The sequence below is a fragment of the Spirosoma foliorum genome (assembly GCF_014117325.1).
Classification (GTDB): Bacteria; Bacteroidota; Bacteroidia; order Cytophagales; family Spirosomataceae; genus Spirosoma; species Spirosoma foliorum.
This window is the reverse complement of sequence record NZ_CP059732.1, coordinates 3571443-3629113: the sequence shown is the minus strand read 5'-3', so window position 1 is coordinate 3629113 and position 57671 is coordinate 3571443. Positions and strand designations below refer to the sequence as shown.

The 57671-nt window shown below is 46.3% G+C and carries 62 protein-coding genes (2 of these 62 cut by a window edge); 43 read left to right on the top strand and 19 right to left on the bottom strand.

Annotation, left to right across the window (positions count from 1 at the left end; all coding sequences use genetic code 11):
- The 6 genes from H3H32_RS15280 to H3H32_RS15255 form a co-directional block, all read left to right on the top strand.
- A protein-coding gene (locus H3H32_RS15280; protein ID WP_240543784.1) for a TonB-dependent receptor plug domain-containing protein crosses the window boundary here: on the top strand, positions 1-1050 show its 3' portion. Its footprint begins 660 nt before the window's first position; only the last 1050 of its 1710 coding nucleotides appear in the window; its start codon lies off the left edge, out of view; the stop codon is at positions 1048-1050.
- On the top strand, positions 1050-2102 hold the full coding sequence (locus H3H32_RS15275; protein WP_182463520.1) for a DUF4249 domain-containing protein: 1053 nt from the start codon (positions 1050-1052) through the stop codon (positions 2100-2102). Before H3H32_RS15280 ends, H3H32_RS15275 begins: the two co-directional genes overlap by 1 nt.
- 22 nt (positions 2103-2124) lie before the next feature.
- Entirely contained in the window at positions 2125-3210 is a 1086-nt protein-coding gene (locus H3H32_RS15270) for a DUF4249 domain-containing protein (RefSeq protein ID WP_240543783.1), read from the top strand.
- A gap of 18 nt (positions 3211-3228) precedes the next feature.
- Positions 3229-4305, top strand: a complete 1077-nt coding sequence (locus tag H3H32_RS15265; RefSeq protein WP_182463519.1) for a DUF4249 domain-containing protein — start codon at positions 3229-3231, stop codon at positions 4303-4305.
- Between the two features lie 52 nt (positions 4306-4357).
- Positions 4358-5353, top strand: a complete 996-nt coding sequence (locus H3H32_RS15260; RefSeq protein WP_182463518.1) for a glycosyltransferase family 9 protein — start codon at positions 4358-4360, stop codon at positions 5351-5353.
- Between the two features lie 86 nt (positions 5354-5439).
- Positions 5440-5733: a hypothetical protein gene (locus tag H3H32_RS15255; protein WP_182463517.1), complete on the top strand. Its 294-nt coding sequence runs from the start codon at positions 5440-5442 to the stop codon at positions 5731-5733.
- Positions 5734-5780: 47 nt separating this feature from the next.
- Here H3H32_RS15255 and H3H32_RS15250 read toward each other — a convergent pair whose 3' ends face one another.
- Together H3H32_RS15250 and H3H32_RS15245 are read right to left on the bottom strand one after the other, a co-directional pair.
- Positions 5781-6845: a glycosyltransferase family 9 protein gene (locus H3H32_RS15250; protein WP_240543782.1), complete on the bottom strand. Its 1065-nt coding sequence runs from the start codon at positions 6843-6845 to the stop codon at positions 5781-5783.
- Positions 6846-6927: 82 nt separating this feature from the next.
- A complete protein-coding gene (locus tag H3H32_RS15245) occupies positions 6928-7530 on the bottom strand; it encodes a DUF4254 domain-containing protein (RefSeq protein WP_182463516.1) in 603 nt (200 codons plus the stop codon).
- A gap of 224 nt (positions 7531-7754) precedes the next feature.
- Here H3H32_RS15245 and H3H32_RS15240 point away from each other — a divergent pair, with 224 nt between their 5' ends.
- From H3H32_RS15240 to H3H32_RS15210, 7 genes are all read left to right on the top strand, one after another.
- The gene (locus H3H32_RS15240; protein ID WP_182463515.1) at positions 7755-8399 is read left to right on the top strand and encodes a TetR/AcrR family transcriptional regulator; all 645 of its coding nucleotides are present in this window, start codon (positions 7755-7757) and stop codon (positions 8397-8399) included.
- 57 nt (positions 8400-8456) lie between these two features.
- Positions 8457-9806, top strand: a complete 1350-nt coding sequence (locus tag H3H32_RS15235) for a TolC family protein (protein ID WP_240543781.1) — start codon at positions 8457-8459, stop codon at positions 9804-9806.
- Positions 9807-9952: 146 nt separating this feature from the next.
- The gene (locus H3H32_RS15230; RefSeq protein WP_182463514.1) at positions 9953-11002 is read left to right on the top strand and encodes an efflux RND transporter periplasmic adaptor subunit; all 1050 of its coding nucleotides are present in this window, start codon (positions 9953-9955) and stop codon (positions 11000-11002) included.
- Positions 11003-11015: 13 nt separating this feature from the next.
- Positions 11016-14162 carry an efflux RND transporter permease subunit gene (locus tag H3H32_RS15225; RefSeq protein WP_182463513.1) on the top strand — a complete coding sequence of 1049 codons (3147 nt, stop codon included), beginning with the start codon at positions 11016-11018 and terminating at the stop codon, positions 14160-14162.
- Between the two features lie 134 nt (positions 14163-14296).
- Entirely contained in the window at positions 14297-14542 is a 246-nt protein-coding gene (locus H3H32_RS15220) for an acyl carrier protein (protein WP_182463512.1), read from the top strand.
- A gap of 353 nt (positions 14543-14895) precedes the next feature.
- The gene (locus H3H32_RS15215; RefSeq protein ID WP_182463511.1) at positions 14896-15855 is read left to right on the top strand and encodes a GlxA family transcriptional regulator; all 960 of its coding nucleotides are present in this window, start codon (positions 14896-14898) and stop codon (positions 15853-15855) included.
- Between the two features lie 11 nt (positions 15856-15866).
- The gene (locus H3H32_RS15210) at positions 15867-16733 is read left to right on the top strand and encodes a DJ-1/PfpI family protein (RefSeq protein WP_220472643.1); all 867 of its coding nucleotides are present in this window, start codon (positions 15867-15869) and stop codon (positions 16731-16733) included.
- 139 nt (positions 16734-16872) lie between these two features.
- Here the strand turns inward: H3H32_RS15210 and H3H32_RS15205 are convergent, their stop codons facing one another.
- Entirely contained in the window at positions 16873-18087 is a 1215-nt protein-coding gene (locus H3H32_RS15205) for a molybdopterin molybdotransferase MoeA (protein ID WP_182463510.1), read from the bottom strand.
- A 134-nt stretch (positions 18088-18221) separates the two neighbouring features.
- Between H3H32_RS15205 and H3H32_RS15200 the strand changes: the two genes are divergently transcribed.
- The 14 genes from H3H32_RS15200 to kdsB all read left to right on the top strand — a co-directional run bounded on the left by H3H32_RS15200 (position 18222) and on the right by kdsB (position 28108).
- The gene (locus H3H32_RS15200) at positions 18222-18515 is read left to right on the top strand and encodes a hypothetical protein (protein WP_182463509.1); all 294 of its coding nucleotides are present in this window, start codon (positions 18222-18224) and stop codon (positions 18513-18515) included.
- Positions 18506-18805, top strand: a complete 300-nt coding sequence (locus H3H32_RS15195) for a type II toxin-antitoxin system RelE family toxin (RefSeq protein ID WP_182463508.1) — start codon at positions 18506-18508, stop codon at positions 18803-18805. Before H3H32_RS15200 ends, H3H32_RS15195 begins: the two co-directional genes overlap by 10 nt.
- Before the next feature lie 13 nt (positions 18806-18818).
- Positions 18819-19292, top strand: coding sequence for a cyclic pyranopterin monophosphate synthase MoaC (moaC, locus tag H3H32_RS15190; protein ID WP_182463507.1), 474 nt, complete (start codon positions 18819-18821; stop codon positions 19290-19292).
- Positions 19285-19857, top strand: a complete 573-nt coding sequence (locus H3H32_RS15185; RefSeq protein WP_182463506.1) for an NTP transferase domain-containing protein — start codon at positions 19285-19287, stop codon at positions 19855-19857. The genes moaC and H3H32_RS15185 overlap by 8 nt, the downstream gene beginning before the upstream one ends.
- A gap of 43 nt (positions 19858-19900) precedes the next feature.
- Positions 19901-20509, top strand: a complete 609-nt coding sequence (locus H3H32_RS15180; protein WP_182463505.1) for a DUF6992 family protein — start codon at positions 19901-19903, stop codon at positions 20507-20509.
- A gap of 95 nt (positions 20510-20604) precedes the next feature.
- A complete protein-coding gene (locus H3H32_RS15175; protein WP_182463504.1) occupies positions 20605-21390 on the top strand; it encodes a nucleotidyltransferase domain-containing protein in 786 nt (261 codons plus the stop codon).
- 124 nt (positions 21391-21514) lie between these two features.
- A complete protein-coding gene (locus H3H32_RS15170) occupies positions 21515-21991 on the top strand; it encodes a nucleoside deaminase (RefSeq protein WP_182464352.1) in 477 nt (158 codons plus the stop codon).
- A 251-nt stretch (positions 21992-22242) separates the two neighbouring features.
- Positions 22243-23448, top strand: a complete 1206-nt coding sequence (locus H3H32_RS15165) for a DegT/DnrJ/EryC1/StrS family aminotransferase (protein ID WP_240543780.1) — start codon at positions 22243-22245, stop codon at positions 23446-23448.
- Positions 23449-23466: 18 nt separating this feature from the next.
- On the top strand, positions 23467-23655 hold the full coding sequence (locus H3H32_RS15160; RefSeq protein WP_182463503.1) for a DUF2281 domain-containing protein: 189 nt from the start codon (positions 23467-23469) through the stop codon (positions 23653-23655).
- A gap of 223 nt (positions 23656-23878) precedes the next feature.
- Positions 23879-24982, top strand: coding sequence for an iron-containing alcohol dehydrogenase family protein (locus tag H3H32_RS15155; protein WP_182463502.1), 1104 nt, complete (start codon positions 23879-23881; stop codon positions 24980-24982).
- 103 nt (positions 24983-25085) lie between these two features.
- On the top strand, positions 25086-25589 hold the full coding sequence (lspA, locus tag H3H32_RS15150; protein WP_182463501.1) for a signal peptidase II: 504 nt from the start codon (positions 25086-25088) through the stop codon (positions 25587-25589).
- Between the two features lie 12 nt (positions 25590-25601).
- Complete coding sequence (kdsA, locus tag H3H32_RS15145) at positions 25602-26453, top strand: 3-deoxy-8-phosphooctulonate synthase (RefSeq protein ID WP_182463500.1); 852 nt, start codon at positions 25602-25604, stop codon at positions 26451-26453.
- An 84-nt stretch (positions 26454-26537) separates the two neighbouring features.
- On the top strand, positions 26538-27239 hold the full coding sequence (locus H3H32_RS15140; protein WP_182463499.1) for a phosphatase: 702 nt from the start codon (positions 26538-26540) through the stop codon (positions 27237-27239).
- Positions 27240-27352: 113 nt separating this feature from the next.
- Entirely contained in the window at positions 27353-28108 is a 756-nt protein-coding gene (kdsB, locus tag H3H32_RS15135; protein WP_182463498.1) for a 3-deoxy-manno-octulosonate cytidylyltransferase, read from the top strand.
- On the opposite strand, the gene H3H32_RS15130 is transcribed toward kdsB, so the two are convergent.
- Positions 28091-29266, bottom strand: a complete 1176-nt coding sequence (locus H3H32_RS15130) for a glycosyltransferase family 87 protein (RefSeq protein WP_182463497.1) — start codon at positions 29264-29266, stop codon at positions 28091-28093. The two genes, kdsB and H3H32_RS15130, sit on opposite strands and share 18 nt — an antisense overlap.
- Positions 29267-29338: 72 nt before the next feature.
- Between H3H32_RS15130 and H3H32_RS15125 the strand changes: the two genes are divergently transcribed.
- From H3H32_RS15125 to feoB, 4 genes are all read left to right on the top strand, one after another.
- A complete protein-coding gene (locus H3H32_RS15125) occupies positions 29339-30001 on the top strand; it encodes a thiamine diphosphokinase (RefSeq protein ID WP_182463496.1) in 663 nt (220 codons plus the stop codon).
- 16 nt (positions 30002-30017) lie between these two features.
- Complete coding sequence (locus H3H32_RS15120; protein ID WP_182463495.1) at positions 30018-30782, top strand: sulfite exporter TauE/SafE family protein; 765 nt, start codon at positions 30018-30020, stop codon at positions 30780-30782.
- A 252-nt stretch (positions 30783-31034) separates the two neighbouring features.
- Positions 31035-31262: a FeoA family protein gene (locus H3H32_RS15115; protein ID WP_182463494.1), complete on the top strand. Its 228-nt coding sequence runs from the start codon at positions 31035-31037 to the stop codon at positions 31260-31262.
- Positions 31263-31330: 68 nt separating this feature from the next.
- Entirely contained in the window at positions 31331-33448 is a 2118-nt protein-coding gene (gene feoB, locus H3H32_RS15110; protein WP_182463493.1) for a ferrous iron transport protein B, read from the top strand.
- Between the two features lie 83 nt (positions 33449-33531).
- On the opposite strand, the gene H3H32_RS15105 is transcribed toward feoB, so the two are convergent.
- The gene (locus H3H32_RS15105) at positions 33532-33693 is read right to left on the bottom strand and encodes a hypothetical protein (protein ID WP_182463492.1); all 162 of its coding nucleotides are present in this window, start codon (positions 33691-33693) and stop codon (positions 33532-33534) included.
- 201 nt (positions 33694-33894) lie between these two features.
- Positions 33895-35412 carry an NAD(P)H-hydrate dehydratase gene (locus H3H32_RS15100; RefSeq protein WP_182463491.1) on the bottom strand — a complete coding sequence of 506 codons (1518 nt, stop codon included), beginning with the start codon at positions 35410-35412 and terminating at the stop codon, positions 33895-33897.
- 113 nt (positions 35413-35525) lie between these two features.
- Here H3H32_RS15100 and rplS point away from each other — a divergent pair, with 113 nt between their 5' ends.
- The 3 genes from rplS to H3H32_RS15085 all read left to right on the top strand — a co-directional run bounded on the left by rplS (position 35526) and on the right by H3H32_RS15085 (position 37810).
- On the top strand, positions 35526-35900 hold the full coding sequence (gene rplS, locus H3H32_RS15095) for a 50S ribosomal protein L19 (RefSeq protein WP_182463490.1): 375 nt from the start codon (positions 35526-35528) through the stop codon (positions 35898-35900).
- Between the two features lie 150 nt (positions 35901-36050).
- Positions 36051-36830 (top strand): diaminopimelate epimerase, encoded by a 780-nt coding sequence (gene dapF / locus H3H32_RS15090; RefSeq protein WP_182463489.1) that lies wholly within the window; start codon positions 36051-36053, stop codon positions 36828-36830.
- 44 nt (positions 36831-36874) lie between these two features.
- A complete protein-coding gene (locus tag H3H32_RS15085) occupies positions 36875-37810 on the top strand; it encodes a bestrophin family protein (protein WP_182463488.1) in 936 nt (311 codons plus the stop codon).
- Positions 37811-37867: 57 nt separating this feature from the next.
- On the opposite strand, the gene H3H32_RS15080 is transcribed toward H3H32_RS15085, so the two are convergent.
- Positions 37868-38173, bottom strand: a complete 306-nt coding sequence (locus H3H32_RS15080) for a rhodanese-like domain-containing protein (RefSeq protein WP_182463487.1) — start codon at positions 38171-38173, stop codon at positions 37868-37870.
- Between the two features lie 6 nt (positions 38174-38179).
- Positions 38180-39016 (bottom strand): RpnC/YadD family protein, encoded by an 837-nt coding sequence (locus H3H32_RS15075; RefSeq protein WP_182463486.1) that lies wholly within the window; start codon positions 39014-39016, stop codon positions 38180-38182.
- Between the two features lie 124 nt (positions 39017-39140).
- On the opposite strand from H3H32_RS15075, the gene htpG reads away from it, so the two are divergent.
- Positions 39141-40970: a molecular chaperone HtpG gene (gene htpG, locus H3H32_RS15070; RefSeq protein WP_182463485.1), complete on the top strand. Its 1830-nt coding sequence runs from the start codon at positions 39141-39143 to the stop codon at positions 40968-40970.
- A gap of 110 nt (positions 40971-41080) precedes the next feature.
- Here the strand turns inward: htpG and H3H32_RS15065 are convergent, their stop codons facing one another.
- Entirely contained in the window at positions 41081-41659 is a 579-nt protein-coding gene (locus tag H3H32_RS15065) for a DUF4126 domain-containing protein (RefSeq protein ID WP_182463484.1), read from the bottom strand.
- A gap of 95 nt (positions 41660-41754) precedes the next feature.
- Positions 41755-43248 (bottom strand): ATP-dependent DNA helicase, encoded by a 1494-nt coding sequence (locus tag H3H32_RS15060; RefSeq protein WP_182463483.1) that lies wholly within the window; start codon positions 43246-43248, stop codon positions 41755-41757.
- Between the two features lie 165 nt (positions 43249-43413).
- Between H3H32_RS15060 and H3H32_RS15055 the strand changes: the two genes are divergently transcribed.
- The 4 genes from H3H32_RS15055 to coaD all read left to right on the top strand — a co-directional run bounded on the left by H3H32_RS15055 (position 43414) and on the right by coaD (position 46050).
- Entirely contained in the window at positions 43414-43851 is a 438-nt protein-coding gene (locus H3H32_RS15055; RefSeq protein WP_182463482.1) for a CBS domain-containing protein, read from the top strand.
- 113 nt (positions 43852-43964) lie between these two features.
- Positions 43965-44516 carry an NUDIX domain-containing protein gene (locus tag H3H32_RS15050; RefSeq protein ID WP_374191827.1) on the top strand — a complete coding sequence of 184 codons (552 nt, stop codon included), beginning with the start codon at positions 43965-43967 and terminating at the stop codon, positions 44514-44516.
- Positions 44517-44610: 94 nt separating this feature from the next.
- Positions 44611-45501, top strand: a complete 891-nt coding sequence (locus tag H3H32_RS15045; protein ID WP_240543779.1) for a DUF3822 family protein — start codon at positions 44611-44613, stop codon at positions 45499-45501.
- Positions 45502-45585: 84 nt separating this feature from the next.
- On the top strand, positions 45586-46050 hold the full coding sequence (gene coaD, locus H3H32_RS15040; RefSeq protein ID WP_182463480.1) for a pantetheine-phosphate adenylyltransferase: 465 nt from the start codon (positions 45586-45588) through the stop codon (positions 46048-46050).
- Between the two features lie 11 nt (positions 46051-46061).
- Here the strand turns inward: coaD and H3H32_RS15035 are convergent, their stop codons facing one another.
- From H3H32_RS15035 to H3H32_RS15020, 4 genes are all read right to left on the bottom strand, one after another.
- Positions 46062-46709, bottom strand: coding sequence for an SCO family protein (locus H3H32_RS15035; protein ID WP_182463479.1), 648 nt, complete (start codon positions 46707-46709; stop codon positions 46062-46064).
- 37 nt (positions 46710-46746) lie between these two features.
- Positions 46747-47400 (bottom strand): toxin-antitoxin system YwqK family antitoxin, encoded by a 654-nt coding sequence (locus H3H32_RS15030; RefSeq protein ID WP_182463478.1) that lies wholly within the window; start codon positions 47398-47400, stop codon positions 46747-46749.
- Entirely contained in the window at positions 47372-48139 is a 768-nt protein-coding gene (locus H3H32_RS15025) for a YHYH protein (protein WP_182463477.1), read from the bottom strand. Before H3H32_RS15025 ends, H3H32_RS15030 begins: the two co-directional genes overlap by 29 nt.
- Before the next feature lie 191 nt (positions 48140-48330).
- On the bottom strand, positions 48331-49038 hold the full coding sequence (locus H3H32_RS15020) for an NUDIX hydrolase (RefSeq protein ID WP_182463476.1): 708 nt from the start codon (positions 49036-49038) through the stop codon (positions 48331-48333).
- 119 nt (positions 49039-49157) lie between these two features.
- On the opposite strand from H3H32_RS15020, the gene H3H32_RS15015 reads away from it, so the two are divergent.
- Positions 49158-50447 (top strand): hemolysin family protein, encoded by a 1290-nt coding sequence (locus H3H32_RS15015; RefSeq protein ID WP_182463475.1) that lies wholly within the window; start codon positions 49158-49160, stop codon positions 50445-50447.
- A 64-nt stretch (positions 50448-50511) separates the two neighbouring features.
- Positions 50512-50835, top strand: a complete 324-nt coding sequence (locus H3H32_RS15010) for a hypothetical protein (RefSeq protein WP_182463474.1) — start codon at positions 50512-50514, stop codon at positions 50833-50835.
- A 5-nt stretch (positions 50836-50840) separates the two neighbouring features.
- Here the strand turns inward: H3H32_RS15010 and H3H32_RS15005 are convergent, their stop codons facing one another.
- Together H3H32_RS15005 and H3H32_RS15000 are read right to left on the bottom strand one after the other, a co-directional pair.
- Positions 50841-51461, bottom strand: coding sequence for a Uma2 family endonuclease (locus tag H3H32_RS15005; protein WP_182463473.1), 621 nt, complete (start codon positions 51459-51461; stop codon positions 50841-50843).
- A 42-nt stretch (positions 51462-51503) separates the two neighbouring features.
- Positions 51504-53264: an ABC transporter ATP-binding protein gene (locus H3H32_RS15000; protein ID WP_182464349.1), complete on the bottom strand. Its 1761-nt coding sequence runs from the start codon at positions 53262-53264 to the stop codon at positions 51504-51506.
- 132 nt (positions 53265-53396) lie between these two features.
- On the opposite strand from H3H32_RS15000, the gene H3H32_RS14995 reads away from it, so the two are divergent.
- Positions 53397-54734, top strand: coding sequence for a Gfo/Idh/MocA family protein (locus H3H32_RS14995; RefSeq protein WP_309547158.1), 1338 nt, complete (start codon positions 53397-53399; stop codon positions 54732-54734).
- A gap of 97 nt (positions 54735-54831) precedes the next feature.
- Positions 54832-56076 (top strand): DUF2264 domain-containing protein, encoded by a 1245-nt coding sequence (locus H3H32_RS14990; protein WP_182463472.1) that lies wholly within the window; start codon positions 54832-54834, stop codon positions 56074-56076.
- A 1-nt stretch (position 56077) separates the two neighbouring features.
- Here H3H32_RS14990 and H3H32_RS14985 read toward each other — a convergent pair whose 3' ends face one another.
- The 3 genes from H3H32_RS14985 to metG all read right to left on the bottom strand — a co-directional run.
- Positions 56078-56581 (bottom strand): DUF6169 family protein, encoded by a 504-nt coding sequence (locus H3H32_RS14985; RefSeq protein WP_182463471.1) that lies wholly within the window; start codon positions 56579-56581, stop codon positions 56078-56080.
- Positions 56559-56720 carry a hypothetical protein gene (locus H3H32_RS14980; RefSeq protein ID WP_182463470.1) on the bottom strand — a complete coding sequence of 54 codons (162 nt, stop codon included), beginning with the start codon at positions 56718-56720 and terminating at the stop codon, positions 56559-56561. The genes H3H32_RS14985 and H3H32_RS14980 overlap by 23 nt, the downstream gene beginning before the upstream one ends.
- 125 nt (positions 56721-56845) lie before the next feature.
- A protein-coding gene (metG, locus tag H3H32_RS14975) for a methionine--tRNA ligase (protein WP_182463469.1) crosses the window boundary here: on the bottom strand, positions 56846-57671 show its end. 1223 nt of this gene lie beyond the right edge of the window; 826 of the gene's 2049 nt are visible here — the last part of the coding sequence; its start codon lies off the right edge, out of view; the stop codon is at positions 56846-56848.

The window sequence follows — 57671 nt, the reverse complement described above, 5'->3', positions numbered from 1 at the left end:
CAGGACGAGTGGAAAATCAATACAAACGTAGCCTTAGTAGCCGGTTTGCGCTATTCGGCATTATTGAGTCGAGGGCCTGCCACAGTACGAACGTATCAGGAAAACGGGCCTCGTCAAGATGAAACCGTCACATCGACTCAAACGTATGGAGCTGGCAAAATTTACCATTCTACGGGCGGGCTGGAGCCTCGACTGGCAATCCGCTGGTCGGTAGGCGAGGGGAAAGCGATTAAAGCAGGCTATAGCCGATTGCGTCAATATATTCAGCAAGTGACGAATACAACGGCCGCTTTGCCGACTTCTCGCTGGCATTTGAGTGATCAGTACACAAAACCGGTCATTGCCGATCAGTGGTCGTTAGGTTATTTCCGAAATACGTCAGACAATGCCATTGAAGTATCGGGCGAAGTATATTATAAAACCCTGACGAATGCGATTGACTATCGCGACGGTGCTGAGTTGCAACTAGCCCAGGCAGTAGAAACTCAGATTGTACAGGGAAAGGGGCAAGCTTACGGATTTGAAGGATTGCTACGAAAAAATAAAGGTCGCTGGACAGGTTTTATGAGCTACACCTTTGCCCGCACATTCCTGACTATGGACAGCCCCTACACCAGCGAACGAGTAAACAATGGCAATCCATATCCGGCGAATTACGACAAGCCGCATACACTGAACGTACTGGCTACGCACCGACCAACAGCCTGGTTTAGCATGTCGCTCAATTTTACGTATAGCACAGGCCGCCCAACCACGCAACCCGCAGCCATTGCCCGTGTGGCCGGGGTACTGGTTCCGATCTATGTCGACCGAAATCAACAGCGGGTTCCTGATTATCACCGGCTCGATTTTTCGATGACGTTTGAGCAAAATCCGCTCAAGAAAAAGAAAAACCAGAGCAGTTGGGTCTTTTCCGTTTACAATGTGTACGCTCACAAAAACGCGTATTCGATCTTCTATAAACTGAGTCCTGCCTCTGCTACCGATGCGTATAAGCTGTCAATTTTCGGAACAGCTTTTCCATCGTTGACCTATAATTTTAAATTCTGATGTGGTCGCGCGGCTACGTATACGCACCGTTCTTACTGGTTTTGGTACTGGTTATTTCGTGTGTGACCGAGTATCAGCCAGACAGTATCAGTATACCGCCCGCTTTGGTTGTAGAAGGATTGATTACCGATCAACCGGGGCCCTATTTTGTGAAATTGACGCGCACCGCCGACTACTCGTACAAGAGCTTAAACCTGCTCGAAACCGGGGCAACGGTAATTATTTCGGATGATCTGGGGAATAAGGAAACTCTTATAGAACAATCGCCGGGCGGAAACTATAGGACATCGAGTATACAGGGCGTGGCGGGTAGAACCTATAAACTGACGATTAAAACCCAAAATGGCGAACAATATGAGTCAGAGACAGAACAGATAAAAGCATCGCCACCGATTGGTCGATTGTATTACGAATATCGGTATCAATCGGGAGCGTCAGATAACGGACAAGCCAATGGATGGGATGTCTACGTTGACAGTAAAGACCCCGAAACGCCCGGCGATTTCTACCGCTGGGAATGGGCTCATTACGAGTTTACAAATGTTTGTAAGCTGGTGTATGTGACAAACCATTATGAAGGAATTCCCTGTTGCTCCGACTGTTGGGATATTACCCGTTGTTACATCAACTGCATCAATATTATGTCTGATGTGAACATCAACGGAAATTCAATCAGTCGACAGTTTATTACGCGTGTACCTTATACTTCCGGCGAAAAATATTACCTGGAAGTAACCCAGCAGCGGTTGAGTAAGGGTATTTATGAGTTCTTTAAAGCAGCGAGACAGCAAGTGACGAATACGGGTGGTTTGTTTGATGCAGCACCAGGAAGTATAGTGGGAAATATTCATTCGGTTTCTGGTTCAGGAGCCGCTGCCTACGGGTATTTTGGGGCTGTGGGAGAGTCGGTTAGCCACGTGCTGGTAGATCGGAGTAATGCCATTGGCCGGCCAGTTTACACGAACCCGGTTTATACAATAGCATCGCTATCAGCTTGTATTGTTTGTGAGAATAGCCAGTACCGGACTCCTGTGAAGCCGCGTTGGTGGTAGGGTTCATTCTACTTTGACTAAGATGAGAAAGGCGACAATGAATAGTTTCGGAAAAGGAATCTGGCAATATGCGGTCTTGCTGTTGATGGCATTGGTCGTTTCGTGCATAACGGAATTCCAGCCCGACAGGGTCAGTATAGCTACGTCATTGATTGTCGAAGGACAGATCACCGATCAGGCAGGTCCGTATACTGTGAAATTGACGCGCACAGCCGACTATTCCTACGCGAGTTTAAACCTGCTCGAAACCGGGGCCGTTGTTACGATCTCCGATAATCTTGGCAATAAGGAAACACTAACAGAGCAATCGCCCGGAGGAACGTACACAACAGCAGCCAATGGTATCCGAGGTGTTGCAGGGCGTAGTTACAAGCTGACGATTCAGACGAAAGCGGGGAAACAGTATGAATCGGAGGCCGAAGTGTTACAGGCAGCTCCGCCAATTACGAAACTGTATTATGAGTATTCCATCGAGTCGGGCGGGGTAAATTTTGCCCAAAACCAGGGGTGGAATGTGTATATAGATACCAAAGACCCTGAAGCGCCGGGCAACTATTACAAATGGAACTGGACGCATTATGAGTTCACAGCTGTCTGCTCAACCAAGGAAATTACCGGTCAAAGCTATTTATCTGGTCTGGGGTGTTGTTCCAACTGCTGGAATATTACCCGCTGTTATACCTGTATCAATCTAAGTTCCGATGTGAATATCAATGGGCAGGCCATTAGCCGCCAGTCTATCATGCGGGTTCCCTACAAATCAACCAGTAAGTATTACCTCGAAGTGCAGCAACAAGCTATCAGTAAAGGAGCTTACGAATTCTGGAAAAGTGTGAAAGGCTTGGTCAGCAATACCGGAGGGCTGTTCGATGCGGCTCCGTCTACGGTCCAGGGAAATTTACACTGTATAAATGACCCAGCTACATTGGTTTATGGGTACTTTGGAGCGACAGGTATAGCTGAACAATATATTAATGTGGATCGAAGTACCGGGCAAGGCACTCCCGATCTGGACCCACCAGTTGTTATTCCCACGCCTTCTCCCTGCGTTGTTTGCGAAAATAGTTTATATCGGACCCCTATTCAACCACGCTGGTGGCAGTTTTAAGCTAGTTTAAAAAATCGAATGAGTTTGTATAAACGAGGTATTATCGCATTAAGTAGCTTTCTGGGGCTGATTGCTGTTGTGTTTTCCTGCATAACACCTTTTCAGCCCGACACACTCAGTATTCCATCGTCGTTAGTTGTTGAAGGCCAGATTACCAATCAGCCAGGTCCATACATTATTAAGCTGAGCAACACAGCCGACTATTCCTTCAAAAGTCTGAACCTGGTAGAATCTGGCGCAACGGTTAGCATTACAGACAATCTGGGAAATCAGGAAGTATTGAAAGAATCGCCCATTGGTACCTATCAGACGGCGGCTAGCGGTATTCAGGGCGTGGTGGGTCGGCGCTATAAATTGACCATTCAGACCAAAGCGGGCAAACGGTATGAGTCGGACACTGAGTTATTATCGGCCGCTCCACCTATTTTAAATGCCTATTCTGAATCGGTTTATACACCGGCGACTGGATCAACAGCATCAAAGCAAATCTGGAATGTCTATCTGGATACTAAAGACCCTGATACGTTGGGCAACTATTATAAATGGAACTGGACGCATTATGAGTTTACCGATGTGTGCCAGAAAACATATGTTTCTCGCATTAATAGTTATACGGGTATTTCCTGCTGTACCGATTGCTGGAATATTACCCGCTGTTATAACTGTATCAATATCAATTCCGACGTGAACATTAACGGAAAAGCTATTAGTAGGCAGCCAATTGCGGAAGTTCCATTTACCTCTTTAAGCCGCTATTATATCGAAATTGAGCAACAAGCGCTAAGTCGGGGCACGTATGAATTCTGGAAGAGCGTAAAGCAATTGACGAGTAATACGGGCGGGCTTTTCGATGCAGCTCCGTCGTCGGTGCAGGGTAATTTACGTTGCACAAGCAATCCTAGCGAGGTGGTCTACGGCTATTTTGGCGCTATGGGCGTTTCGGTAACTTATCTGTACGTCGATCGGAGTTCGGGTAAAGGGAACCCTTTAGTCGATTTGCCCGTCAATGTGCCTTATCCAACCAATCCTCCCTGTATCACCTGCGAAAATAGCCTTTATCAGACTCCAACGAAACCCCGTTGGTGGACTTATTAATCGGTTGGGAAGTTGTGACAAAAAAAGATAGTTTTGTATAAATAATCACAACATGAGACGACCGATAAAAATCTTGATTCTACAGTTTACATCTATCGGTGATGTTGTGCTTACAACGCCTGTTATTCGCTGTATAAAGCAGCAAATTCCAAATGCAATCGTGCATTTCTGCACACAACAGTCCTATCGGTCAATCGTCGACTACAACCCACACATTGCCCAAACACATTATAGCAACGGTAGTCTGGTTAAACTAATCAAAGAGCTTCGCGCCGAACAGTTTGATTATGTGGTTGATCTGCAAAACACGTTTCAAACCCGCCTAATCAAAGCGACTTTAGGGTGCAGATCCTACAGCGTTGCAAAACAACCCTTTCGGGAGTGGCTGTATATTCGATGGAAAGTGAACGCTATGCCTGAGCAACATATCGTTGACCGATACATGGCAGCAATACAACCGCTGGGCGTTGAAAACGACGGGCGGGGGCTGGATTATTTCATTCCTTACAAAGACGAAGTTGAACGAGACTGGCTTCCCGAAACGCACCAGAATGGGTTTGTGGCTTATGCCATTGGCGGCCAAAGTCCAACCCGCCGACTGCCGGTTTTGCGTATGATTGAGTTATGCCTTAAGATCAATTACCCGATTGTCCTGCTAGGCGACGAAGCTGATCGTAAGCGGGGAAATGATATAGTAAAAGCCCTTGGCGAACGGCATATCTACAATGCTTGTGGCCAATTTAATCTCAACCAGTCTGCGTCTTTGCTACAACAGGCCCGAGTAGTGTTCAGTCATGATACAGGGCTGATGCACATTGCGGCTGCTTTTCGCAAGAAAGTATATTCTATATGGGGGAGCACAACGCCCCAGTTTGGATTTTATCCCTACAAAACGCCCCATGTCCGGCTTGAGACTCCCAGCCTGGGTTGCCGACCCTGTTCAGCTACCAGCTCGGGAAATTGCCCTATGAAACACTTCAAGTGTATGAACAGCCTCCCGTTCGATTTTGAAGTGAAAGAGTTAAGAGCAAAAAAGAAATTCGAGTAGATGGTCGGAGCAAAATTTGCGATTTTACATGTAGATGAATGCGTCAAAAGTGTTTATATTTGGGCATTCCTTTTGTGTTTGATACTATGAACCCCAATAAGCGCCTTGACCAGATTGAGCCAGTAATGGCCGATGTACTTCAAAAAGTTGATCGCCTGATTGAGGGCCACGGCCAACTTGTTGAGATGGTTGTTAGCACCAAAGCAGAACTTAAAGCTGCCGGAGAGAGCACTGCCAGAGCTGTAGCTAACCTGACTGTAACTACGCAGAAACAGTTCGAAGAGTTGAAGGCCAGCCACGAAAAATTGGCCGCGACCCAAGAAGAGCTGAAAGCTGGTCAAGAGCTGATTTTGCAGATTCTACGAGAGAAGCTTCCTTAACAACGTAGAGCAACAAGGGGTCATGTAAATAGCTCAGGATTATAGAGCTATTGCCTTCGGGCATTCAACATCTCCCGTACCCGTTTTGCCACAACCTCCACTGAAATGTCATTCAGGCAGGCTAAATCTCCTCGCCAGCAGGGTTTATTTCCGAACACCGAGCACGGGCGGCAAGTAAGTACATCGGTGGAAATTTGAAGAATTGCCTCATCTCCCTGGCCCCAGGGACCGAAACCAGCGTCGGGATGAGTAGCTCCCCAGATTGATAGTACGGGTACACCGCTCAAAGCCGCGAGGTGCATATTGCCCGAATCCATGCAAAGCATCCCCGTTAATTGAGAAATAAGTAATAACTCTGCTGCCATCGAAAGCTTACCCGCAGCAAGAATCACTTGCGGAAATTGTTGGCGCAGGGTTTCAAGTTGAGCTATTTCAACGCTTCCTCCCCCAAATAGAAAAATAGTACACGGCTGATCTGCGAGTACCTTTTCGAGTAAAGGGGCGAATCGGCCGAAGGGCCACATTTTTTGCTCGTGTTGAGCAAAAGGAGCAATACCAAGCCAGGGCGTATCAGAAATAATTGTCTGACTGTTAAGAAATGTACGAAGCTCGTCTTCGGCAGAGGAAAAGGGTGGGAACTGAAACGGGCGGGCAGGCTGAAGAGGGAAACCTGCTGTTTCGAATATCTGAGCGTATCGTTCTACGCTATGCCGTAATTGCCTACGAACCTTATTCTCTTTTCGGATGAGGGCTTTTTTCTCCGCTCGTCCTTTATCAATTGTCACTGACGGAACCCCCACAAATCGAAATAGACTTTTCAGGACGCCTGATCGCAGGTTCTGGTGAGCATCAACCACAACTGTAAACGAAGCAAGCTGTCGTAATTCATTGAACAATCGAGCCAGCCCCATAAAGCCTTTATGTTGCCCATCAAAGTCGGCTCCAATGATTCGAACGTTTGGGAATTGCTCGAAAAAGACGGCGAATTTAGCCCTCGTCACCAGTGTAATTCCCACATCTGGATATCGTTGGGTGAACGCCTGCACCACAGGAGCCAGTAAGGCAACATCACCCATTGCCGAAAAGCGGAGGAGAAGAAGATTCTTTTTCAAGACGGGAGGGATGGTACATGATATATGATGTAGGATATATGTTCTAAACAGTCATACATCCTACATCATATATCATACATATTTATGACTGTCCGTAAAGTACAGGATTCAATGTAGGGTCGTTGTACATCTTCATCTGGCGGTAAACTTTCATGTACCGATCGCCATTTTGAATGTCTTCAATCAGCTCATCAAAGCAGCGAGCCAGATCACGTTCCTGCTCAAGTAGTACAGCCAGCTTCTGTTGTGCTTTCAGGCGGTGTTCTTCGGAAACGGACGTTCGTTCGACCTGTTCGCGGAAGTGATAGAGCTTAAGTTGCAGAATCGACATGCGGTCGAGAAGCCAGGCTGGTGTTTCGGAGTTCATTCGGGCAGTTGGCTTAGGTGTAGTATCTGAAAACAGGTCAGAAAACCAACTGTCGATCAACTCCACGGTATCGGTGCGGTCCTGGTTCGACTGGTCGATTCGCCGTTTGATCATCACTAACTCACTAGGTTGGATAGTTGGGCTGCGGATTATATCTTCGAGGTGCCATTGCACCGTATCGATCCAGTTCTTCTGATATAACAGAAAGGCAATACCATTCGATGAATACGGGTTTTGAATGGGGGTATCAACAAAATCGGTCAGGTGGTAATCCTGAATACTCTGCCGAAAAATGTCGTTGGCAAACGTAGCGTTCATAGGCAATTAATCGTTTGCAAAGATATGGGTTTTTGATCGGAATGCCCGTGATTAGAATCAGGTTAACTCCCAATATGTCATTAGAACGGTTTGGTATATAATGGCTATATTTGTATTATTTCGCTGATTTCTTAGGTTTAAGTGTTATTTTAAATGGTTGTTTAAAAAAACTATTTAAAATAATTGTTTGTTACTTAAGAACAACATACTTTTGATCCGTCAACATGAAAAAGAACATGGATTGTAGCATCACCCTCCCGTCGAAGTCAACCGAAGAGCGCATTCGGGAAGCTGCTAAGCGGGTATTTCTGGAGAAGGGATTCGATGGTGCTACATCACGAGATATTGCTGAAGCCGCTAGTATTAACATTGCTTTAACGAACTACTATTTTCGTAGTAAGGAAAAGTTGTTCATGAGTATTTTTGAGGAAATGGTTCAATTGTTCTTCAACGGAATGATTGATATCATGAATCATCCAATTAGCCTCCGGGAAAAGATTGCCGAATTGATCGAGCACGATTTTCAACTGATGAAGGAAAACCCAAGCCTGTCGCTCTTCGTTATGAACGAAATACACCGCAATCCGGATCGCATGGCGAGTTGTATGGGGGTTATGAAACAGATTCATCACTCATTGTTCGAAGAACAACTGCAGAAGGAAATTAAGCTTGGAACGATTCGGGAAATAAGTGCCACGCACCTCATGCCCATGATCTTTTGTAATATTCAGTTTCTGTTCATCGGAAAAGCTATGCATATGAAAATGTGGCACATGAGCGAAGCCGAGTTTGACCAATTTGCCAACCAGCATAAGAAAATGGTCATTGACATGATTACGACCTATTTATTTGAGTACGAAAAAGCTTAAGGGCTTTTTTTTTTGATCATGTTTTAAACAAATTTTTAAAATTATCAATTAAATAAAATGTTTAAAGTCAATTCATTACCTCCATCGATCAGAACCATTCGATGGTACCTTGGCGCCATTCCTTTATTATTGGGAAGTTCGTTAGCCCGAGCACAAGATCAGACGCTTGATCAGCTGATTAACAAGGCATTGACTAGTAACTTCAGTGTGCAATCGGCCCGGTTGGACGAAATCAAAACAGAAGCCCAAATTGCCGAAGTAAGAGCCAGTGCACGGCCACAGGTGAACTTGTCGGGCGATTATCGACGCTATCTAAAAATTCCGGGTCAGGTTATTCCGGCATCGGTTTTCGGTGGACCTGAAGGGTCGTATTCGGCAGTGGCATTTGGGTTGCCGTATAATCTGTCAACGACGGTGCAGGCTACACAAGCCCTATATAATCAGTCGTTGCTGATTGCAACAAAAGCCGCCAAAGCCAGCCGGAATTTGTCGGCGCTGCAAACGCAGAAAATAAAGGAAGATGTGGCCTACAACGTATCGGCTACGTATTACAACCTGCAAACGACGGCCCAGCAAATTGCCTTTCTGCGGAGCAACCTGATTGCCACTGAACGGCTCATCCGAATTACCGAATTACGTCGTCAGAATCAATTGGCCCAGGGTATCGACGTAGACCGGCTGCAACTCAGCAAAACGGCGTCGCAGACCCAGATTGAATCCCTTCAGGCGACTTATAATCAGTTACTTAATAACCTGAAATTTCTGACTGGATTAGCACAAACTGACTCATTACAGGTCTCAACGGGGATTGAAAAAACGATCCCGGTGGCACCCAGTAATGAATACACCATCAATCGGACTGATTTGCAACTGATTGATCAGCAGAAAGTAATCAATGGTTTAGAGCAGCAGAACGTCAAATCGAGCTTTGTACCTACAGTTAATGCCTATGGCGTAGCGAACAGCAGCGTATATGCCATCGGTGGTGATAATTCATACATTAAAAACTTGCCCGGTTACTGGTTAGGGCTTCAATTAAACTGGAATGTATTCGATGGTCTGGCCCGGAAAGCCAAACTGAGCCAGAAGAAAATCGACGATCAGAAACTGGATGTACAACTGCGCCAAACTCGTGAGTCGATTTCGATGGACATTGCTAATTCCCGTACCAAGTTCCTAGTCGAACAACAGAACCTGTCGACAAATCAAAGCCAGGTAACATTAGCCGAAAAGGTCTATACGCAAACTCAGCTCCAATTCAAGGAAGGTACGGTCGACATCACCGATGTTGTCCAGGCCGAAAACTCTCTTCGCGACGCACAAAACAACTACTTAACAACGCTGGTCAATCTTCGCACGGCCGAATTAGACTGGAAAAAAGCGACTGGCAGTTTAATCAATCGCTAACCATTAATTGAATGAATAATGTAAAATGGATGATGGGTAAGAATTGAAATTAAGCAATTGAATTTCAGAATATTATTCATTTTTCATTGTCCATTTTTCATTATCCATTAACATAACGCAACCTGCAAAATCTTACAAACAACGCCATGAAACGAATTTTGGTAGTACTTGCTCTTGTTGGCACGCTTGGCCTAACCGCCTGGACATTAGTCAACAACAAAAAAGAAGTTGAAGAAAAAGTATATAAGCCCAACGCTGATCAAAAGGTAGGGGTACGGACAGCCGTTGCCGAATTACGCAACCTGTCGCAGGAAACCGAGTTTTTGGGTTCATTTTCACCCAACCGGGAAATTGAAATCCGGCCACAGGCTGGTGGCCAAATTATCGCGTTACCCATTGAAGAAGGTCAAACCGTTGGCGCAGGTCGATTGATTGCCAAATTAGATGATGATCAGCTTAAGTACCAGATTGAAGCTGCCCAGGTGACCTTAGAAGGTTATCAGAATGACCTCAAACGCTACGAAAATCTGGTAAAAGGTGACGCCACACCCGCCGTTAATCTGGAACGGACACAACTCAATATTCGCTCAACGCAGGCGCAAATCAAACAACTCCAGAAACAGGTTGCCAATACAACTGTTACGACGCCGTTTTCAGGAATCATCACTGAGAAAATGGTTGAGAAAGGTTCTGTTGTTTCAGTTGGATCGCCTATTGCCAAAGTGACCGACATCTCGACGCTGAAATTAGTAGTTCAAATCCCTGAAAAAGCCATCAATCAATTCCACGTTGGACAAACACTACCAATTGAAACAGAAGTTTATCCCGATGCTCATTTCAGCGGGCGTATTTCGATGATTGCCGCTCAGGGCGATGCGGCTCACAATTACCCTGTTGAAATTACGGTTAGCAACTCTGGTCAAAACAAGCTTCGTGCGGGTATGTACGGTTCCATTGCGAACACCAACAAAGTAAAAAGCCAGACGTTGAGTGTACCCCGTCAGGCCATTATCGGATCGGCTAAAGAACCACAGATTTATGTAGTTGAAAACGGAAAAGCAATCCTAAAATCTGTTGCAATTGGTGCGACAACGAACGACTACTACGAAATTACGAAGGGCCTGAAAGTTGGTGATCAAGTGGTTACAAGCGGTCAAATCAACCTGCAAAACGGTACGCTGGTAGTAGCGCAATAACGAATCTACAATCATGAAATTTGTCGAAACCATTATCAAACGTCCCTCGCTCATTATCGTGCTGTTTGCGATTCTGACCATAGGTGGCCTGTTTTCATACCGGATGCTGAGCTACGAGCTGCTGCCGGAATTTTCTACCCCTGTTATTACGATCACCACGGTTTATCCGGGCGCGGCTCCGTCGGAAGTTGAAACGGAGATCAGCCGAAAAATAGAGGATGCTATATCGGGTCTGGATAACCTCGACGATGTGAAAGCTAATTCGTTCGAAAATGCGTCGGTTGTTGTGGTTCAGTTTAAAGCGGGAACCGACATCGACCTGGCCTTACAGGATGCCCAGCGTGAAATCGATAAAATGGTCAGCGATTTGCCCGACGATGCCGAGCAGCCTTCGCTATCGAAAATATCGCCCAGCGACCAGCCCATTATGCAGTTACTGGCTACGTCGACCTTGCCTAACGAAGTGTTTTATCAGCAGGTAGAAGATAAGTATCTGCCTATCCTTCAGCAAATTAAAGGTGTTGCCGACATTACAATGGTTGGTGGCGACAAGCGCGAAATTCGGATCAATGTCAATGACGATAAACTGAATTACTATGGTCTGTCGCTGCTACAAGTAACGCAGGCAATCAACCAGGCGAACCTTGACTTCCCAACTGGAAAAGTAAAAAGCACGACGGAAAACATGACGCTTCGGCTCGCCGGAAAATTTTCATCGCTGGATGATATTCGAAAACTGGTTGTTGCAACCCCACCGAATGGTAGCCCTATCCGCGTGAGTGATGTTGCCAACGTAACCGACGGCATCACTGAGCCGACTAGCATCAGCCGTTTCAATGGTCAGAACGGTATCGGTCTGTTTATCAAGAAACAGTCGGATGCCAACGCCGTTGAAATCAGTAAACTAGTTCAGGAAAAACTGGCCGTCGTTGAAAAGGAAAATGCCAAAGACAAGGTCAATTTTGCCATTGCGTACGATAGCAGTGTTTTCACCCTTGCATCGGTCGAAGCCGTTACACACGATTTGATTCTGGCCGTTGGACTGGTGGCCATTGTAATGCTGTTGTTCCTGCACAGCCTCCGAAACGCTTTCATTGTGATGGTGTCGGTACCAGCGTCGCTGATTTCGGCTTTCCTGTTCATGTACGTAATGGGGTATTCGCTCAACCTGATGACGCTGCTGGCTCTGTCGCTCGTGATTGGTATTCTGGTCGATGACTCCATTGTGGTGCTCGAAAACATTCAGCGACACCTTGAAATGGGCAAAGATCGCTGGCGGGCCACATTGGATGGCGTAAGTGAAATTGGCTTTGCGGCCGTAGCCATTACCCTAGTAATTGTGGTAGTATTCGTGCCGATTACATTCGTTGATGCGGTCATCGCCGATTTATTACGGCAGTTCTCGCTGACCGTTGCCTTCGCCACACTGGTTAGCTTACTGGTCAGTTTTACCCTGACACCCTGGTTGACTTCCATGCTCGCCAAACTGGAACATTTGAATCCCAAGAATCCATTTCAGGCGTTCCTGTTGTGGTTCGAAAAAGGGCTTACTGCGCTGACTAACGGGTATCATAGCAGCCTAGCCTGGGTATTGAGTCATAAACTGGCGTTCACAGGAATTCTGATAGCCATTTTCGTCTTCACTGGTTGGGTAATGAGCCTGGGAATTATTGGCTCGGAGTTCGTTGCGCAAGGCGATCAGGGCAAGTTTCTGCTCACCGTAAAACTCGACAAAAGTGCTTCGTTGCAGCAGAATAACCTCACATCGAGAGCTATTGAAAACTACCTCCGTAAGAAATCGGAAGTGCAAACGATCTTCGCCAACGTGGGCGGAGCGAGCACAGGGATCAACAGTACAGGGCAAGGCTCAACAAACCGTACCGAATTAACCGTACAACTGGCCGATGCTTCGGAACGACCTGGTCATAAGCCAACGGAGCAGTACATGATGGATGTTCGGAAGGAACTGGAAGATCATTTCCCGGCTATTGAATTTGGTTCGTCGGTTATTGGGATCGTCAATTCGGGTACAGCGCCTATCGAGATTTTCCTGAGTGGCAATGATGTGAATCAGAATCTGGCAGCCGCGCAAGAGTTGGCCAACCGAATTAGTAAAACACCCGGTGCCAACGACGTAAACGTATCGGTTGAGGCTGGAAACCCTGAGGTTCAGGTCGAAATTGACCGGGAGAAAATGGCAAAACTGGGGCTGAACATCCAAACTGTTGGCGGAACGTTGCAAAACGCCTTTGCCGGTAACGATGACTCCAAGTTTCGGGATGATGGCGAAGATTACGACATCCGTGTCATGCTGGATGCCTTCGACCGCAAAAATCCTGATGATGTGAAGAACATCAACTTCTTCAGCCCATCGGCCAATCGTTCGGTGCGACTGGCGGAGTTCGCCAACGTGTCGCTGAGCAATGGGCCTTCGTTGCTGGAACGGAAAAATCGTCGCTCGTCGGTTACGGTTACGGCCAATACATTGGGCACTGGTTCGGGGACTTTAACGGCTGTGATTCAGGCTGATCTGGCGAAAAATCCGCTACCTGCCGGCGTAACGGTTAGCTGGGGTGGCGATGCGAAAAACCAAAGTGAAGGCTTCGGGTCGCTGGGTATCGCGATGCTGGCTGGTCTGATGCTCGTTTACTTCATCATGGTGTTGCTCTACGACAGCTTTGTGTATCCGTTTGTGGTGTTGTTTTCAATTCCAGTAGCGGTAATTGGAGCGCTGCTGGCCCTGGCGTTGAGTTCGTCGAACATCGGTATTTTCGCCATGCTGGGTATGCTGATGCTCATAGGCTTGGTTGTGAAAAACGCTATCCTGATTGTCGATTTTGCCAACCAGCAGAAAGCCGAAGGAGTACACTTCAAACAAGCGATTCTACACGCTGGCGAAGAACGCTTACGTCCCATTCTGATGACGACTATTGCCATGGTGATTGGTATGGTGCCGATTGCAACCGCTTCGGGTGCCGGTGCCGAATGGAAAAACTCACTGGCCTGGGTACTGATCGGGGGATTATCCAGTTCGATGGTACTAACCGTCTATCTGGTGCCGATGATGTACTACATCGTAGACCGGATTCAGGAAAAATGGACGAACTTCCGGGCCAAGTCTAAACCAGCGGAAGTTGTTGAAGAAGTCGCTGTTTCTTAATTGTTTACGGTCTTCGGTTTACAGTTTACAGTTGGCCGACGCACAGTTGCTTTCGTGTCAGCCAACTGTAAACTGTAAACCGAAGATCGTAAACAAGATACCACAACCCTAAAAAACTCCTCCTCCTAAAAACCATGACACTATCTCAAATAAATAACCGCCTTCAAGAGATTCTTGCCAGCATCGGCATCAGCTTAACGGCTCTGACTGATCAGGCCAGTTTCGCTCGGGACCTGGGACTTGATTCGCTCGATATTACCGACTTAATGCTTCAGGTTGAAACCAGTTTCAATATTCGTATTCCCGACGAAGACTGGTGGAAACTCCAGACGGTTGGGCAGTTGAAGAATTACCTGGCCGATGAAATGATTTTTGATTGAAAATGCCCACCTCTATGATAGAGCGCTAATTCCAAATCGGGATTAGCGCTTTTTTCATTCGGCCCACTAGATTTTAGTATTAAATCGAATACCTATCCCGTAGGGGTCCAACAGCGTAGCGTCGGTAGTAAATATTGAACCGACCCTTTCTTAGCGTGCCGTCAGGTACGTAACTAGTCGCGTACCTGACGGCACGCTTGCAGACCCAAAAGATTACTGATCTACCAACGCTACGCTGTTTGATCCCTACGGGATAGATTTTCAGTATCTAAATGGATGGCTCAAAATGTCCGGTTGTTGGCCATTGTAAACGAAAATAGCCTTGTACTTTTACGGTCTAATTAATTGACTCAATGGCTCGAAGTGCACAAGTGATTTTTGTTGTACCACCACGCGTACACGTTCTTGACCTGACGGGACCAATTCAAGTTTTTTACGAAGCTGCCGAATATGGGGCGCCTTATCAATTAATCTATTGCTCTTTCCAAAGCTCAGTTACCAGTTCGGCAGGCTTGAATTTCGGTGCTGTATTACCCTACAATGAGGTCCAAACCCAGCCGGGTGATTACATTTTTCTGCCGGGCATGGAAATGGAATACATTCGGTCGGCGCTAAACGAGGAGACGATTTTCTTTGATTGGCTTCAGCAGCAACAGGCAAAAGGCGTGTACCTATGCTCGGTGTGTACAGGCGCTTTTATCCTGGCACAAGCCGGATTGCTCGATGGCCGAAAATGTACGACGCACTGGAAACGGATTGATGAACTGCAGGCAACTTATCCGAAAGTGGTGGCCCAAACTGACAGGTTGTTTGTGAAGGATGGAAATCTCTATACCAGCGCAGGTATAACAGCAGGTATCGATCTGGCTTTAGCAATTCTGGAGGAGCAGGAGGGACCTCTGTTTGCGACAAAAATCGCTCGAGAGTTAGTCGTGTATTTTCGTCGTGGAGCTGAGCATACGCAAAAGAGCGTTTATCTCGATTATCGGAATCACATGAACGTGGCTATTCACCAGATGCAGGACTGGTTGATAGCCAATCTGGAAGCCAAAGCAACGTTGGAGGATCTGGCCGAAATTGCCAATATGAGTACCCGCAACCTGACGCGGATCTTTCGCAAAGAGACGGGCACGACTATTCACGATTATACAACCCAATTGAGGCTGGAATTGGCCCGAACGTTACAGCATAATCCGGGTATGACTATGGAAGCCATTGCCGCTAAATGTGGCTTTCAGGATGCACGCCAACTCCGCCGAATCTGGCAAAAATCGAATACTACAGCTACTGTAAGACAGTCATTTACCTCCTAATACTTACGCTTATGAATTCACTACTCATCAATATCCGTTACCTGATTTTAAGTTACCTATTACTCGTGTCAGTTGGTTATGCGTGTGCCCAGAAGTCGGGCAATAAGGAAGTCTTAATGGCTTATTATTGTGAACCCTGTAATAACGCCTGCGATCTGGAACGCCATGATGCTCCCGGCGTTTGCAAACATTGCGGTATGCCTTTCGTTAAACGGAGCGTTGCTCTGATGGACTCACTTCGGAATGGTCAGAAAAAGTCGACGAAGCGCAACGTGGCCATCTTTATTCATAACGGCGTTGAGGTACTTGATTTTTCGGGGCCTAGCGAGGTATTTGCCTCAACAGAAGGCTTCAATGTGTATACGGTTTCGCTTACGAAAGCGCCTATCACTAGCCAGGGTTTCATTAAAATTGTACCCAACTATAGCCTTGCCGACTGCCCGAAGCCAGATATTGTGGTGTTGCCCGGTGGCCAAACCGGCCCGTTTATTGAGGATAAAGTATTGATCGACTGGATAAAAGCCTGTTCGCAGGATGCCGAAATTATGCTGTCGGTTTGTACAGGAGCTGGCTTACTAGCGAAAGCGGGCTTGCTGGATGGTAAACAAGCTACCACGTTTCACAACTACATCGACAATTTGCAAAAGGCAACGCCCAAAGCCAAAATACTCCGAAACACCCGCTTTGTCGACAATGGTCAGGTGATCACAACGGCGGGCGTATCGGCTGGTATTGACGGCGCGCTCCACGTAGTTGCGAAACTGAAAGGCCTTGCTGTAGCTACGCAGACCGCCCGTTACATGGAGTATGATAAGTGGAAGCCTAATGAAGGGTTGGTTGTTGAACAGTCAGGTAAAGCGGCAGCAGAGAGAAAGTAGAGCTGCTTAGGGTTATTCTCTATGTTTTTGTCATGCTGACGAAGGAAGCATCTTAATGTATCCAAACGAATTGTTCTGGAAAATTTAAGATGCTTCCTTCGTCAGCATGACAAAAAGAGGCTGTAAACGATTCCATTTCCTACCGGATCGTTTCCCAAACTTGAAAACTATCGCCCACACCAAAGTCCGACTGATTGGGGGGGAATTCCATAAAGCCATCGGCTGCCAACAGGTTGGCAAAGTCGGCAGAACCCGAGCCCGGCAATGGATGAGCCAACGTCCGACCATCCATTTCGGACGTTAGTCGAACGGGCAGAAAATAAGTCATATTCGGTTTGAATGTCACAGATTCAGCTAATTGAGCATACCGAATGGGGGCAGGAGCTAACCCAAGTGATACGCGCAGATAAGGCAGGACATATCGATACGCACAGAGTACGGTTGAAACAGGATTTCCGGGTAGCGCAAAGACCGTTTTGCCGGATGGAGATGTGCCAAACCAGAGTGGTTTGCCAGGGCGCTGGTCGATCTTGTGAAAATGCTTTTGTACACCCAGTTTCTCCAGTGTATCAGGCACAAAATCAGCTTTGCCCGCCGAAACTCCACCACTAAGAATCAACATATCGTTAGTTGCGAGTAAGTCTTCTAAGCCTTTTTCTAACTGCTCTTCATCATCGACAATATGATGTAAGGTGGCCTGAATCCCCAGCGACACTAGTGCTGTCTGAAGCATATAGGTGTTTGATCGGCGAATCTGATAGGGCAGGGGCGTACTAGCAACGTCGACTAATTCATCGCCGGTTGAGACGAGAGCAACACGAGGCAGTGCCGTAACCAGCAACGTGGATTGACCCACCGAAGCGGCCACAGCTAATTCGGAAGGACCAAGACGTGTGCCAACAGACATGAGTTCGTCGCCCGCCCGACGGTCGGTAGCCTGCGGGTGAATGTGCATACCCATCTGAATTGGGCCAAAAGGCGTGTTTTCAACAACAATGCTTGCCTGCCCATCCACAATCCGAATCTCTTCATAACGGGCTATCGTATCGGCGCCAATAGGCAACATGGCCCCCGTCATTACTTCCAGGCAAGTACCCGCATCCTGTAGCGTTTGCTGAGGCTGCCCCGCACGTTGTATACCAATAACCCGAAACGTACGTTGCCCCGCTGCGTAATCGGCAAATCGAATGGCGATTCCGTCCATCGCCACTCGATTGAAAGGTGGAAAGTCGCGGTCGGCCCGAATAGCTTCACGTAGAACGCGACCGTTGGCATCGAGAAGCGAAACGGTTTCGGTTGGGAGTGAAAGCAGTTGTTGTTGAGTAATCGAGAAAGCGTCGGAAACGGAAAGCATAGGTTAATGGAAAATGAATAATGAACAATGTACAATGAAAAAATAGTTTTCGGCTGGGGGAGCTTTTAGCTTAGTAGAATAGTTGTACAAATTTACCCTTATATTTGCCATGTACGATTAACAAAAACTAACGGATGGCCACGGAAATTGTTAGTAATTATAAAAATCTGGTTGCTCACATCGGAAGCCTTATTGACGTTGCCGGTTATCGAAATGATTACATCGCGAAGAAAATAGGAATCTCGCCAGTTAGCTTTGCTACGAAAAAAAAACGAAATAATTTCTCTGTTGATGAAGTGGAAAAGATAATTCAACTAATTGAAAACGAAGATGTTGATGATTATTTGATGGCTAAAATTATGGAAGCTCGCGCCGATGAGCCAACTATCTCTCTGGCTGACTTAAAAACCCAGATGGGATGGAAATAACTGTTCGTAAATCTTTCGTTAAAGAACTACAAAAATTGCCATCTAAAATTCAGCAATCTGTTCGAGAGGTTTTAGACGAATTGGAGAAGGCTACTGATCTGGAAAGTTCTGGTGTCGATTACAAATACCTGGAAGGTCAGAAAAAAGATCAGAATTATTACCGGATTCGAATTGGTGGCTGGCGAATGGGAGTGGAGTATATGCCCCCGGCTAACGAGCAAACTGCCGCTGCGATTGTCATTACAATTTTGAGTAGAGGAGATATTTACAAGAAATTTCCACCTAAATAAGGGATTAACTTTTATGAGCGAATTTTCGCATCTCAACGCCGAAGGAAATCCGGCAATGGTCGACGTAGGAGCGAAAATCGTTACCCGTCGAACAGCTCGCGCCCAGAGTATCGTTGCATTGGGGCCAGCTATTATGCAACACCTGACAGGCGCCGATATTGCTACGAAGAAAGGTCCCGTATTTCAGACGGCTATCATTGCAGGGACAATGGCTGCTAAACGAACTGACGACCTGATTCCACTCTGCCATTCGCTCGGCCTGGATAATTGCCAGATTACAATTACGACCGAAGGAACGGATGCTATTGTGAACTGCCTGGTATCGACCGAAGGCAAAACGGGTGTCGAGATGGAAGCGTTGGTAGGGGCATCGGTTGCGGCTTTGACTATTTACGATATGTGCAAAGCCTTCTCGCACGACATCATAATCAAGGAAACCAAGCTCATGGAAAAAACGGGCGGTAAACGCGATTTTCGTCGTGAGTAAGTTGAACGGATTAGTTTTGGCTGGTGGCCGAAGCACCCGAATGGGTCAGGATAAATCACAGTTGGTCTATCATAGAAAACCCCAACGTGAGCACCTGACCGAATTGCTTAGGCCGTATTGTAGCGTCGTTTTCTGGTCGGTGAATGCAATGCAGGCCAACGAACTGATGGATTCGGATCAGCTTCGTATTGTTGATGCGTTTGCTATTCCGACGCCACTCAACGGAATTCTGTCGGCGTTTCAATACGATGCTGAAGCGGCCTGGTTCGTTGTAGCCTGCGATATGCCCTTATTGACCGTTCAATCGCTCGATGCACTTGTAAAAGGCCGGAACCCGGCAAAAAAAGCGACGGTTTTCTACGATTCGGATGGGCACTTACCCGAACCTCTGTTGGGTATTTACGAACCTGCTTTTGGGCCAATTTTACACCAAGCCATTGCTGATGGAGTTTATTCGCCACGACAATTGCTTCAACAAAATGATGTCCAGCTACTGACCCCGCCCGACATTCGGGAATTAACCAATATCAATGACCCAGCGGCCAGAGCGAAGTTGGGTTTATAAAACATCGGTCTGGGATTCAGGTTCATACCCAAAAACAATCTGTATGAACCCACTTCGACATCTTCTGCTGACTGCTGGCTCGCTTCTATTGGGGAGTGCGGCCACAGCCCAGCGCCAGTCCCCTCCGCCCGAATTAAGCGCGTTTAGCGAACAGCGAATTAAACATCAAAAAACTCTGGGATTAACATTGGGCAGCTTTGCTATTGCCAATATTGCGGTTGGAGCTATAGCCACCGGGCAGACAACGGGCGAGACGAAGTATTTTCATAAAATGAATGTTTACTGGAATCTGGTCAATCTTGGCATTGCTGGGGCGGGTTTGCTGGCTTCGCGCAAACGGAAAGTCGAAGGTGAAACGCTGGCCGATGCCGTTCGGCAGCATGAGAATATGAAGCAGATTCTGCTTGTCAACGCCGGTTTAGACGTGGCTTATGTGATTGGTGGAGCGTATTTGCGTGAACGTTCTGAATCTCATCCTGATAATGCTGATCAATTGCGCGGTTATGGGAAATCCATTATGGCACAAGGCGGTTTTCTGCTGGCATTCGATTTAGTGAACTACTTCATTTTCAAAAATCGCGGAGATAAACAGGAGAAATTATTGCTCTCCGCTGGCCCATCAGGCGTTGGTGTGGTTTTTCCGATTCGGTAAGTGAATAGATTGACGTGATGTCCGAACTATTCCTGATACGGAGTCGTTCTGCGATAATTTACTAATCGCACCGGCGACCCGGCGCAACTGAGCTAATGCAAGCCCATTTACAGCCCTTTCAAACATTCATTACCAAAGCTCTTGACTACATTCAACAAGACCCCGACGCCATCGGATTAGCGGCCGGTGGCTCATGGGCATCGGGCGAAATCGATCCTTACTCTGACCTTGATCTGGTATTAGTCACAGCCCAGAAAATCGCACCCGATGTCGAAAAGATGCAGGCGTATGCAGCAAAACTTGGCCCTGTATTGGCCTCTTTCCGTGGCGATCACGTAGGCGAACCCCGCTTATTGATCGTTCTCTACGAAAACGCGTTGCTGCACGTTGATATTAAGTTTCTGACACCCGATGAATTTTACCATCGCGTTGAAGACCCAACTATACTTTGGGAGCGAGATCAGGCATTGAGTAAAATTATTCAGGAATCAACGGCACAATATCCGCCCTTTGATTTTCAATGGGCCGAGGATCGATTCTGGATTTGGACACATTATGCCGCGCTTAAAGTAGGTCGCGGAGAGTTTTTTGAAGCCATTGATTTTCTGGCTTTTGTCAGAAATGCCGTACTGGGGCCAATGCTTCATCTAAAAAATGAAAGCTTGCCCCGAGGAGTTCGTCGAGCCGAAACTACGTTTGGGTCTCTTGAGCTTACGCAGCTTCGTAAAACGGTGTCAATGCCTGACCGAACAACGTTGCTTAGTAGTTTATGGGAAGTTATGTATCTCTACGAATCGCTTCGAGATGTGCTGGTTCCCGATTCATTTCAGAAAAACAGAGCGGCTCAGTTAGCCGTTACCAAGTATCTTGCCGCACTTTAAAAATAGTCAGGATTGGTCAGGTGGTTGTCAAGTATAGTCAGGTAATTGTTACCAAAAGCAAGCAATACTTGACCCTTTCTGACAACCACCTGACTAATCCTGACAACCCTTGACAAAAGTAATGATGACTAATCAAGACGAGCATTTTTTGCGTGAAGCTATCCAACTGGCTCGCGATGGTATGACAACTGGACAAGGCGGGCCTTTCGGTTCTATTGTGGTTCGGAATGGTGAAATTGTTGGGCGTGGGTGTAATCAGGTAACGTCGACAAATGACCCAACAGCCCATGCTGAGGTAGTCGCCATTCGAGATGCATGCCGAAATCTGGGCACATTTCAGCTCGATGATTGTACCTTATATGCGTCCTGCGAACCCTGCCCTATGTGTTTGGGAGCTATCTATTGGGCGCGTCCCAGCCGAATCGTGTATGGCGCCTTTCATTCTGATGCCGCAGGTGCCGGTTTCGACGATCAGTTTATTTATGAAGAATTAGATAAACCCCGCGAGGAGCGCCATATTCCCATGCATCAACTTTTGCATGAAGAAGCTGGGGCAGTTTTTCAGGAGTGGATTGCTATGGAGAAACGAATTCTGTATTGATCGCGTACCGGTCCAAAACGAAGTGTGACAAGCTTGTATTTTGACAGGATTAACAGGATAAAACAAGATTTTACACGCATGAATCCTGTTAATCCTGTCGGAAAATGATTAGGCCAGATTGAAAAAGAACTTGTCTTACACCCGTCTAAAACGAAGTATTCGTTCTCGGTTTAAAAAGCCGTACTTTTGCAGAAAAAAAGTCGCTTCTGATTATCTGATTGCTGAAGCAACTAACTAAACTAGTCTACGTCATGCCAGGAATGGAATTTTTTGGAGCGGCCGAGCGCAAGGAAATCAACGATGTGCTTGAGACCGGTATCCTGTTTCGGTATAATCACGAAGCGCAACGCAATACTATTTACAAGGCCCGTGAGTTCGAGGCTGAAGTTGCTAAAGTAGTGGGTGCCAACTACGCCCATGCCGTATCGAGTGGATCGACGGCGGTTTTGTGTGCATTAGCTGCTGCCGGAATCGGTGCTGGCGACGAGGTTATCGTACCGCCATTTACCTATATCGCTACGGTCGAAGCCGTATTGATGGCTGGTGCTTTACCCGTTTTCGCCGATATTGACGAAACACTTTGCTTAAGCGCCGAGGGAATTCGGAAAGCCGTTACACCAAAAACGAAAGCCATTTGCTTAGTACATATGTGTGGTCAAATGGCCAATATGGATGACATCATGGCCATCGTGAACGAGCACAATTTGGTGTTGGTTGAAGATGCTGGTCAGGCAATGGGCGCGAGCTACAAAGGTGTTTCAACGGGTCTTTGGGGTAAAACAGGTGCTTACTCGTTCGACTTTTTCAAGATTGCCACAGCAGGTGAAGGCGGTATCATGGTTACGAACGACGAAACGGCCTACAAACATGCCGATTCCTATTCTGACCACGGTCACGACCACGTTGGCACGAACCGGGGGATGGAGCAACATCCAATTTTAGGCTTTAACTACCGTATCAGCGAGCTTCATGCGGCTGTTGGTCTGGTGCAAACTCGCCGGGTTCCTGAAATTATTAAGAGCAATAACGCGCACAAAAAGCAATTGATGGAAGCGTTGGGCACAGTTCCGGGCGTGTCGTTCGCAACGATTCCAGACGCAGATGGCGACTCGGCTACCTTCCTGAACCTGTTGATGACCGATACTGATTCTGCACAGCGTACTGTTGCTGAGTTGAATGCGGCTGGTGTAGGTGGTTTCAACTACTGGTATACCAACATGTACCACTTCATTAACCAGTGGAATCATATTAAAGAAATGAAGACCGCTGCGCCTTTAGCCATTGAGAAATTTGGCGCTCCGCAGGATTATAAAAACCTCGATATTCCAAACGCTCAAGCGACTATTGGCCGATTGATTTCGTTTGGTATCCGGGCAACCTGGACGGCAGAAGAAGTAGCTACCTTAGCGAAAAACATTGAAGCCGCCGTTCGGAAAGCAACACTGGTAGAAGCATAATTTTCCTACGATAAACGTATGTCAACGACAGCCTTACTAACCGAAATAACTGCATTACCACCCGAATTACGTCAGGAGGTTGAGGATTTTGTTGCGTTTTTACGGACGAAAACCCATCGAGAGACAAAGCTTACAGAACGGGAGTTTGGCTATGCAAAAGGGAAAGTACGGCTGTCAGATGATTTTGACTCTATGTTAATAGATTGAGATTATTTGACAAGAGTTAAAGTTGCTTAAGCCAACTACTTTCAGTTATTTTTTTTGTCATTCCGACGAATGAGGAACCTTAAAGTTGCCCATTAGGAGAATCTAAGATTCCTCCTTCGTCGGAATGACAAAAGCAACTGTTCGACTAAACAGCTGCTTTATCCGAAAAGTTAACCATTGCGACAAAAGACCAATTTTTCAGCCAGTATGGCTTAACAATAGAATGGTAGCAGCACCAACACAAACCACGCATAAAAATTTTAAAGGCATCGAGAAAACAGTTTTCGGTCGGGGTAGTTTTTCACAACTCGACGAAATTCTGGCTCCACGCCGTGCCGATAACGAAGGCTATTTCGTCTTCCTGGTCGATAATTATTTCAAAGGCAAAACCCTAGAAGGTCAGGTTCCGGCTCATGCCGAGGATTTGACTTACTACATCAGTGTTGAGGAGCACGAGCCAACCACCGATCAGATCGACCAACTACGCGATGAGATTCTGGCTAAAAAAGGCCTGCCATCGGGTGTTGTTGGTATTGGTGGCGGAAGCATCATGGACATTGCCAAGGCGTTGTCACTCATGCTGACCAATGAAGGTTCATCGACGCTTTACCAGGGTCTGAATCTGATCAAAAAGCCCGGTATTTACCACGTAGGTGTACCGACCATTTCAGGAACCGGTGCTGAGGTTTCGATGACGGCTGTGCTGACCGGCCCCGTTAAAAAACTGGGTTTGAAGTGCGAATGGACGGTTTTCAACCAAGTCGTTCTCGATCCTGATCTGATTGCCAGCGTACCTCGTAACTGGTGGTTTTATACCGGTATGGACACCTACATTCACTGCATCGAATCGGAGAATGGGCGGATGAATAATGCTTATTCGCATGCGTATGCCGAGCAAGCTATGAAACTTTGCCGGGAAGTGTATCTGGGCGAAAATTCAGGGCAGACACCCGAAAACGACGACAAACTGATGGTGGCCTCGTTAATGGGTGGTCTTAGCCTGACGTATTCTGAAGTTGGTGTTTGTCACGCGCTCAGCTATGGTCTGTCGAAAATTCTGGGAACTCGCCATTGTTATGCCAATTGCCTGATCATGAATCACCTCGAAGACTATTATCCGCAAGGAGTAGCCGAGTTCAAGGAGATGGTCGACTATCACCAGATTGATTTGCCACAGGGTTTATCGAAAGATTGGAGCGATGACACCATTACGCAAATGGCGCACGTATCGTACAACCTGCCGCACATGTGGTTGCACGCTATTGGCGACAATTGGCAGGAAGTTATTACGATTGACCTGCTGAAAGATTTGTTCCGAAGACTGTAGGTAATAGGTAAATGGATAATGTAAAATGAATAATAACTGACACATACTAACTCATTATCCATTATTCATTTTACATTATCCATTCTCTTTTGATAACTGAAGCATGAAAAACATACTTAGAGTCCTGCTCATTGTATTGACCGTATCGGTAAATATTGGGTGCGATCAGGTGTCAAAAAATATAGTGAGAACGAAGGTTAACTATGGCGAAAGCATTCCGCTGTTGGATAGCCATCTAACACTCACGAAGGTGGAAAATGCGGGGGCTTTCCTGAGTTTAGGTGAGTCGTTACCTCCGATTCTAAAGAGTTTGTTACTGCAAATTCTTCCCTTACTGGCGATTGCTCTAGGCTTTGGTTACCTGCTATTCAGATTTAATACGCCCCGGCTGTTTGTGGCAGGCGCTTGTTTTATCATTGGCGGTGGCATCGGGAATCTCATCGACCGAATGGCGTATGGGTCGGTGACCGACTTTTTACATATCAGTTTCGGTATTTTTCAAACGGGCATCTTCAACATGGCTGATGTATCGGTCATGGTGGGCGCCGGATTTATTCTGCTAAATTCCTTCCTGAACAATCAGAAGGATGACGGCCAATTAGTTTAAAACGACAAAGTAATGTCTCAGAAAATCGTTCGCGTTGGCGACATCGAATGTGGGTCGGATGAGTTGTTCCTCATTAGCGGTCCCTGCGTTATTGAAGATGAAAAAATTATGATGACGGTTGCCGAGCAACTCCGCGAAATCCAGGAGCGCGTTGGTATCAAGATCATCTATAAATCATCGTTCCAGAAGGACAATCGGTCCAGCCTGAACTACTACAATGGTCCCGGCATCGACAAAGGCATGAAGATTCTGGCCAAAGTGAAAGAACAGTTTGGCTTCCCATTGCTGACGGATGTTCACTATCCAGATCAGTGTGCACCCGTTGCCGATGTTGTGGACGTTCTGCAAATTCCTGCTTATTTGTGTATGCAGACGATGCTGGTGGTCGCTGCGGCTAAAACGGGCAAAGTTGTTAACGTGAAGCACGGGCAGTTTCTGGCACCAGAAAACATGAAACACCCGGTCAAAAAGATTGAAGATTCGGGCAACGACCAGATCATCCTGACCGAACGTGGTTTCACCTTCGGTTACAATGACTTAGTGGTTGATCCTCGGGCTTTCTATCACATGGCTCGTACCAATTACCCCGTTGTATTCGACGTAACGCATGCCATTCGGAAATACGGTATTCCATCGGCCGATGCGAAAGGTGGTGCTCGTGAATACCTGCCTGTATTAGCTCGTGCGGGTGTAGCTGCTGGTGTTGATGGACTATTTGTGGAAACGCATACCTGCCCCTCCGAAGCGCTTTGCGATGCAGCCAGTCAACTGGATATCCGCTATCTGGAAGAATTCCTGAAACCCCTGATCGAGTTACACGCCGTAGAGGTTAAATACCGGAATACATTGCCAGAACTGGCTTAATTAGAATGTATGATATAGGATGTATGATGTATGATGTAGCTGGCACAAAAGCCATATATCATACATCATACATCATACATCCTTATGGCTGACATAGAAAAAACGTTCACTGCCCTCGGTGGGCAATTTGTAACGCCTGTTGATGCGCTTACTGAAAAACTGAAAGCTGTCCGGGCTATCGTGTTTGATTGGGATGGTGTTTTTAACGACGGCATCAAGACCGAAGCAGGCAGCAGTTCGTTTAGTGAAGTGGACTCGATGGGTACGAATCTGCTTCGTTTTGGGCTTTGGTTGCATCATGGTGGCCAGTTGCCAGTGGCTGCGATTATTACAGGGGTGATTAATACGCTGTCCGAAACGTTAGTTCGCCGGGAGCACTTTCATGCCAGCTATTCTCAGGCGAAACATAAGATCGACGTACTCCACCATTTGTTGAAGCAACACAATCTGCAACCCCACGAAGTTGCTTTCTTCTTCGATGACGCTCTGGATTTATCCGTGTCTGAAGTCGCGGGTGTGCGGATTATGATTCGTCGGAATGCCAACCCGCTGTTCATGCAGTACGTTCTTCAAAACGGTCTTGCCGATTATGTAACAGGTAGTCAAAGCGGCCAGTTTGCCGTTCGTGAAGGCTGTGAACTCTTACTGGGACTGCTTGGGCAGTTCGATAACGTCATGAATGAGCGGCTTCGCTATTTTCCTGCGTACGATCAATACTACCAGCAGCGTCAGGCTGTTGAGCCGAGTTATTGGATAGTTGGACCAAATGGGCCAGAAATCAAATGATTTTTGACACAGAGCTACACGGAGGAGGCACGGAGATACACAGAGTTTTTATTTTTTCTTTGTGTATCTCCGTGCCTCCTCCGTGTAGCTCTGTGTCATAACCTTTTAAAACTATGATAATCGGTATTATTCCTGCCCGCTACGGATCAACACGTTTTCCGGGAAAGCCACTAGCCGATATTGGCGGTAAATCCATGATTCAGCGCGTGCTGGAACAGTGTAAACAGGCCAAGTCATTAGATAAAGTAGTCGTTGCAACTGACGATGAACGCATTGCGGAGGCAGTTCGGCAGTTAGGAGAGGAAGCAGTAATGACACGCACCGACCACCCAAGCGGTACAGACCGTTGCTGGGAAGCCTACGCCCGACTCATTGCTGATGGATTCATTGCAGGAGATTCATCAGATTACATTCTCAATATTCAGGGCGACGAACCGTTTATCGATCCTGCGCAAATTGACGAGTTAGCGGCTATTCTGGACGGCACAGTAGAATTGGCTACCCAAATGGCGACCGTCGATTCAGCGGCTATATTGCATGATCCGAAAGAAGCCAAGATTGTCGTCAATTCACAAAACGAAGCACTTTATTTCAGTCGTTCGGCAGTGCCTTATCTATGGGGAATTGAACCCGATCAGTGGCACGCGCATCATGCTTACCATCGCCATGTAGGGCTGTATGCTTATCGTGCAGATGTGCTCGAAAAAATCACTCAATTGCCGCCTTCGTTACTCGAACGGGCTGAATCACTGGAACAACTTCGCTGGCTGGAAGCGGGCTATCGGATCAAGATGGTGTCTACGAACTTCCAGACCCCCAGCGTTGATAGTCCAGCTGATATCGAGAAAATCTTACGAAACGAGTTGTAAAGGGGTAGTAGGCGTAGCCGTGTTCGGTTGTGTCCAGATTTGATACTGCACTCGCGCCCACACCAATAAACACGGTAGTGCTTTGATGTTGTAGGGCTGGAAAAACTCTCGCTGTATGATTGCCGGAAAAATGTCGGTGGGCGAGAGCGACGTGAATACTACAACCAGCGTCAGTAAAATTTGGTCGAGCCGGGTGGGTTTATCGAGTGTTACCCACCAGAGCGCTACGCCCGTAACAGCCATCACATAAGTTGGGGATTCGGCCATCTTGTTGAAGACGATCATGAACAGCAGGAAGTAGGCTACCATCCGTCGCTGAAACAATCGATCCTGCCAAAGGCTAAACCGAAGAAACGGCAGGAGAAAAAGTGTAGCACCAATGGCTTCGATAACGCGGTAATTGGCGTCGGTTTTGGGCATTCCGAACCAGGCTTGCGCAATGCCCATCACGGAAACCTGCAAACCTAATTTACTCTCAACAATCACGGCAAACCACTCCTGATACTCAGATGCTAAATGGTCGGGGGGAATCATCGTGAGTGGCGCAATGGCGAATAGGGCCGTCCAGACGATCATAGCCAGAATGAACTGGGGCTTCTTTGGATAGAACAAAAAGAACCCGGCAGCCGCTACGCCGTAGAATTTAATAAACAGGCAAAGCACAAAGAAAAAAGCCGCCTGCCAGACCTTTTCGTTGCGGAGAAAATACAAACCCAGCAAAATAGACCCCACAATGAGGTTATTACTTTGCAGGTTCTGAGCGGTGATCAGAGCTTCCAGAATAATGATGAGAAGCGCCACCTGCCGCTGACGGGCTGGGTCTTTTTCGTCGGATAAGTAGAACCATACACCTGCCAATAGCACCACGGTGTTCAGCACGTTCCAAAGAATCATACCCAACAAGTTAGGCAGATAATAAAACGGCCCCATCAGCCAGGCGAAGGTTGGGCTGTATTTATAGTTATCGAAGTACAGATTGGGGTGATAGCCGTAAATACTTTTGTCCAGAAGCAGGTTATGAAACGGCTTGGCGAACATCAGGTAATTGTTATAATTACCAAAACCCAGCAGGTAATTCTGGAGTGCCGCAGCAATGAACAGCACAATATAAAAACCCAGCAAACGGGGGAGAGTCAGAAAGCGAAGAAGGCGTTGCAAAGCGTAATGGATTCGTTAGCAAAACAAAATTAAGCAGGATTCATACGAATTGCCCATTTATCTTTGTCAACTATGTCATCTCATCATATTGTTCGCGAGAAACAGGAGCCCGCTCTTCTGATTGCCAACGGCGAAGCCTGTGACCCCGAATTACTAGGCCAGCTCCTGGAGTGGAGTCCAACGGTTGTTGTGCTCGATAGTGCCATTTGGCGGGTACTCGATCTGGGCATTAAAGTGGATGTATTACTCGGTGATTTTGATCGGGATTTGGACCTCGATAGCATTCGGGAGCAGCAATATCCGCTGGAGATTATACATACACCCGATCAGGAGAAAACCGATCTTGATAAAGGCATTGAATACCTGATTGAGCGTGGTTATCCGGCGGTCAACATCGTATGGGCAACTGGCCGCCGGGCCGATCATACCATTGTCAATATGACTAGTATTGTTCGGTATAAAGATCAGATTCGCATTACCATGATCGACAACCATTCCAAAATCTTCCCGCTCGTTGGCAAATTTGAAAAGTGGTACGAAGCAGGAACGCCCATCTCATTGATTCCGGTTGGAACCGTAACCGGCTTTACATCAGAGGGGCTGAAATACAATTTACAGGACGCCACCTTAACATTGGGTTACCGGACCAGTAGCAGCAATGAAGCCGCCGAGGATGGTTTCGTTCGTATCGATGCTACCACTGGCGATTTACTGATAATGGAGTGCTGGGATTAATTTCGTGTAGGTATTGATGGAGTATTCGACAATTTTAACGCTTTGTAGTTTTTCATTTCTAGCCGGTTTTATCGATGCCATTATAGGTGGGGGAGGACTGATTCAAACGCCCGCTATTTTGTTTACCCTACCACAATACTCCGTTCCGACCTTGATTGGCACAACTAAAATTCCTTCGTTGAGTGGTAGCTTGATGGGGGCATTTCAGTACAGCCGACGGGTGGCTGTGGCCGGTCGATTTATTGGGCCAATGATGGCCATCGCTTTCGGGGCTTCCTGGTTAGGTGCCTGGACGCTGACAAGGGTGCCCAACAGCTTTATGAAACCCTTTGCATTGGTTATTCTGGTCGCTGTATTTATCTATACACTTACCCAGAAAAGCTTTGGGCAGGTATCGCATCGGATCGTGACAGCACAGCAACAGCGATTGCGTATGTGGGTAATGGGTGCCATAATTGGTTTCTACGATGGCTTTTTCGGACCGGGGACAGGCAGTTTTCTGATATTGGGTTTCATTACGTTGATCGGCTTCGATTTTCTGAAAGCCAGTGCGCACGCCAAATTAGTGAATGCCGCTACGAATCTGTCGTGCGTACTATTTTTTGCCAATAAAGGCCTCATACTTTATTCGTTCGCTTTCCCGATGGCCTTGGCCAACCTCTCCGGAGCATTTCTGGGGGCTCGTTTGGCCATTCTGAAGGGAAATCGTTTCATTCGGGTGTTCTTCCTGCTGGTCATTGCTGCTACTATTCTGCGCTTCGCGTGGGATTTGCTAACGTAAGCCGGGCAATCTCAAAATTTTACTTGTAAGTGACTGAGTTTAGGCGTTTGTTGGTTTTTGTGATACCGCCTGAATGCATCAGAGAGGCAGCCGGATCGTGTTTGTAGTAAGCTAAAAAGAGGCTTAGAATACAAGCTGCTACATTTTGTATTTCCAGCGCTTGCATCCCCGAACTTTCTGACGTAATCTTGCATTAATTAAATTGAATCTAAATAAGCCTGGTGATCTATACTGCCAGGCGCCCGCCGGCACATGAGTAAACGGAGTGTAGCTGATTTAAAAATTGGAGAAAGGGCTGTAATTCAGTCGTTTAGCGATCAATTAATGTCGCTTAAATTGCTCGAGATGGGCTGTTTGCCAGGAGCACAGGTATGCCTACAGGCTAAGGCTCCGCTTGGGGATCCGATTTGTCTGAGTGTATCGGGCTATTGTTTAGCGCTACGGAAATCCGAAGCAGCCACTATTCTGATTGATAATTAATAGGGGTGATGAATTAGATAAGCACATCTACATGACCCATTATTAATTAGCTATTATTGTTTTTCGTCTTGAAACTGTCTCCGTCCATTGCCCTGATTGGCAACCCAAATGCCGGTAAATCGTCCTTGTTTAATCAACTGACAGGACTACGTCAGAAAACCGGGAATTTTCCTGGAGTTACTGTCGATAAAAAATCAGGTCCCTGGTCGATTAATGCCGAAACAGTTGCTACCATTGTTGATTTTCCCGGTATCTATTCAATTTACCCGAAGTCTTTAGACGAACAGATTGTTACCGATATTCTGGCCAACCCTGCTCATGCCGATTATCCAGATGTAGCTGTAGTAGTTGTTGATGCTTCCAACTTGCATCGGAACTTACTGTTATTTACGCAGGTAGCCGACCTTGGTGTTCCCGTTGTACTCGCCCTGAATATGCTCGATGTGGCCAAAGCAGAGGGGAAAGAAGTCAATGCGGTTCGATTAGCGATGCGGCTAGGCGTTCCTGTTGTGCGCATCAATGCGCGCACAGGAGAAGGCCTAGACCAACTGAAGAAGGCTGTTCTGGGGCAAATTAAAGAGCCTGTATTATCAGGTAAATTGTTTTTCGATCCAGCAGACGAAGCAACTGGTCTGATTACCGATACCCGAAACCAATATCAACTCGACAACAATTATCTTGCGTTACAATACCTCATTCAGCACGATGGATTCTCATTTTTGAGTCGACCCCAGCAGATTGGTCTGGATGCGCTTATCGACAAATACGCGTTCAATGAACAGAAGTTCCAGGCGGGTGAAACCATTACGCGCTATAAACGTATCGCGACGATTACGGCAGAGGTTGTTGCTAACCAGCGGCCAGTCAATCAGGCTACTTGGACACAGAAACTTGACCGGATATTATTGCATCCAGTTTGGGGATACGCCATTTTCGGATTTATACTCCTGCTGATTTTTCAGGCTATTTTCGCCTGGGCTCAACCCTTTATGGATGGTATTGATGCAGGCGTAGCCTGGATTAATGGTCAGTTAAAAGAAAGTTTGCCCGCTGGCCCACTGACCGATTTGCTGACCGATGGGATTCTGGCGGGAGTGGGCGGTATTTTAGTATTTATTCCACAGATTGCTTTTTTGTTTTTTCTGGTAGCCCTGCTCGAAGAGTCAGGTTATATGTCGCGAGTGATGGTCATCATGGACCGGATCATGCGCAAGTTTGGGCTTAATGGCCGAAGTGTTGTGCCGTTGATTTCTGGAGTTGCTTGTGCTGTTCCCGCCATTATGGCAACACGCAGCATCGGTACCCGGCGTGACCGGCTCATTACGATTCTGGTAACACCGTTGATGAGTTGCTCGGCTCGATTGCCCATTTACACAATTCTGATTGCGTTAGTAGTTCCTAAGCAACGAGTTCTAGGCTTGTTTAATCTACAGGGGCTGGCACTGATGGGCCTGTATTTGTTGGGGCTTTTGAGCGCTTTGCTAGCTGCTTACATTCTAAAACTGCTTCTTAAAACAAAAGAGCGAGGGTATTTCATTATGGAATTACCAACGTTTAAAATGCCTCGCTGGAACCACGTCGGGCTGACGGTCTGGGAAAGTGTACGGGCGTTTGTTTGGGAAGCAGGTCGGGTTATTTTAGCTATTTCGATTGTCCTTTGGGTACTAGCTAGTTACGGCCCCGGTGATTCAATGGACGTGGCCGAAGCGCAGGTTCGGCAAAACAACCCAACGCTGGCGGCTGACGAGTTGGCAAATCGCGTAGCCTCCGACCGACTCGAAGCGTCCTATGCAGGGCAATTCGGCCATTTTATCGAACCTGTCATTCGTCCCCTTGGCTATGACTGGAAAATCGGTATTGCGCTGTTAAGCTCATTTGCCGCCCGTGAAGTCTTTGTCGGGACCATGTCGACAATCTATAGCATTGGTAGTGGCGATGACGAAGAGGGTGTTACCATTCGGGAACGACTACGGCAGGAGCGAAATCCTAAAACAGGTGGACCAATGTATACCCCCGCTTTAGCCTGGTCGTTGTTAATCTTTTATGTATTTGCCATGATGTGTATGAGTACTTTAGCGGCCACCCAACGCGAAACCAAAAGCTGGAAATGGCCTGCTGTGCAACTGGTATACATGATGGGATTAGCTTATGTAGCCGCCTTCTTTACCTACCAGTTCATGCAATAAAGAGTTTGACTACGCTAAACATGACAAGAGCTAAACGGATGCCCGTTTAGCTCTTGTCATGTTTAGCGTAGTCAAACTCTTTATTACCAAAGTAATCCGTTCGAAATCAATGGGTAAATGTGGTAGACTATATAGGCTAATAAGGCTACTGCCAGACTTCCTAAGGCGGTAGTTTGATCGAAACCTGTCCGTTCTCTTCGTGAGGGACGGCTACCTTGCCAGGTTCGATTCGTTACTTGTTTCATTGGTGTGTTAGTATGAGGGTTTGATCTATCCCGGTACAAAATTGACACTTAATTAATCTTGTTAACAGCGCAAAAACCCGGATTTTTTTTGATGCGTATAACTACCTGATCTTGCTCTAACAGGTCAATATTTTGGTAGCGTGTTGATAAGACATCACCTCATACCTAAAGTAACGGGGATCGTAAACTTTTTTTATGGATTTACTCCCAACGGAGTGCTTCGATTATATCGGTAGCCACCATGCCAATTTGCCCTCGTTTCGCAGCTACCCGATCGCCAGCTAGTCCATGGGCAAATACTCCCAGTACAGCGGCTTCAACTGAGTCATAGTTTTGGGCCAGTAGAGCTGTTAGTACGCCCGTCAGTACATCGCCAGTGCCACCTGTGCTTAAGCCCGGATTACCCGTTGAATTGAAGTGAATATCGCCATCGGGAGTTGCTATGGCTGAGTTGGCTCCTTTTAAGACCACAACAACCCGATATTTCTGAGCAAATTCTCGAAGAATATCTAATTTCTGATAATCGTTATCCCACTTTTGAGTCAGCCGCTCAAACTCTTTCGGGTGGGGTGTCAGAATACTATTGGGGGGAATCTGCTTCAGTAACTCCCGATTTTCTGAAAGCAGGTTCAACGCATCAGCATCGATCACCATCGGTTTTTTCAATGTTTTGAGCAACCCTTTGAGCATATCCAGCGTTTCGGGAGCCTGCCCAATCCCCGAACCGATTCCAACCACAGCGTAGTCGGCGGGTGTGGGGCTACCTAATTCACTGGCCCCTCGGTCGGGTGTGCCGGTTAATACATTCGGATTACCATCGGGCCGGCACATAGCTTCGGGGACTGCTATCTGTAGGATGTCATACCCGCATTTGGGTACATGAACCGTCAGTAAACCAACTCCTGACCGCAGACAGGCTTTGGTTGCTAGAACAGCTGCGCCCATTTTTCCATAGCTACCAACCATGAGCAGGGCATGGCCAAATGATCCTTTATTCGAGAATTTATCCCGCTTACGTAACAACAACCGAGCATCCCGCGATTGCGTATAATAATAAGGGGTCGGAGCAAGATCGATGTAACGCTTGTGTAACTGGATATCAACAATGTGCCAATCGCCTACATAGCGGCTATTTTTGGGAAGCATAAAGGCCAGTTTCGGTAATTGAAACGTAATCGTATAGTCAGGTTCAACAATTGTATCGGAAGGCGCATTGGGTTTGTCAACATACAAACCACTGGCAATATCTACCGCCACAACCGTTGCGGGTGACCGATTGATAACATCGATAACATTTTTAACAATGCCCTCGGTTGGTCGCGAAAGTCCCGACCCCAGAATCGCGTCAATGATTAGCTCATTGTGGCGGAGGCCCGGAATTTCCTGGGCTACTTCAACATAGCGAATGTTTTCGGTCAGTAGTTTTAGACGACGATGATTATGCATGAAATCGTCTGACTCCCGGCGGGCATACCGTACCACATATACTTCTATAGGAAATTCCCGTTCCAGCAGCAAGCGGGCAATTGCCAGACCATCGCCCCCATTGTTCCCTAAACCACAGAATAATTTGACGGGAGTGGTATTTGGAAAATGATCGACAAACCAGTCGACAAAAGCAAGTGCTGCGCGTTCCATTAGATTAATGGGGGCAATGGGTTCATGCTCTATTGTCGATTGATCAAGGGCGCGGATTTGGTCAACGTTTAAGATTTTCATAAAGTGTCGCAATGTACTCAAGGTAATTTTACAAAAGTATTTTCTTCCTACTAGAAAATTACTATCTTTGCGGCTCATTTCGCAAATACTTATCTGGCGATTTATATACGGTCATGAGCGAGTTAATTAAATTAGTGGAGGCAGACAACGCGCAGCGTCGCAGTGAATTGCCCACATTCCGGGCCGGCGATACGGTGAACGTACACGTTAAAATCCGCGAAGGAAATAAAGAGCGTATTCAGGTCTTTACGGGTACGGTGATCCAACGCCGGAACCCAAGCAGCGGTGGTGAAACATTCACCGTTCGCAAAGTGTCTAACGGTATAGGTGTTGAGCGGATTTTCCCGCTTCTATCGCCTAATATCGACAAGGTTGAGGTTGTACGTCTTGGTAAAGTTCGTCGGGCTCGTTTGTTTTACCTACGTGGTCGTCAAGGTAAGGCAGCTCGTGTTAAAGAGCGGAAACCAAAGGCAGTTGCAGCAGCTTAATTGTCTGTTTGCCCCAAAAATCAAAAGCTGCCTGAGAAGGTGGCTTTTTTTATGAGTTCTACTGTTGTAAAGCCATAGAGTTAAACTATTTGAGACTTCGGTGCCACAACTATACAACCTTATAACTCTACAACAGCATAACTTACCATCATGACTCTCGAGTTTTTTAAATACCAGGGTACCGGCAACGATTTTGTATTGATCGATGACCGAAACGAAACTTTCCCTGCTTCTGACCAGGCACTTGTTGAGCGTCTTTGCGATCGGCGATTCGGTATTGGGGCCGATGGACTCATTTTGCTTCGTAACGATCCTCAGTATCATTTTCGAATGGTCTACTTCAATGCTGACGGTGCCGAAGGAAGCATGTGTGGTAATGGTGGCCGGTGTATTGTTCGGTTTGCGCATGATTTAGGCTTGTTTGAACGAGAAACCCGCTTTTTGGCTGTAGATGGGGAACACATTGCCTTTGTTACGGAAGAAACTGTTTCGCTGAAAATGAGTGACGTGACTGGTATCGATAATCGAGGTGGGCTTACATTCCTGAATACAGGCTCACCCCATGTTGTTCAGTTTGTTGATGACCTGGAATCCCTTGATGTTGTTAAAGAAGGTCGTGCTATTCGGTATGATGCGCGTTTCCAGCCGGGCGGAACAAACGTCAATTTTGTGCAGCCGATTGATGGCGGTACATTGTTTGTCAGGACGTATGAGCGTGGGGTAGAAGATGAAACGTATTCCTGTGGTACAGGCGTAACAGCCGTTGCTCTGGTGGCTCATCAACAGTTAAATATGCCTGATCCGGTGTTGATTAAAACCCTTGGTGGTAATCTTCGGGTATCGTTTAATGCCAAAACACAAGAACAGTTTGATTCTATTCATCTAATTGGACCAGCCAAGCGTGTTTTTGCTGGCACGATAACCGTTTAGGCTTTAGACTGGTTAACTTGGGAGCAGAATACTGATCCAATCAAATGATTCTTTATAAGAATAAAGGGATACTGCCATCCATCTGGCATTTTCATACAGGTCCTACCGCAAAATCGTTGCTCCGTCGATTAGTCGTGGTTGGGATCTATGTAACTGTTGTCACAGTTGCCGAAATGCACTATACAGATCTTCGGTTGAAAGATACACCTGGTTCATTCCTGGGTGCTATGGGTATTTTGCTCAGTCTGCTGCTGATTTTTCGGACGAATACGGCCTATGATCGCTTCTACGAAGGGCGGCAGGCATGGGGTGAATTGGTGAACAATTGTCGCAATCTGGCTATTTTCTTTAATGCCGTTTTGCCAGAGGGTGATAAAGACAGTCGCTTATTCTTTGCCAAGGCGATCTCTAACTTCCCGTTTGCGCTTAAAAATCACCTGCGCGATATGTCGAAGATGAATGAGAATGAGCTGGATATTGTGGAAGAAGGCGAGCGTCGCGACTTAAGTAATTTTGATCATAAACCAGCCGGAGTGGCCAATCAACTCTGGGTAAAGACCGAGGCACTCTATCGGGCGGGGCACATTTCTGAGTCGCAACACATTAATCTGAATCAACACCTGACAACGTTGATGGATGTTTGCGGTATTTGTGAGCGAATAAAAAGCACACCAATTCCGTTCTCGTACATGCTGTTTATCAAACTGTTCATCATGCTCTACGTTGCCCTATTACCGTTTACGGTGGTTACTGCGTTCGGTTATCTAACCATTCCGGCCGTTGTATTAACATCGTACATTCTGGTAGGACTCGAAATGATTGGTGAAGAGATTGAGGAACCGTTCGGGATGGAACGTAACGATTTGCCATTGAATCAACTAAGCCAATTGATTCGGGTGAACGTTCATGATATTTTGCAGATATACCTGCCACACGTCGAAAAACAGGCCGCCAGACCAGGGTTTACGATTGTGACGTAAGGAAGTATGATGTATAATATATGAAGTCTGGCCTTTTTTTATATCATATACCATACTTCATACATCTTCTACAATGCCTCCGTGCAAATGATAAATCGTTTTGTTCTGCAGTTCAGGCTGGCGTAGTATATCTTTAGCAGCTACGCGACTGCGAACGCCATTTGTACAAATCACAATCAGGGTATCGTAGGGGAGAAGCTCCGCTTTTCGAGCGCGAATGTCCGGCAACGGAATATTCAGCCCACCAATATTGAACTCCTCAAACTCCCATTCATCGCGTACATCAATCACAGCAGTATGTGGCTGTTGACGCAGTAGTTTGAGTTCTGGTAGGGAAATATCGGAGTAAGAATTGGTTAGCACAGGAGTTTATTTAAGCCGAATTGCTTGTACAACATCTAGTGAAACGCCTGCCAGATGAGCAATCTTTTCATCAGAAAAGTCCGTTTCAGTCAGTAGGTTTTTCACCAGTTGTAACTGAGCCCTGGTTTCTCCTTCTTCCGCACCTTGTAAGAATCCTAGATTACGCCCCTTAACATAAAAGGGATCATTTTGCTCGTTTACGTATTTAGCTAGGTTATCCATAGCGGCTTCTAGTAGTGGTTGAAAATTACGCAATTGAACTAAAACCCGCAATTGCGCTATGTACTTCTGAAACACCAGCGGTCCTCTGGCAGTTTCATCCATCTGGCGAAGAACCTGATTTAAGACCATAGGAGATTCCTGAGGCTTAAAATTGGCTAATACCGTAAGGAGAATTTCCTCTGGGGTATTCGATGTCAAAAATAGTTGATAGTCAAGGTCTTGGAAACTGATTAGCGTATAACGAAAATATAAATCACCAACATTGAGACTCGTCTCCATCTTACTGGCAGTTGGGCCTAAATAAAAAACATACTGACGGATGGGGATTTCATACAATTCCAGCAACATGGCACAATAGTTATGCATTCGATGCACCATTTTCGGATCATTTGCCAGTTGAAATTCTAGGTGGAGTACAAAGGTCTGACCAGATTGATCTGTAATACGTTTAAGTGCATCAGGCTTACGTTCTTTTGTGTGCTGTAAATCGTCCGGTAATTCTTCTGACAAAATTGGATGTATACCGAGTATTTTTTCGATCAAACCAGGTATCGTAGCCTCCAGATTTTCTTTAAGGATTTTATCGTACTGGCTAGATTGCTTTGAATGACGGGCTTTCATCGATGCAATGTAGCTAAATTTAGACAATTGGCTATAAAGATAAACTGTCAATCTGTCAGACCTGCCTACACTGGAACAAGATTTGACGAATAACAAACTATTATACTTACTCTAACTATACCATATGGAAGCCGTACAGAACGAGAAAGGGCAGATTTCGATCCATACCGAGAATATCTTCCCGATTATCAAGAAGTTTCTCTATTCCGATCATGAGATTTTCCTGCGAGAACTGGTCTCTAATGCTGTCGACGCAACCCAAAAACTGCGTCAACTTTCGTCATTTGGCGAGTTTGGTGGCGAATTGGGCGATCTGAAAGTGACAGTTTCGCTGGATGAAGAAGCCAAAACCATTACTGTTAGTGATAATGGTATCGGTATGACTGCCGATGAGGTTAAAAAATATATCAATCAGATTGCCTTTTCGGGAGCAACTGATTTTCTGGAAAAATACAAAGACAAAACAGACGACAAAGGCCAGATCATTGGTCACTTTGGCTTAGGTTTTTATTCGGCCTTTATGGTCGCTTCGACCGTTGAAATCGTATCGAAGTCGTACCGAGACAATGCTGAGCCAGTTCGTTGGGTTTGTGATGGCTCGACCGAATTTGAATTGACGGCTGCCGAAAAAACTGAGCGTGGCACCGATATCATTCTGCACATCGCTCCTGACTCGGAAGAGTTCTTAAATAAAGGGCGTTTGCAGTCTATATTGGACAAATATGCCCGTTTCCTGCCCGTATCGGTTGAATTTGATGGTAAAATCGTCAACAACACGGCGCCAATCTGGACGAAGTCGCCTGCGGAATTGACCGATGAGGACTACAAGACCTTCTACAAGGAGTTGTATCCAATGAGCGAAGAACCTCTGTTCTGGATTCATCTGAATGTTGATTATCCGTTCAATCTGACCGGTATTCTGTACTTCCCACGGATTAAGAACGAACTGCGTTTCCAACGGGAGAAGATTCAATTGTACAGCCGTCAGGTGTTTATTACTGATGAGGTGAAGGATGTTGTTCCCGACTTCCTGATGATGCTTCACGGCGTTATCGACTCGCCCGATATTCCACTAAACGTATCGCGGAGTTTCTTACAGGCCGATTCGAACGTTAAGAAAATCAATGGGTATATCACGCGGAAAGTTGCTGATAAGCTGAACGAATTATTCAATGCGGATCGGAAAGCGTTTGAAGACAAATTCGACGATATCAGTCTGTTTATCAAGTATGGTATCCTGAGTGATGAGAAGTTCTGGGAGAAGGCCAAAAACTTCGTGTTGCTTAAAAATACCGATGGCGTTTATACGACGCTAGACGAATATCGCGAGAAAGTTCAGGCCAATCAGACCGATAAAAATGAGACGTTGGTGATTCTGTACACCAGCGATCGCAAACAGCAACATTCCTACATTGAATCGGCGACTCGTCGCGGATACGATGTGTTATTGATGGATAATGTGATTGATTCACATTTCATCAATGCACTGGAGCAAAAACTTGAAAAAGTACATTTCCAGCGTGTAGATGCTGATTCGATTGATAAATTGATCGACAAAGGGCTGAATAACGAAAGTGTACTATCGGAGGTTGATCAGACTAAGTTGAAAGAGGTGTTCGAGCAGGTTTTGGATAACAAAATGCTCAACGTGAGCGTAGAAGCTCAGCCAACCGATGAATTACCTGTAACGATTACGATGCCTGAGTTTATGCGTCGAATGAAAGATATGGCGGCTCTTTCGGGTGAGCAATCTTTCTACGGTAATTTGCCTGCGACCTATAACGTGGTTGTGAATGCAAACCACCCGCTGATTAATAAAATTCTGACAGAGGCCGATGGCGATGCTCAGAAATTGTTGGTGAAACAGCTTTATGATCTTGCGTTGCTTTCGCAAAACATGCTCACTGGCGCAGAGCTAACAGCGTTTGTCCGCCGGACGGTGGAGAAATTGTAATCCGAACCGGGATTTTTATGATTTAACTGACTGACTTTGATTTTGCTTGGCTTTCGAAGAAAGCTATTTTTCAAATCAGGGTCAGTCAGTTAAATCATAAAAATCCCAGTTCAGACCTTTTTAGTAAACCATACCTTTCGCTTGGCTACTAAGCGGCCAAGAATAAAAATCAGGACAAGGACGATAATCACGACCGTCAGTAAAGGCAGAAAAATACTGAACAGAGATAGTCCAAAAGAGGCTACGTTTTCACTGGTGGCAACAATTGGGTTGCCGACTCCGCCGGTTGTTGCTGTTGAGCCTATCCGAAGTAAACTGGTCCCCGCCTGAATAATTCCAGCTGAGCTTCCTCCCAGAATTAAGCCCAGGCCCCAGTGTAATAAGGGATTATCAATCTGTAGAAACGAGGTGCTCAGTAAAGTTCCGGCAATAATTGATGTGGGAGTCGCAAGGGCATCGAGTGCATTATCGAGCCAGGGAATATAATAAGCTCCAATTTCAAAGACTGTTGCAACGGTTAAGCCCACCATGGCGGGCCAGCCACTAATCCACTCAAAACCAGTTACCACACCAACAAGGCCAAGCTTTGTGGCTACACTGGCAATCAGCAAGGGTACAAAAACCCGGAAGCCACAACAAGCGGCTAGACCAACGCCAATGCAGGCACTCATAATCCATTCGAAGGACATAATTAGTGAACGTTTTAAGTATTCGGTTTATAGCTGGGCTATAGTTGTATCAGCCTGTTTACACTGTAAACTGAATACGGTAAACCGTGTTCAATCTAATTAAAAAACTGCGGATTGAAATTCATCAAAAACGCTTCATCGGTTGCGCGGGTCAATGCGGTATAAAGCCATCGCACAAACTCGTCGTTTACCTGCCCATCTGGTAGGAACCCCTGATCAACAAACACCGCACTCCATTGCCCACCCTGTGCTTTGTGGCAAGTAAGAGCATAGGCAAATTTCACCTGCAACGCATTTAAGTACGGATCTCGCCGAATAGCCTCAGACCGCTCTTTCTTGCTTTTGATGTAGAAATAATCCTTTGCAACGCTCTCATACAGAGCTTTATATTGGTCTGACGCCAGCGATGGTACGGGCGAATGCAGTGTATCGAGCATGATTTTAGCGTCAAAATCGGGCTGCTCTTCATAATCGACTAATCGGAGCGTAACCGTAGCGAACCGAAAACCGTGCATCTCTTCTTTGTTCCGAATCTTCTGCACTTCGGCAAACTCGCCATTCGCCAGAAAGCCTGCGGGCGAGTCTTCATCAAGAACCGTATAATTATTTCGGGCAATCATAAGCATATCGCCTGCATCAAGTTCTTCTTCGCACTGATCAATCATCCGCCGAACAAACTGATTGTACTGAACGGCGGTTTTGTTTGACCGGCAAATAATGGCCGTATTCTCGCGACCATATTTGTCGTAGGCGTAGCGAATGCCGTCTTCCAGTTTGGTTAATGGCATTTTATAGATATCTGTGAACGACCGAACATTCAGGCGAATCTCAGGTGAGTCTGTTGGCGTCATTGTAGGCTTATCACTCAGAAGCGCATCAAAACCAACCGCCTTAGAGGTAGATGTGCCGTTTTCCATGAGCAACATTCGCAGCCCAGTTGCATTGTAAAGAATTCCCGACTCTTCATCCTGTCGCATTACTTCCGTAAGCTCTTGCTCATACACGGTCATATCGAATGCACTGGCCAGGAATCCACGGTCCAAGGCGGGGCTTAAATCACGGCCAACAGGAGGGAGCTGTGCCGTGTCGCCCACGAGCATCAGTTTGTTGCCGGGACCTTCGAAGACGAAATCGATTAGATCGGTCAATAAACCTTTCCCCCCAAAATCGGCTTCATCAGAAATCATAGAGGCCTCATCGACAATAAAAAGGGTGTCTTCGTGATAGTTTTTCTGGCGTTGAAAGGCCAGCGTTCCAGAACCAGGATCGGCCACTTGCCGATAAATTTTTCGGTGAATCGTTTGCGCTGCTTTCTTGGCGTAATTGGTCATTACTTTAGCCGCCCGGCCCGTAGGGGCCAGCAAGACGGATTTATACCCAAAGCGGGGCAGCACTTTAATGAGTGTACCAACAAGTGTAGTTTTGCCCGTACCTGCGTACCCTCGCAGTAAAAAGCAATCGCGATAATGTTCAACTTCTTCCTGGGCGATGAACGCACCAATTTGTTCAAAAAACTGGGTTTGGCCAGACGTAGGCTTAAAAGGGAAACGTTTGGCCAGCAAATCAGCCGCCGTTTGGGTATCGTTCATGCTTCTAAATTACAAAAAAAGCGGCTAAGGAAAAAGTAAAAACATAGCCTTCTTCAAAGCTAAAGAAGGATGATTTTAAGAAAATTTTAACCCTTTCTGCACATTCCCTTTTACCCCTTGTGCTTTTTTGTTATTTTCACACAACACTAAATCCTTCTAACTCAGATGAAAATTCGTCAAATTCTTCAGGGTAAACCAGTGAACGCCCTCTATTCCGTTTCGTCGGATCAAACCGTTCTGGACGCGCTTAGGCTTATGGCCGAAAAGAATATTGGCGCGGTACTTGTTATTGATAATGGCGTACTTACTGGAATCTTCTCCGAACGAGACTATGCACGTAAGATTATTCTAAAAGATCGGCATTCCGATGATACGACCATTGCTGATGTTATGACAGCGAATGTAATTACCATTGGGCCTGATCAACGTATTGAAGAGTGTATGCAAATTATGTCCGACAAGCATATTCGACACTTACCCGTGATGGATGAGGGTGAGTTAATGGGTATTATTTCGATTAACGATGTCGTGAAAGCGATTATCGTTGACCAAAAGACCCGCATTGACTCATTGGAAAGTTATATTTCGGGAAGCCCGTACTAAGCGATATATGATGTAGGGTATATGATCTATCTGGTTGCGGCTTTATACATCATACACCCTACATCATACATAATAAATTCCCTACCTTTGCGTCCCCAAATACCGATTATACCATGACGCAAGTAATGGATTTGCCTGGCCGATTGGAAGATCAGCCTAAATCTGATTCTGCCAGTGCAGTGGATTCAACCCGCGAAGAGGTACAAAAATTGTACGGAAATCGCCTTCGTCTGCGGGTTTGTGGCCTATATTGTGAAGGTGATCGCCTATTGATGGTTCGCCACCGAGGCATTGGTTTAACCGATACCTTCTGGTGTCCGCCGGGAGGTGGCCCGCAGTTTAATGAAACAGCTCCTAAGGCGTTAGTCCGGGAGTTTATAGAAGAAACTGGACTGGAGGTAGAGATCGGTGAAATGTTGTTCGTGAATGAATTCATACAGCCACCGCTTCACGCTATGGAGTTGTTTTTTGCTGTTCGGGCTACAGGCGGTTCCTTACGGTTGGGGATCGATCCTGAAATGAGCCCTGATGGGCAAATAATTGAAGAAGTCAGGTTGATGAGTTTTGAAGAAATTAAACGCTATCCACCTAACGAGGTTCATGCGTTATTTCAGTATTGCAATTCACTCGACGATGTATTCCGCCTTCGCGGCTATTTGCAGTAAATGAATGGGTACGCCTGGTATTACCGACGAACCGTTTAAACCAAATTAATATCAGTTTAGTAGTTATTTCTTCATCTGTTAGCTCGCTGAATTTGTGCAAATCGCTGTGACCCTCGCACCTACTGTTACCATACATGCCAACGCGTTTGACCCGAGGCAGACTGATAAATCGGTCTTGTGCCTTGAAGTTGGACGGGATCGGTTTCAATTGCTGGTACAGGATAAGCGTGGTCGGGCAGTGTATTTGGAGGACTACATGTTTCCGTCTTTGCTGACGGAGCGTCCGTTGACGAGCATTTTACCCGATGTATTCCGGGACCATGCGGTGTTATCGGCAGGCCCGTGGCAGGAAATTCGGATTGGGGTCAATTCTCCGTCGTTTACCCTGGTTCCACAGCAGCTTTATCGTAAAGAATATGCCAGTAGCTATTTGGCGCTCATGCGAGGTAATGCCCTTCCTGCCCATGAGTTTGCTCAGGCGTATGCTCACGATGCCGAAGGATTCTTTACTGTATTTAATCTGGAGCATCCTCTGGCAGATTATTTTTCGGAAGTGTACCCGCTTCAACCATTGACGTTCGTCCATCAAACGAGTGCGCTCATACAGGCAACTGTCGATCTAGACCGGATTTCTCTCGCTCCCAGCACTGTTTACTTGTATTTTGAAGATGAGTTTGTGACAATCTTATGTCGAAAATCACATCAATTGTGTCTGTGTAATCGCTTTGGCTATAAGAATGTCCAGGATTTGGCTTATTATATTCTCTACGTGCTTAATGAACAAGGCTTAACGCCCGATACGGTTAGCCTTTCTTTATACGGGGCGATTACTCCTTTTGCTGAAGCGTACACGGAGTTAAGCCGGTTTCTGCCGAATCTATCATTTGGCCAAGCACCTCCTGGGCTATCATTGGCCACTGAATTTGACGATTTACCGGCCCACCGGTATCTGAGTTTATACGGATTAGGCTTGTTGAGTGAATGATTAGGACTAGAGTTGGCAATTGTTGAAATTTACCGCGCTTACGGTCTGATTAATCAAAACCTGCTCATTCGCCAACTCAACAGTATGAAGCGTATTGCTCTATTCCCCGGTTCATTTGATCCATTTACCAAAGGCCATGAAGATATTGTGTTGAGAGGCCTACGCCTGTTCGACGAAGTTGTGATTGGTATTGGACATAATACGCGGAAGGAGCGTTATTTCCCTTTGGAGCAAATGATCCAGTTAATTGAAGGAGCATTTGAGGACTATCCAGCTGTGCGTGTTATTAGTTATGAAGGGCTGACTGCCAATGTAGCTCGGGAGATTGGCGCAAAATTCCTGCTTCGTGGCTTGCGTAACACGACCGATTTTGAGTACGAAAATGGCATTTCGCAGGTGAATCGATACGTTTACGAGGATGTTGAAACGGTTTTTTTAATTACGTCGCCCCATCTTGCCCCAATCAGCTCAAGTATTATTCGAGACCTACATCGCTATGGGCAGCACGTTGACGAATTTTTACCTTATCAGCTAGAGAAAGCGAAATGAAATAAGCGAGGCTATTCCTTTTCTAAAGCGCGTATATCAGCAATAAGATTTTGCATGGCAGATAAACTCAGGCCATTATAAATACCACGGATGCGCCGTTTCTTATCGGTTAACACAAAGTTTTCAGTGTGTAAGAAAACATCGCTGCTTCTTTTTTCGCCCAGATCTTCTTCAACGAAATAAAATTTTCGTCCTAGATTATAGATTTCTTCTTTGTTCCCCGTAAGCAAGAGCCATTTGGTAGCATCGACCTTTTTGGATTTAGCAAACGCTTGTAATCGGGCTACACTGTCCTTATCTGGGGTTACTGAGTGCGAAATAAGTTGAATGTTTTTATCGATCAGAAAGGTATCCTGTAATACCTTCATATTGACAGTCATACGGGGACAAATACCTGGACAGGTCGAAAAAAAGAAATTAGCTACACATATTTTCCCATCCATATCTTTTTCGGTGAATGCCTGTCCTGTATGGGCGGTCAGTGAAAAAGGGCGGATGCGATGGAAATTGTCCGATACCGCTTTTTCAAAATGGGGCGTAAAATCGGAGGTATTATAATAAGGCAACTTTCGTTCTGCTGGTTGTTCGCATGCCGTAAACAAAACGATGAATACAGCCAGTGAGCTAGCCTTAATGCGAAGTAGGAGCGGAGTTAACATCGTTTACTAAACTGTATGACCTAACTGAATGGCCCAGTTAACGGGCTTTTATTTTCTGTTTGATGAGTGTATAGCAAAGCGCAGATTGCTGCAGGCCGTATCGATGCCCATCCTTTGCTACATAGTTCAGGTATAACTTCCCATTCTCCCGCCATCCCCGTTGCAGACCATCCTCGTGATCGTCAGTATAATTGGTAAATAAATAAGGCTTACCGTTTTTGTACCATCGTTTTTGTAAACCTTCTCGTTTTTCCTCAAAATAGGTATAATCAAACTTAAGGATTCCACCTTCCGGCCAGTAACCATAATGCCTACCTGTACTCAGGTTATTTCGGTAAAGCCGCACTTCATAAGGATGCCCGTTTTCATAGAAGCTTTTATAAAGGCCATGTAGCATTCCCTGAAATATAGAAGCATATGTTTTTGTCGTACCATTCGGGTAAAGCTCCTTTAGAATACCTGAATATTTTTGGTTGCCCTGCCAATAAACTCCGTTAATCAGAGCCAACCGTTGATCGCTGCCTAACACAATCGTATCGGGTGGAATGCCGCTGGTATCAATGGTATAATCTTTTACCCGAAGGGGTGTGTTAGTTGAGGCAATATGGCAACTGCTTAGTACCACCCAAAGGCAGCAATAAGCAGTTGCAAACAAAAAGACTCTATTGAGTGAATGTGCCCTTTGTGCCATAATAACTACCCGATTTAAGGATATAATAGCCTGTATTAAGATAGTTTTCATTCCGGGTATGGTAGTGATATATACCATTTGGGAACTCGGTTGTGGCAGCCGTATGGCCGTTATAGGCATCAAGGTTGCTTGGGTACGTACCATCTTTATCCTTACGTCCGTACAAGGGAAAGCCATCTCGTAAAAAACCTACCAGATTAGCATCGTCGGTGGTTGTATATGTGCCGGTAACGTGATAATGGTAATCGCCTGCTTGAGCTGGGTGGGCTCCCGCTGCATCAAACGAGGTGATGGTACCTGCATTTAAGGCTACATTACCGCCCTCATTATTATTGAAAATTGGCGCGCCAGTGATAGCCAGACCAATAGCGCCAAGTGATGTTTCCTCATGAGTACTCGCAGCTGCCGGTTTAGCAGGAATGGTCATGGTATAGTTTTGAGCAATAATCGAACCATTCGGGTTAGTGGAGTGGCCCGCTGGAAAGGGTTCATACAAGGCATTGCCAACACCATAGTAGGGTGATTTATGGTTGGGCCTGCCATCACATTTAAGGATAATATTGTCGCCACTCGTGGTAATTGTAACACTACTGGCAAACTTGGCCTTTACCACGCTGGTAATATTTACACTGCCTGTAGTTGTAGTGGTAGTAGTGGGATTGGTTGTGCTGGATGCGTCGTCGCTCTTGCTACAAGCCAGTAGACTCAGTAACAATACTGGAAAGATTAGTCTCTGCATTTTAGTTTACCTGTTAGGTATTGATCGTTAATTAGGAGATTAGACGACCCACTGCTAAAAATCCTACGGCCCAGACGTATTTTTTTTTAGCTAGTTTACCAAATCAGGTTTTCTTCGCCATGCCAGATACTATGCTGATAAAGCAATCTTATATCCAGGATGACGAAAAGAAGGGTTGTGTTAGCCTCTATTTAGACTTTATACCCTTTGCCAGCTTCGTCAATTACATACCGAATTGAGCTAAACGAATTGGTAAGCGCCAATTTTGTTTCGCGTCGATCGAGCCAGGCCAGTTTTTCAATGTCTTCATCAGCCTGAGGTGTCATCCGGCTGTCGTCCAGGACACCCATTCGGTACCATTTCGTTCGCTTCAGAATCCGATTGCCATTAAGGTTGTAAGTATGCCAGGTGGTGCAGATACGCTCACTGACCGATACGCGAACGCCAGTTTCCTCTTCTACTTCGCGGGCGGCTCCCTGCTTCGACGATTCACCAAAATCGAGTTTTCCTTTTGGTAAATCCCAAACTCCGCGTCGGAACATCAGCAACATTTTGTCGCCTTTGAAAACAACACCACCGGCCGCTTTAATAATCTTAAATGGTTTTTTGATGGCCTCTTCACAATCTTCTTTGTCAAGACAGCCCAGCGTAATAGAGAGCAAATTGCTGGCATCTGATTTTTGGAGTAGCCCCAGTAATTTGCTTACTGTAGCTGGAGTTGTATTCAGGATCAGTAGATGACCGTGTAGCGCATCGGCTTTAAGTGTCTCTAAGCGAGCGTCTACAACCTCATCATAATCTGCAAAGGTCGGGGTATTACCCGCCCCTGAATTAGTTAGTTGAGCAGCGGCTTTGGGGCCAACGAGCCGAATTGGGCGGTCGTTAATGAAAATAATCATCAGGACAAAGGTCGGTTCAAACCGTAAAAGTAGTAAAACTGATGGTCTGTCGCACAGTCAATGCTGTTGCAAACCAATTCAGTTTCTATATTTTTGCAACAGGTCAACTTTCTTCCTTTGTGGAACTCCTTATAATTCTGCTATTGACGATCCTGAACGGCGTGTTCTCGATGTCAGAAATCGCTTTAGTTTCGTCACGTAAGTCTAAGTTAGAGTCAGCCGCCAAGAACGGCGATCGGCGCGCGCAGGTGGCGCTTGATTTGTCGAACTCACCCAACCGGTTCCTATCGACAGTACAAATCGGCATTACGCTGATCGGCATTTTGTTAGGTATTTTCTCCGGTGATAAACTGACCGACGATGTTCAGAGTTTCGTGGCTCAAATCGAGATATTTCGGCCTTATGCCAATTCGATAGCCGTTGTGCTGGTGCTTTTTTTACTGACCTATCTCTCGCTGGTCTTTGGGGAGTTAGTGCCGAAGCGGATCGGTTTGTCTAACCCAGAGGGTATTGCCAAAACAATGGCCGCTCCGATGATTTTCCTCTCTAAGTTAACGTCTCCCTTTATCGCGCTGCTTACCGTATCGAGCGATTTGCTACTTAAAATTCTGAATATCAAGCCGAACGAAAGTGCAGTTACGGAGGAAGAAATCAAAAGTTTGATTCAGGAAGGAACCTCGGGCGGGGCCATTGAAGAAATTGAGCAGGAAATTGTTCAGAATGTTTTCCAACTGGGTGATCGGAAAATTACGTCGCTGATGACCAATCGGCAGGAAATCGTCTACCTTGATCTGGAAGACGAACCCGCTGAAAACAAGGCTAAAATTCTGGAATACAAGCACTCGATATATCCGCTTTGTAACGGAGGTGTCGATGAGGTTGTTGGCCTGATCTACTCAAAAGATTTGCTCGGCAAAGATCTTGATACCGAAATTCTCCGCCTGAACGACATGAAGCGGGATGCCTTATTCGTTCCTGAAAACAACAAGGCTTATCAGGTATTGGAGCGCTTCCGGGAACGACGGCAGTACGTAGGCGTTATTGTTGATGAATATGGCGGGGTTCTGGGAGTTATTACCCTCAATGATATCCTGGACGTGCTGGTAGGCGACATCAATGACGACATTAATTCGGATTATGAAATCCGCGAACGCGAGGATGGCAGCTTCCTGATTGATGCCCAATTGCCATTTGAGGATTTTCTTTCTTATTTCTCGTTAAATATAAATACCCAGACTCGCCGAGAGTTGACCGGGTTCGACACGTTGGGTGGGTTTGCGCTGCATATCCTGAAAGATATTCCCAAAGCGGGCGAAACCTTTGTCTGGCACCGGTATCAGTTCGAGATTGTGGATATGGATAAAAGTCGAATTGATAAGATTCTGGTGAAGAAATTAATCGAGGAATAATTTCTCTTTCTAAACAGCCAGGCCTTGTTGCAGGTTATTGATGAAAACTAATTCATCGATAACCATGCGATATCTGATGCCCAACCTTAGCGAATTAACCGGCGCAGACTCCAGCCATGTACCAACTGGTATGGAAAACGATCCTGCTGCTGATGAAGAAGTTGTCAGCCAGAAGGATGATGAAGTTTACCCGCATTCAGTTGAGGAGCAACCAGTAAAAGAAGCCAAACTTGCTCCTGATAACCTGGCCGAGTCCATTGCTTACGCTCTCGACGGTAGTGGCCCTGGCCCGACAAATGCCGAGCCTAACGTTTCGGGGCACGATGTGATTACTGAAGGGACCTCTGGGGCTGGACCCGAAGAAGAGGAGCGGATTTTCGGGAAGTAACCAATTTAATCCTCGACTACAATGCCTTCGTCATCAAGATAACGAGCAATGTTGAAGGTGTGACCATCCATTAATTCGATATCCGTGTTCCATTCGCGTACCTGCCAATCACGGTTAGGTTCGATGACCGTAACTGTTTTGGTGTTAATCATGATCCAGATCACACGCTCAACACCAAAATCAAGTAATTTCTTCGACTTTTTGTAGGTGTACCCGAAACCTGTCAGTTCAGACGTGTCGGCTTCCGTATCTATTTCAATGGCAATTTTAGGAGGAACGTCGGGGTATTTTTTATTAATCTTATCGGGAGTTAAGACAGCTTTATCATAGATGGCAATATCGTTTGAGAGGTTATTGTTTTTGTCAATATGGCTCCCGATTTCGTTGGTCAATACATGGTATTTCTTTTCGTCAAATACCCTAAAAATAATTCGCAGTAAGTACGTAACTAATGCTGCCTGAAGCGAACTACAGCCCATAATGTCCTCCAAAGTTTTGGTCTTGTTGAGCACAGACTGGTAGCCCTTGTAATAAATAGGCTTGTTGTCCATGAGTTCGTATACCAGATGATCTGGTATTTTCCGTTTCCGTTTTGGAGTAGTTTTGGTTGTGATAGGAGTAGGCATAGGTACGGCTCTTTTGTCAAATATACAAAAAATAAAAACTAGCTACACCACTTCCTTGTACTGCATACGATAAAGATTAGCGTAGAAACCTTCGTGCTGTAGCAATTCTTCGTGATTGCCCTGCTCAACAATCCGCCCTTTGTCGACTACAATAATGTTGTTGGCTTTTTGAATAGTCGACAGGCGATGGGCAATAACAATGGCTGTTCGGCCTTTCATCAGTTTGCTAATCGCATTCTGAATCATTTCCTCGGTTTCGGTATCGACGGAGGAAGTCGCTTCATCCAGAACAATGATTTTAGGATTTTGCACCATCGCCCGTACAAATGATATCAACTGCCGTTGCCCAACCGATAGCGTTGAGCCGCGTTCCATGACGTTGTATTGATAGGCACCAGGTAATCGCTCGATGAAGTCGTGAACGCCAACCAGTTTGGCGGCTTCTACTATGGTTTCATGACTTATCGATTTGTCGCCCAGAGTAATGTTATTTTCGATTGTATCCGAAAACAGGAAAACGTCCTGCAAAACAACGCCAATGTTTCGACGCAGGTGTCCTAATTCATAGTCATGAATATCAACCCCGTCAACTTTGATTTCACCTTTGTTAATGTCATAAAACCGGCTCAACAGGTTGATGATTGACGATTTACCAGCACCCGTTGCGCCCACAAACGCGACGGTTTCACCCGCATTGACCCGAAACGAAATATCACGAAGTACCCAGTCTTCATTGTTATAAGCAAACCAGACATTGTCGAATTCAACTTTGCCCTGAATAGCTGTGGGTGCGTAAGTGCCGTTGTCGACCGTAAATTCATCGCTGTCCAGCAACTTCAGGATTCGGTCGGTGCTAACAATACCCATTTGAAGTGTATTAAATCGGTCGGCCAGCATCCGGATTGGCCGGAAGAACAGGTTAATGAACATCACAAACGCTGTAACTGTCCCGAATGTAACGTCGGAATGGATAATCTGGGTTGCCCCATACCACACCACTAAGCCAACCGCTACTGCCGAAATAATATCGGCAACGGGGTAATAAACCGAATAGTACAGGATCGACCGAATGTTCGCAGCCCGGTGTTCGTCGTTGATAACCCGGAATTTTTCGGCTTCGATTTTCTCGCTGCCAAAAATCTGGACAATGTTCATACCTGTGATGTGCTCCTGGACAAAGGAGTTCAGGTTGGCGACGGCCGTCCGTACCTCATTGAACGACTTCTTTATTTTCTCCTTGAAAACATAGGTACTGAACAGCATCAGCGGAATTGTCGACAGGCTGATAGCTGCCAGTCGCCAGTCGGTATAAACCATTACCCCAATAATCAGAATTAATTGCAAAATGTCGCCTGCAATGGCTGCCATCCCCTCGCTAAACACGTCGGCCAGGGTTTCGACATCAGAGATTGACCGCGTCACCAGGCGACCAATAGGCGTATTGTCGAAGAATTTTAAGCGCAGGTGAAGAATTTTTCGGTACAGCTGCGTCCGGATATCACGGATAACGTATTGGCCTAACCAGCCTGATAGATAGGTATTTAAGAATTGGACAACCGCCTGTACCACCAGCACGCCAATCATGAGGACCAGCATCTCGGTTAACTTCTGATAGTCGCCCATGGCAATGACGTTATCAATCGTGTACCGAATGAGTAACGGAGTTAAAGGGGCTAGGCAGGCCGCCAGCAAAATTATCCCTATCAGAAGATAAAAGCGTGCTTGATAGGGTTTTACAAATGCATATAAGCGCCGGAGGATAGCAATATCGAATATCCGGCCACTTTTTTGTTCTTCGTTCACGGAAAGCAAAATGGCGAGTTCAAAAAGGTAACAGCATTTTTCTGCCGAACGTTTCCCAATTTGTTGTGCCACTTGAGGAAACAGTAAGAACATCAAGGGTTGCCGCTTTTAGAGTTATCTACGTAATCAAGCATGATGATGAACCGCCGAGACTTTGTTCAGAAAACCGCGGTTGCCGGATTGGCGACCCAGATTTTGCCTTTTCCCATTTTTGGTCGCAATGCACCGAGTGAGAAAATTAATATTGGTCTGATCGGCGTTCAGTCGCGGGGAAGCTGGCTGGCTGGTATCTTCTCGAAGCTGCCGGGTGCCGAAGTGGGCTATATCTGCGATGTCGAAGATGGCGCGATTGCCAACGGCCTCAAAGCTGTTGAAAAAGCGGGCCAGACTCGTAAGCCGACCGTTATTAAAGATTTGCACAAGCTGCTGGAGCGAAAAGACCTTGATGCCGTAGCTATTGCCACGCCCGACCACTGGCATGCGCCTGCGGGTATTCTGGCCTGCTCGGCCGGTAAGCATGTGTACGTTGAAAAACCTTGTGGGCATAATCCGCAGGAAGGGGAGTGGTTGCTGGAAGCCGCCCGAAAACATAATCGCATTGTGCAAATGGGGAGCCAGCGCCGGTCGTGGCCAACGCTCCAGCAGGCTGCGCAGGATATTCGGGAAGGAGCCATTGGTAAACCTTATTTTGCCAGGGCCTGGTACTACAATAACCGGAAACCGATTGGAGCTGGTAAATCCATTGCTGTTCCGGCTACTCTCGATTGGGATTTATGGCAAGGCCCGGCTCCCCGGAAAGGCTATCAGGATAATGTTGTTCCGTACAATTGGCATTGGTTCTGGAATTGGGGAACGGGTGAAGCCTGCAACAATGGTACTCACGAAATCGATTGCTGCCGTTGGTTGATGGGCTTAGATTTTCCAACAAAAGCCACCTCAACCGGCGGTCGTTATGCTTACAAAGGTGATGACTGGCAGACGCCAGATACACAGATTGCTTCCTTTGAGTTCGGCGATAAAGCGTCCATTACCTGGGAAGGGCTGAGCTGTCAGGCATTTGGCCCCGAAAAAAGCGGCCGTGGTTTTACGATTTATGGCGATAAGGGCGTATTGTCGGCTCCGCAAAGTGGCCCCGATTACCAGATTCTGGATTTAGGTGGCAAAGTACTTAAAGATGTAAAAGGGGATGCGCCAACCAGTACGTCGACCAATGCAGTTAGCCCCGGTGGCGAACAACTGGATGCGTATCATTTAGACAATTTTCTTGAAAGCATTCGGGGTAAAGCCAAGCCCAATGCCGACATTGCTCAGGGACATAAATCGGTTCTGTTGTGTCATCTGGCGAATATTTCGCAACGTACCGGTAGTATCATTCACACCGATCCAACGAACGGCCATATTCTGCACGACAAAGAAGCCATGAAGTTATGGAGCCGAGAGTATGAAAAAGGGTGGAAGCCAGTTGTATAAAATTGTCAAGTGTGGTCAGGAGTTGTCAGATATTGTCAAGTCTGGTCACTCCTGACAACTCTTGACCATGCCTGACCACACTTGACTTTCTAGTTGAATGAAAAGACGCACATTTGCCCGTTTGGCTGCAGCCTTACCTGCTAGTCTGAGTATTGAATCGAAAGAGGTAGCCACGGCGCTTCCTGCGTATTCGTTAGCTACCGACGACCGATCTTTTTGGCTTCAAACGTTACTGAAAATTGCTGATCCAGTTTTATCGGCTCTGTCGCAGAATCGTTTGAAAGCAACCATGCCGATTGAGTCTGCGCCTGGCCAACAGGCAAGTCGTGTCGAAGTTTCGCATCTCGAAGCGCTGGGAAGAACGCTAGCTGGATTGGCACCCTGGCTGGAGTTAGGTGTCGATGAGACGCCGGAAGGCCGTTCCCGGCAAAAGTATCTGACGCTGGCAAAACAGGCTATCGCGAATGGTGTAAACCCGCAATCGCCGGATTATCTGAATTTTACAAAAGGTGGCCAACCCTTGGTCGATGCGGCATTTTTGGCGCATGGATTAGTTCGATCACCGAAACTTTGGAAAAGCTTAAGCACAGATGAGCAAGCTAATGTGATAAAGGCATTGCAGACAAGTCGAGTTATTAAGCCCGGTTACAACAACTGGTTATTGTTCTCCGCCATGGTCGAAGCAGCTTTGTTGAAATATACCGGCTCGGGCGATGAATTGCGAATGGATTATGCAATTCGACAACACCAGTCGTGGTACAAGGGGGATGGTGCTTATGGCGATGGTCCCGATTTTCACTGGGATTATTACAATAGCTACGTGATTCAGCCGATGTTACTGGATGTGGTCAAAACCCTGCTGGATGCTGGGAAAGCCGAGAAAAGTTTATTCGAATCGTTGCTGGCGCGCGCCCAACGCTACGCCATCATACAAGAGCGACTTATTAATCCAGATGGTTCCTTTGCTGCATTCGGTCGGTCGTTAGCCTACCGATGCGGAGCATTTCAACTGTTATCGCAGATTGCTTTGCAGGGCAGTTTACCGCCAGAATTGTCACCTGGGCAAGTTCGCTCGGCGCTGACTGCGGTGATACATCGGACGATGGATGCGCCCAGTACATTTGATGCAAAAGGCTGGCTGCAAATTGGCTTGTGCGGTCATCAGCCCGCTATTGGCGAGACCTATATTTCGACAGGTAGTTTGTACTTGTGTTCTGTCGCGTTTCTGGCATTGGGGTTGCCTGCTTCAGACCCATTCTGGTCAAATCCAGCCGTTGACTGGACTTCAAAAAGGATCTGGTCGGGGCAGGACGTGAAAACAGATCATGCTATAAAGGGCTGAGTTATTTACGGGAGCGAAGTTGTGCATTAAGCTTAACGAATGAGGCTAACACTTCTCCGCCATAAGGGTGATCGTTTCGCATGATTAGAGCGATAAGGAACAACTTATTGATGGCTGGATAGTCGATACTGTCTTCGAGCTTTAAGTAGCGCCTATTGTTGTTTTCCCGGAACCAGTCGTTAAAACGTTTGAAACGGGCATGATGTCTGCCATCGGCGGTGTCGCAGGTGAAGAATACAATTCGTAGCGGATCTTTCTCAATGAAATTTTGAATAATACCCGTTACTGTAGCGCCAATTCTAGGATCAGTTGAATAGGCTGGTGGCGCTTTTTGAAGTGTTAGGAAAACTTCATAGGTATGGTTAGCAAGTATAAATTCGTGATCTTCAAAGAAAGGTTGCTCTTCGAAAGTAACAGAATATCTCCTTCCATCATCAGTGATAAAATAGGATGTTTTCTCATTCTCCTGATAATAAGCATATTCACCGATTGACGGGCTTCCCATTTCTAATTATTGCGTCTATTTTACCTGAGTCGCAGTCTTTTTGGAACTGCTCCTGAAGCTCTCGTTTCCGTTCCTGGCTTCGAATGAGCCAGGCAAGAGCCTGTTCGGATGTTATTTTTTTCTTCTGCTGTGTTTCCATGACCACGAGGATGGTTTTGCCAAAAGTACCTATTTGCTATCAACAAATGAAATAGCTAGACCAGTTCAATAAAAAAGGTCGGGAACTCTCGCTCCCGACCTTACAGCTTCCTGTCTCTGAATAAATTAGCTCACTGTTCCGCCGTTCCAGACTGCGTTGCCAGGGGCGATAAGCGCTAACTTGCCATCCCGATCTTCGGCCATCAGAATCATCCCCTGCGATTCGAAGCCCATCATCTTTCGAGGAGCTAAGTTGGCAAGGAAGGTGACCTGCTTGCCAATAATTTCTTCAGGAGTGAAATGCTTGGCAATGCCACTTAGAATCTGACGTCCACCCAAACCATCGTCTACTTTTAGTTTGAGAAGTTTATCACTCTTGGGGACGCGCTCAGCTTCGGTAATAGTGCCGATGCGAATGTCCATTTTGGCAAAATCGTCGTAGGTGATTTCTGAGCGAAGTTCGGGCACTGTCTTTGTTTCTAATTCATTCATTCGTTTGGCATTCAGTAATTTCTGAATCTGTATATTAATTTCATCGTCTTCAATCTTAGCGAAAAGTAATTCGCCTTTGCCGAGTACTGTGCCTTCGATTAGGAGATCGGCGCGACCGGCGTTTGTCCAGTTAAATAGCTCCGTGATACCCAATTGACTACGCAATTTCTCAGATGTGAACGGTAGGAATGGCTCACAAACAATACTCAGGTTGGCCGAGATTTGAAGCGCAATATTCAAAATTGTATTGGCTCGTAATGGATCAGTTTTAACGACTTTCCAGGGCTCGGTTTCGGCCAGGTATTTATTGCCTAGTCTTGCTAAATCCATTAGCAAGCCTAAGGCTTCCCGGAATTTGTAATTCCCAATAGACTGCCCAATTCGGTCAGGAAACTGCGCTAGCTCATCGATAACCTGCTTGTCATAATCAGTCAGTTCACCAATAGAGGGGACTTTGCCT

Excerpts from the sequence above, each read along its gene's own strand:
- H3H32_RS15205 (WP_182463510.1), bottom strand. The coding sequence starts at position 18,087 with ATGCTTTCCGTTTCCGACGCTTTCTCGATTACTCAACAACAACTGCTT.
- H3H32_RS15035 (WP_182463479.1), bottom strand. The coding sequence starts at position 46,709 with ATGTTAACTCCGCTCCTACTTCGCATTAAGGCTAGCTCACTGGCTGTA.
- H3H32_RS15100 (WP_182463491.1), bottom strand. The coding sequence starts at position 35,412 with ATGAAAATCTTAAACGTTGACCAAATCCGCGCCCTTGATCAATCGACA.
- H3H32_RS15175 (WP_182463504.1), top strand. The coding sequence starts at position 20,605 with ATGCAAGCCCATTTACAGCCCTTTCAAACATTCATTACCAAAGCTCTT.
- H3H32_RS15005 (WP_182463473.1), bottom strand. The coding sequence starts at position 51,461 with ATGCCTACTCCTATCACAACCAAAACTACTCCAAAACGGAAACGGAAA.
- dapF (WP_182463489.1), top strand. The coding sequence starts at position 36,051 with ATGACTCTCGAGTTTTTTAAATACCAGGGTACCGGCAACGATTTTGTA.
- H3H32_RS14980 (WP_182463470.1), bottom strand. The coding sequence starts at position 56,720 with ATGGAAACACAGCAGAAGAAAAAAATAACATCCGAACAGGCTCTTGCC.
- H3H32_RS15195 (WP_182463508.1), top strand. The coding sequence starts at position 18,506 with ATGGAAATAACTGTTCGTAAATCTTTCGTTAAAGAACTACAAAAATTG.
- H3H32_RS15075 (WP_182463486.1), bottom strand. The coding sequence starts at position 39,016 with ATGAAAGCCCGTCATTCAAAGCAATCTAGCCAGTACGATAAAATCCTT.
- H3H32_RS15240 (WP_182463515.1), top strand. The coding sequence starts at position 7,755 with ATGAAAAAGAACATGGATTGTAGCATCACCCTCCCGTCGAAGTCAACC.
- H3H32_RS15160 (WP_182463503.1), top strand. The coding sequence starts at position 23,467 with ATGTCAACGACAGCCTTACTAACCGAAATAACTGCATTACCACCCGAA.
- H3H32_RS15265 (WP_182463519.1), top strand. The coding sequence starts at position 3,229 with ATGAGTTTGTATAAACGAGGTATTATCGCATTAAGTAGCTTTCTGGGG.
- H3H32_RS15155 (WP_182463502.1), top strand. The coding sequence starts at position 23,879 with ATGGTAGCAGCACCAACACAAACCACGCATAAAAATTTTAAAGGCATC.
- H3H32_RS15275 (WP_182463520.1), top strand. The coding sequence starts at position 1,050 with ATGTGGTCGCGCGGCTACGTATACGCACCGTTCTTACTGGTTTTGGTA.
- H3H32_RS15200 (WP_182463509.1), top strand. The coding sequence starts at position 18,222 with ATGGCCACGGAAATTGTTAGTAATTATAAAAATCTGGTTGCTCACATC.
- H3H32_RS15255 (WP_182463517.1), top strand. The coding sequence starts at position 5,440 with ATGAACCCCAATAAGCGCCTTGACCAGATTGAGCCAGTAATGGCCGAT.
- H3H32_RS15165 (WP_240543780.1), top strand. The coding sequence starts at position 22,243 with ATGCCAGGAATGGAATTTTTTGGAGCGGCCGAGCGCAAGGAAATCAAC.
- H3H32_RS15140 (WP_182463499.1), top strand. The coding sequence starts at position 26,538 with ATGGCTGACATAGAAAAAACGTTCACTGCCCTCGGTGGGCAATTTGTA.
- H3H32_RS15120 (WP_182463495.1), top strand. The coding sequence starts at position 30,018 with ATGGAGTATTCGACAATTTTAACGCTTTGTAGTTTTTCATTTCTAGCC.
- H3H32_RS15030 (WP_182463478.1), bottom strand. The coding sequence starts at position 47,400 with ATGGCACAAAGGGCACATTCACTCAATAGAGTCTTTTTGTTTGCAACT.
- H3H32_RS15055 (WP_182463482.1), top strand. The coding sequence starts at position 43,414 with ATGAAAATTCGTCAAATTCTTCAGGGTAAACCAGTGAACGCCCTCTAT.
- H3H32_RS15260 (WP_182463518.1), top strand. The coding sequence starts at position 4,358 with ATGAGACGACCGATAAAAATCTTGATTCTACAGTTTACATCTATCGGT.
- H3H32_RS15050 (WP_374191827.1), top strand. The coding sequence starts at position 43,965 with ATGACGCAAGTAATGGATTTGCCTGGCCGATTGGAAGATCAGCCTAAA.
- H3H32_RS15220 (WP_182463512.1), top strand. The coding sequence starts at position 14,297 with ATGACACTATCTCAAATAAATAACCGCCTTCAAGAGATTCTTGCCAGC.
- H3H32_RS15020 (WP_182463476.1), bottom strand. The coding sequence starts at position 49,038 with ATGATTATTTTCATTAACGACCGCCCAATTCGGCTCGTTGGCCCCAAA.
- rplS (WP_182463490.1), top strand. The coding sequence starts at position 35,526 with ATGAGCGAGTTAATTAAATTAGTGGAGGCAGACAACGCGCAGCGTCGC.
- H3H32_RS15230 (WP_182463514.1), top strand. The coding sequence starts at position 9,953 with ATGAAACGAATTTTGGTAGTACTTGCTCTTGTTGGCACGCTTGGCCTA.
- H3H32_RS15060 (WP_182463483.1), bottom strand. The coding sequence starts at position 43,248 with ATGAACGATACCCAAACGGCGGCTGATTTGCTGGCCAAACGTTTCCCT.
- H3H32_RS15105 (WP_182463492.1), bottom strand. The coding sequence starts at position 33,693 with ATGAAACAAGTAACGAATCGAACCTGGCAAGGTAGCCGTCCCTCACGA.
- H3H32_RS15025 (WP_182463477.1), bottom strand. The coding sequence starts at position 48,139 with ATGCAGAGACTAATCTTTCCAGTATTGTTACTGAGTCTACTGGCTTGT.
- H3H32_RS15180 (WP_182463505.1), top strand. The coding sequence starts at position 19,901 with ATGAACCCACTTCGACATCTTCTGCTGACTGCTGGCTCGCTTCTATTG.
- H3H32_RS15115 (WP_182463494.1), top strand. The coding sequence starts at position 31,035 with ATGAGTAAACGGAGTGTAGCTGATTTAAAAATTGGAGAAAGGGCTGTA.
- kdsA (WP_182463500.1), top strand. The coding sequence starts at position 25,602 with ATGTCTCAGAAAATCGTTCGCGTTGGCGACATCGAATGTGGGTCGGAT.
- H3H32_RS14995 (WP_309547158.1), top strand. The coding sequence starts at position 53,397 with ATGATGATGAACCGCCGAGACTTTGTTCAGAAAACCGCGGTTGCCGGA.
- H3H32_RS15210 (WP_220472643.1), top strand. The coding sequence starts at position 15,867 with ATGAATTCACTACTCATCAATATCCGTTACCTGATTTTAAGTTACCTA.
- H3H32_RS15085 (WP_182463488.1), top strand. The coding sequence starts at position 36,875 with ATGATTCTTTATAAGAATAAAGGGATACTGCCATCCATCTGGCATTTT.
- htpG (WP_182463485.1), top strand. The coding sequence starts at position 39,141 with ATGGAAGCCGTACAGAACGAGAAAGGGCAGATTTCGATCCATACCGAG.
- H3H32_RS15235 (WP_240543781.1), top strand. The coding sequence starts at position 8,457 with ATGTTTAAAGTCAATTCATTACCTCCATCGATCAGAACCATTCGATGG.
- lspA (WP_182463501.1), top strand. The coding sequence starts at position 25,086 with ATGAAAAACATACTTAGAGTCCTGCTCATTGTATTGACCGTATCGGTA.
- H3H32_RS14990 (WP_182463472.1), top strand. The coding sequence starts at position 54,832 with ATGAAAAGACGCACATTTGCCCGTTTGGCTGCAGCCTTACCTGCTAGT.
- moaC (WP_182463507.1), top strand. The coding sequence starts at position 18,819 with ATGAGCGAATTTTCGCATCTCAACGCCGAAGGAAATCCGGCAATGGTC.
- H3H32_RS15065 (WP_182463484.1), bottom strand. The coding sequence starts at position 41,659 with ATGTCCTTCGAATGGATTATGAGTGCCTGCATTGGCGTTGGTCTAGCC.
- H3H32_RS15270 (WP_240543783.1), top strand. The coding sequence starts at position 2,125 with ATGAGAAAGGCGACAATGAATAGTTTCGGAAAAGGAATCTGGCAATAT.
- H3H32_RS15245 (WP_182463516.1), bottom strand. The coding sequence starts at position 7,530 with ATGAACGCTACGTTTGCCAACGACATTTTTCGGCAGAGTATTCAGGAT.
- coaD (WP_182463480.1), top strand. The coding sequence starts at position 45,586 with ATGAAGCGTATTGCTCTATTCCCCGGTTCATTTGATCCATTTACCAAA.
- kdsB (WP_182463498.1), top strand. The coding sequence starts at position 27,353 with ATGATAATCGGTATTATTCCTGCCCGCTACGGATCAACACGTTTTCCG.
- H3H32_RS14985 (WP_182463471.1), bottom strand. The coding sequence starts at position 56,581 with ATGGGAAGCCCGTCAATCGGTGAATATGCTTATTATCAGGAGAATGAG.
- H3H32_RS15215 (WP_182463511.1), top strand. The coding sequence starts at position 14,896 with ATGGCTCGAAGTGCACAAGTGATTTTTGTTGTACCACCACGCGTACAC.
- H3H32_RS15125 (WP_182463496.1), top strand. The coding sequence starts at position 29,339 with ATGTCATCTCATCATATTGTTCGCGAGAAACAGGAGCCCGCTCTTCTG.
- H3H32_RS15225 (WP_182463513.1), top strand. The coding sequence starts at position 11,016 with ATGAAATTTGTCGAAACCATTATCAAACGTCCCTCGCTCATTATCGTG.
- H3H32_RS15010 (WP_182463474.1), top strand. The coding sequence starts at position 50,512 with ATGCGATATCTGATGCCCAACCTTAGCGAATTAACCGGCGCAGACTCC.
- H3H32_RS15170 (WP_182464352.1), top strand. The coding sequence starts at position 21,515 with ATGACTAATCAAGACGAGCATTTTTTGCGTGAAGCTATCCAACTGGCT.